Annotated in this window: 42 protein-coding genes and 3 pseudogenes; 37 read left to right on the forward strand and 8 right to left on the reverse strand. The window is 71.1% G+C overall.

The window, feature by feature from the left end:
* A pseudogene (locus JF597_RS35100) lies at positions 1-197 on the reverse strand (HSP90 family protein); the annotation flags it as partial.
* A gap of 169 nt (positions 198-366) precedes the next feature.
* Between JF597_RS35100 and JF597_RS35105 the strand changes: the two are divergent.
* The 8 genes and pseudogenes from JF597_RS35105 to mutM all read left to right on the forward strand — a co-directional run bounded on the left by JF597_RS35105 (position 367) and on the right by mutM (position 8,760).
* Positions 367-3,588: a helicase-related protein gene (locus JF597_RS35105; RefSeq protein ID WP_294004774.1), complete on the forward strand. Its 3,222-nt coding sequence runs from the start codon at positions 367-369 to the stop codon at positions 3,586-3,588.
* A 134-nt stretch (positions 3,589-3,722) separates the two neighbouring features.
* Positions 3,723-4,310: a 16S rRNA (guanine(966)-N(2))-methyltransferase RsmD gene (gene rsmD / locus JF597_RS35110; protein ID WP_294004777.1), complete on the forward strand. Its 588-nt coding sequence runs from the start codon at positions 3,723-3,725 to the stop codon at positions 4,308-4,310.
* A gap of 26 nt (positions 4,311-4,336) precedes the next feature.
* Positions 4,337-4,816: a pantetheine-phosphate adenylyltransferase gene (coaD, locus tag JF597_RS35115; RefSeq protein WP_294004943.1), complete on the forward strand. Its 480-nt coding sequence runs from the start codon at positions 4,337-4,339 to the stop codon at positions 4,814-4,816.
* Positions 4,817-4,873: 57 nt separating this feature from the next.
* Positions 4,874-5,980 (forward strand): ATP synthase F0 subunit B, encoded by a 1,107-nt coding sequence (locus tag JF597_RS35120; protein ID WP_294004780.1) that lies wholly within the window; start codon positions 4,874-4,876, stop codon positions 5,978-5,980.
* A gap of 165 nt (positions 5,981-6,145) precedes the next feature.
* On the forward strand, positions 6,146-6,796 hold the full coding sequence (locus tag JF597_RS35125; protein ID WP_294004783.1) for a YceD family protein: 651 nt from the start codon (positions 6,146-6,148) through the stop codon (positions 6,794-6,796).
* A gap of 2 nt (positions 6,797-6,798) precedes the next feature.
* Positions 6,799-6,955 (forward strand): annotated as a pseudogene (gene rpmF / locus JF597_RS35130) (50S ribosomal protein L32).
* A gap of 8 nt (positions 6,956-6,963) precedes the next feature.
* Positions 6,964-7,818 carry a ribonuclease III gene (rnc, locus tag JF597_RS35135; protein ID WP_294004786.1) on the forward strand — a complete coding sequence of 285 codons (855 nt, stop codon included), beginning with the start codon at positions 6,964-6,966 and terminating at the stop codon, positions 7,816-7,818.
* Positions 7,819-7,899: 81 nt separating this feature from the next.
* Positions 7,900-8,760, forward strand: a complete 861-nt coding sequence (mutM, locus tag JF597_RS35140) for a bifunctional DNA-formamidopyrimidine glycosylase/DNA-(apurinic or apyrimidinic site) lyase (protein WP_294004789.1) — start codon at positions 7,900-7,902, stop codon at positions 8,758-8,760.
* 18 nt (positions 8,761-8,778) lie between these two features.
* On the opposite strand, the pseudogene JF597_RS35145 reads toward mutM, so the two are convergent.
* Together JF597_RS35145 and JF597_RS35150 are read right to left on the reverse strand one after the other, a co-directional pair.
* Positions 8,779-8,919 (reverse strand): annotated as a pseudogene (locus JF597_RS35145) (transcriptional regulator); the annotation flags it as partial.
* A gap of 71 nt (positions 8,920-8,990) precedes the next feature.
* A complete protein-coding gene (locus tag JF597_RS35150; RefSeq protein WP_294004792.1) occupies positions 8,991-10,142 on the reverse strand; it encodes a CAP domain-containing protein in 1,152 nt (383 codons plus the stop codon).
* A 190-nt stretch (positions 10,143-10,332) separates the two neighbouring features.
* On the opposite strand from JF597_RS35150, the gene JF597_RS35155 reads away from it, so the two are divergent.
* The 4 genes from JF597_RS35155 to JF597_RS35170 all read left to right on the forward strand — a co-directional run bounded on the left by JF597_RS35155 (position 10,333) and on the right by JF597_RS35170 (position 16,881).
* Positions 10,333-10,614, forward strand: a complete 282-nt coding sequence (locus JF597_RS35155; RefSeq protein WP_294004795.1) for an acylphosphatase — start codon at positions 10,333-10,335, stop codon at positions 10,612-10,614.
* Positions 10,615-10,996: 382 nt separating this feature from the next.
* Positions 10,997-11,200 (forward strand): hypothetical protein, encoded by a 204-nt coding sequence (locus JF597_RS35160; protein WP_093498859.1) that lies wholly within the window; start codon positions 10,997-10,999, stop codon positions 11,198-11,200.
* 254 nt (positions 11,201-11,454) lie between these two features.
* The gene (locus tag JF597_RS35165; protein WP_294004798.1) at positions 11,455-15,192 is read left to right on the forward strand and encodes an AAA family ATPase; all 3,738 of its coding nucleotides are present in this window, start codon (positions 11,455-11,457) and stop codon (positions 15,190-15,192) included.
* A 270-nt stretch (positions 15,193-15,462) separates the two neighbouring features.
* The gene (locus JF597_RS35170; RefSeq protein WP_294004801.1) at positions 15,463-16,881 is read left to right on the forward strand and encodes a sugar porter family MFS transporter; all 1,419 of its coding nucleotides are present in this window, start codon (positions 15,463-15,465) and stop codon (positions 16,879-16,881) included.
* Positions 16,882-17,265: 384 nt separating this feature from the next.
* On the opposite strand, the gene JF597_RS35175 is transcribed toward JF597_RS35170, so the two are convergent.
* Together JF597_RS35175 and JF597_RS35180 are read right to left on the reverse strand one after the other, a co-directional pair.
* The gene (locus JF597_RS35175) at positions 17,266-18,237 is read right to left on the reverse strand and encodes an LLM class flavin-dependent oxidoreductase (RefSeq protein ID WP_294004805.1); all 972 of its coding nucleotides are present in this window, start codon (positions 18,235-18,237) and stop codon (positions 17,266-17,268) included.
* A gap of 61 nt (positions 18,238-18,298) precedes the next feature.
* Positions 18,299-19,771, reverse strand: a complete 1,473-nt coding sequence (locus JF597_RS35180; protein ID WP_294004808.1) for a cytosine permease — start codon at positions 19,769-19,771, stop codon at positions 18,299-18,301.
* A gap of 128 nt (positions 19,772-19,899) precedes the next feature.
* Between JF597_RS35180 and ftsY the strand changes: the two genes are divergently transcribed.
* Positions 19,900-21,102: a signal recognition particle-docking protein FtsY gene (gene ftsY / locus JF597_RS35185; protein ID WP_294004811.1), complete on the forward strand. Its 1,203-nt coding sequence runs from the start codon at positions 19,900-19,902 to the stop codon at positions 21,100-21,102.
* A gap of 101 nt (positions 21,103-21,203) precedes the next feature.
* Here the strand turns inward: ftsY and JF597_RS35190 are convergent, their stop codons facing one another.
* On the reverse strand, positions 21,204-21,860 hold the full coding sequence (locus JF597_RS35190; RefSeq protein ID WP_294004814.1) for a bifunctional DNA primase/polymerase: 657 nt from the start codon (positions 21,858-21,860) through the stop codon (positions 21,204-21,206).
* 457 nt (positions 21,861-22,317) lie between these two features.
* Between JF597_RS35190 and JF597_RS35195 the strand changes: the two genes are divergently transcribed.
* The 6 genes from JF597_RS35195 to ftsH all read left to right on the forward strand — a co-directional run bounded on the left by JF597_RS35195 (position 22,318) and on the right by ftsH (position 31,938).
* Complete coding sequence (locus JF597_RS35195; RefSeq protein WP_294004817.1) at positions 22,318-23,802, forward strand: hypothetical protein; 1,485 nt, start codon at positions 22,318-22,320, stop codon at positions 23,800-23,802.
* Positions 23,803-24,135: 333 nt separating this feature from the next.
* On the forward strand, positions 24,136-25,476 hold the full coding sequence (locus JF597_RS35200) for an ammonium transporter (RefSeq protein ID WP_294004820.1): 1,341 nt from the start codon (positions 24,136-24,138) through the stop codon (positions 25,474-25,476).
* Positions 25,473-25,811 (forward strand): P-II family nitrogen regulator, encoded by a 339-nt coding sequence (locus JF597_RS35205; RefSeq protein ID WP_093498850.1) that lies wholly within the window; start codon positions 25,473-25,475, stop codon positions 25,809-25,811. The genes JF597_RS35200 and JF597_RS35205 overlap by 4 nt, the downstream gene beginning before the upstream one ends.
* 35 nt (positions 25,812-25,846) lie before the next feature.
* Positions 25,847-28,303, forward strand: a complete 2,457-nt coding sequence (locus JF597_RS35210) for a [protein-PII] uridylyltransferase (protein ID WP_294004823.1) — start codon at positions 25,847-25,849, stop codon at positions 28,301-28,303.
* Between the two features lie 93 nt (positions 28,304-28,396).
* The gene (gene ffh, locus JF597_RS35215; protein WP_294004827.1) at positions 28,397-29,944 is read left to right on the forward strand and encodes a signal recognition particle protein; all 1,548 of its coding nucleotides are present in this window, start codon (positions 28,397-28,399) and stop codon (positions 29,942-29,944) included.
* Between the two features lie 50 nt (positions 29,945-29,994).
* Positions 29,995-31,938 (forward strand): ATP-dependent zinc metalloprotease FtsH, encoded by a 1,944-nt coding sequence (ftsH, locus tag JF597_RS35220; protein WP_294004830.1) that lies wholly within the window; start codon positions 29,995-29,997, stop codon positions 31,936-31,938.
* A 131-nt stretch (positions 31,939-32,069) separates the two neighbouring features.
* Here the strand turns inward: ftsH and JF597_RS35225 are convergent, their stop codons facing one another.
* A complete protein-coding gene (locus tag JF597_RS35225; protein WP_294004833.1) occupies positions 32,070-32,930 on the reverse strand; it encodes a class I SAM-dependent methyltransferase in 861 nt (286 codons plus the stop codon).
* A 591-nt stretch (positions 32,931-33,521) separates the two neighbouring features.
* Between JF597_RS35225 and JF597_RS35230 the strand changes: the two genes are divergently transcribed.
* From JF597_RS35230 to JF597_RS35310, 17 genes are all read left to right on the forward strand, one after another.
* Positions 33,522-34,118 (forward strand): hypothetical protein, encoded by a 597-nt coding sequence (locus JF597_RS35230; RefSeq protein ID WP_294004835.1) that lies wholly within the window; start codon positions 33,522-33,524, stop codon positions 34,116-34,118.
* A 308-nt stretch (positions 34,119-34,426) separates the two neighbouring features.
* On the forward strand, positions 34,427-34,846 hold the full coding sequence (rpsP, locus tag JF597_RS35235; protein WP_294004838.1) for a 30S ribosomal protein S16: 420 nt from the start codon (positions 34,427-34,429) through the stop codon (positions 34,844-34,846).
* 5 nt (positions 34,847-34,851) lie between these two features.
* Positions 34,852-35,091, forward strand: a complete 240-nt coding sequence (locus tag JF597_RS35240) for an RNA-binding protein (protein WP_005479813.1) — start codon at positions 34,852-34,854, stop codon at positions 35,089-35,091.
* Between the two features lie 114 nt (positions 35,092-35,205).
* On the forward strand, positions 35,206-35,751 hold the full coding sequence (gene rimM, locus JF597_RS35245; RefSeq protein ID WP_294004897.1) for a ribosome maturation factor RimM: 546 nt from the start codon (positions 35,206-35,208) through the stop codon (positions 35,749-35,751).
* A complete protein-coding gene (gene trmD, locus JF597_RS35250) occupies positions 35,748-36,581 on the forward strand; it encodes a tRNA (guanosine(37)-N1)-methyltransferase TrmD (protein ID WP_294004900.1) in 834 nt (277 codons plus the stop codon). The genes rimM and trmD overlap by 4 nt, the downstream gene beginning before the upstream one ends.
* A gap of 136 nt (positions 36,582-36,717) precedes the next feature.
* A complete protein-coding gene (gene rplS, locus JF597_RS35255) occupies positions 36,718-37,068 on the forward strand; it encodes a 50S ribosomal protein L19 (RefSeq protein WP_093498841.1) in 351 nt (116 codons plus the stop codon).
* A gap of 83 nt (positions 37,069-37,151) precedes the next feature.
* Positions 37,152-37,859, forward strand: coding sequence for a signal peptidase I (lepB, locus tag JF597_RS35260; RefSeq protein ID WP_294004905.1), 708 nt, complete (start codon positions 37,152-37,154; stop codon positions 37,857-37,859).
* On the forward strand, positions 37,852-38,994 hold the full coding sequence (lepB, locus tag JF597_RS35265) for a signal peptidase I (RefSeq protein ID WP_294004908.1): 1,143 nt from the start codon (positions 37,852-37,854) through the stop codon (positions 38,992-38,994). The genes lepB (JF597_RS35260) and lepB (JF597_RS35265) overlap by 8 nt, the downstream gene beginning before the upstream one ends.
* A complete protein-coding gene (gene lepB, locus JF597_RS35270) occupies positions 38,894-39,856 on the forward strand; it encodes a signal peptidase I (RefSeq protein ID WP_294004911.1) in 963 nt (320 codons plus the stop codon). Before lepB (JF597_RS35265) ends, lepB (JF597_RS35270) begins: the two co-directional genes overlap by 101 nt.
* A gap of 135 nt (positions 39,857-39,991) precedes the next feature.
* A complete protein-coding gene (gene lepB, locus JF597_RS35275) occupies positions 39,992-40,777 on the forward strand; it encodes a signal peptidase I (protein WP_294004914.1) in 786 nt (261 codons plus the stop codon).
* Positions 40,767-41,273, forward strand: coding sequence for an NUDIX hydrolase (locus tag JF597_RS35280; RefSeq protein ID WP_294004917.1), 507 nt, complete (start codon positions 40,767-40,769; stop codon positions 41,271-41,273). The genes lepB (JF597_RS35275) and JF597_RS35280 overlap by 11 nt, the downstream gene beginning before the upstream one ends.
* Positions 41,274-41,329: 56 nt before the next feature.
* The gene (locus JF597_RS35285; RefSeq protein WP_008745401.1) at positions 41,330-41,638 is read left to right on the forward strand and encodes a DUF2469 domain-containing protein; all 309 of its coding nucleotides are present in this window, start codon (positions 41,330-41,332) and stop codon (positions 41,636-41,638) included.
* Between the two features lie 105 nt (positions 41,639-41,743).
* Positions 41,744-42,175, forward strand: a complete 432-nt coding sequence (locus JF597_RS35290) for a YraN family protein (protein ID WP_294004929.1) — start codon at positions 41,744-41,746, stop codon at positions 42,173-42,175.
* A gap of 1 nt (position 42,176) precedes the next feature.
* Positions 42,177-43,787, forward strand: a complete 1,611-nt coding sequence (locus JF597_RS35295) for a YifB family Mg chelatase-like AAA ATPase (RefSeq protein ID WP_294004932.1) — start codon at positions 42,177-42,179, stop codon at positions 43,785-43,787.
* Positions 43,784-44,929: a DNA-processing protein DprA gene (gene dprA / locus JF597_RS35300; protein WP_294004935.1), complete on the forward strand. Its 1,146-nt coding sequence runs from the start codon at positions 43,784-43,786 to the stop codon at positions 44,927-44,929. Before JF597_RS35295 ends, dprA begins: the two co-directional genes overlap by 4 nt.
* A 324-nt stretch (positions 44,930-45,253) precedes the next feature.
* Positions 45,254-46,096 (forward strand): RNA polymerase sigma factor WhiG, encoded by an 843-nt coding sequence (gene whiG, locus JF597_RS35305; protein WP_294004938.1) that lies wholly within the window; start codon positions 45,254-45,256, stop codon positions 46,094-46,096.
* A 114-nt stretch (positions 46,097-46,210) separates the two neighbouring features.
* The gene (locus JF597_RS35310; RefSeq protein ID WP_294004945.1) at positions 46,211-46,768 is read left to right on the forward strand and encodes a TetR/AcrR family transcriptional regulator; all 558 of its coding nucleotides are present in this window, start codon (positions 46,211-46,213) and stop codon (positions 46,766-46,768) included.
* Positions 46,769-46,970: 202 nt separating this feature from the next.
* On the opposite strand, the gene JF597_RS35315 is transcribed toward JF597_RS35310, so the two are convergent.
* Positions 46,971-47,534, reverse strand: coding sequence for a M23 family metallopeptidase (locus JF597_RS35315; protein ID WP_294004948.1), 564 nt, complete (start codon positions 47,532-47,534; stop codon positions 46,971-46,973).
* Between the two features lie 292 nt (positions 47,535-47,826).
* Between JF597_RS35315 and rpsB the strand changes: the two genes are divergently transcribed.
* A partial coding sequence (gene rpsB / locus JF597_RS35320) for a 30S ribosomal protein S2 (protein WP_294004941.1) occupies positions 47,827-48,181 on the forward strand: 355 nt, incomplete at its 3' end.

Consider the following 48,181-nt stretch of genomic DNA (forward strand, 5'->3'; position numbering starts at 1 on the left):
ACCCGCGCCGGGGCGTCGGGCTGTTCGGCCCGTCTCGCGGTGATCGCGTCCACGGCGTTCTGCAGCAGCTCGCGCAGGTAGACCTTGGGGCTGGAGTACAGGTGATGGGAGAGCAGGTCCACCAGGCCACGCAGGTCGACCTGGAACGTATGAGGTGGCTGTGCTGCCTGGGATGACTGTGAGGTCTGGGAGTCCATCGTCGCTGCGCCGGAGGGGGGAAGACGTGGTCGGCGCGGGGTCGGGCGGTCCCTGGTGGGGCGGTGACCGCGGAAGGATGGCCGGAGCGCGCCATCCTATGACTCAAAACGGCCGTCTGACCAGGGGTTTCCCGAGACGTATACGGCATTGTCAGTGGTGTGGTGTGCAATGGATCTCGTGCCCGCACTGGAAGAACCACTGAAGAAAGTGCTCGGCCCAGCCACCGCAAAGGTGATGGCCGAGCATCTCGGCCTGCACACCGTCGGCGACCTCCTGCACCACTACCCCCGCAGATACGAGGAGCGCGGCCAGCTCACCCACCTCGCCGACCTGCCCATGGACGAGCACGTCACGGTGGTCGCCATGGTCGCCGACGCCCGCCTGCACACGTTCGCCTCCGCCAAGGCGCCCCGCGGCAAGGGCCAGCGCCTCGAGGTCACGATCACCGACGGCAGCGGCCGGCTCCAACTGGTCTTCTTCGGCAACGGCGTGCACAAGCCCCACAAGGAACTCCTGCCGGGCACCCGGGCGATGTTCGCGGGCAAGGTCTCGGTCTTCAACCGCCGCCTGCAGCTGGCACACCCGGCCTACGAGTTGCTCCAGGGCGACGACCCGGCCGAATCCGTGGAGACCTGGGCCGGAGCCCTGATCCCGCTCTACCCGGCCACCGCCAAACTGGAGTCCTGGAAGATCGGCAAGGCCGTCCAGACGGTCCTCCCCAGCGTCCAGGAGGCCCTGGACCCCCTACCCCCGACCCTCCGCGAAGGCCGCGGCCTCGTCCCGCTCCCCGAAGCCCTCCTGAGGATCCACCGCCCGCACACCAAGGCGGACATCGCGGCGGCCCGCGACCGCCTCAAGTGGGACGAGGCCTTCGTGCTCCAGGTCGCCCTGGCCCGCCGCCGCCACGCCGACGCCCTGCTCCCGGCGGTGGCCCGCAGACCGTCCCCCGACGGCCTCCTCACGGCCTTCGACGACCGCCTCCCCTTCACCCTCACGGACGGCCAGCGGAAGGTCTCGAAGGAGATCTTCGACGACCTGGCGACCGAGCACCCGATGCACCGGCTCCTGCAGGGAGAGGTCGGTTCAGGGAAGGCACAGCCTCTCGACTCACTGGTGCTCACACCCGCCGGTTTTCGTCGGATGGGGGACTTGAATGTGGGGGACGAGGTCATCGTGCCGCAGGGGGAGATTGCCCTCATCGACGGTGTCTTCCCGCAAGGAGAACGCGACGTCTGGCGCCTTGTGCTCTCCGATGGAAGCTCTGTGGAATGCGATGACGAACATCTCTGGATCGTCGGAACAAGCTGCGGGTGGCACCGAGGCCAAGCCCCCAAGGTCATGACGACTCGGGAGATCCGCCTGGACTCGTTCAAAGCCAACGGATCTTCGAAGTGGTATCTCCCGGTTGCCGCCCCAGTTGACCTCGGAGGTGACTCCAGGCTCCCGATGGATCCGTACCTGTTCGGCATCCTCCTCGGAGATGGCTCATTCCGCCATAACCTGCGTCTGTCCACCATCGACGAAGAGATCCGCGACGCTGTGGCGACGGAGGTGGCTCCGCAATGCCGGGTGGTGCCTGTGAAGCGTTCCCGTTGCGACTACACGATCCAGCTCACCGAGCGTGCCGGTGGAGTTCGTAACCCGGTGATCCAGGTCTTGCGGGAGCTGCACCTGTGGGGCCGAACGTCCCACGACAAATTCATTCCCGACGACTACAAGAACACTTCCATCAAAAACCGTTTGGCTGTGCTCCAAGGACTCATGGACACCGACGGCACCATCCATACCGACGGAATGAGCGCTTCCTTCTGCTCAGCTTCACGTACGCTTGCCGAAGATGTCGCTTGGCTTGTGCGCTCGCTGGGGGGTCGTGCGCGCGTCCTGCCGAAGAGTTCCGCCGCTTTCAACGTCTCGGTGGCCCTGCCCGCTGAGTACCCGCCCTTCCGTCTGTCCCGAAAGGCTGCCCGCGTTCGGTCACGGCCGAAGTACGACACCTTTCGACGAGGAATCCGCGCGGTCGAGTATGTCGGGCAGAAGCCGGTTCAGTGCATCAGCGTTGCTCATCCGAGTCACGCGTACGTCACCGACCACTTCACGGTCACCCACAACACGATGGTCGCGCTCCGCGCCATGCTCGCCGTCGTCGACGCGGGCGGTCAGGCCGCCATGCTCGCCCCCACCGAGGTCCTCGCCCAGCAGCACCACCGCTCCGTCACCGAGATGATGGGCGAGCTTGCCGAGGGCGGCATGCTCGGCGGCGCGGAGCACGCGACCAAGGTCGTCCTCCTCACCGGCTCGATGGGTACCGCGGCCCGCCGCCAGGCGATGCTGGACCTGGTCACGGGCGAGGCGGGGATCGTCATCGGCACCCACGCGCTGATCGAGGACAAGGTCCAGTTCCACGACCTCGGGCTGGTAGTGGTGGACGAGCAGCACCGCTTCGGCGTCGAACAGCGCGACGCCCTCCGCGGCAAGGGCAAGCAGCCGCCCCACCTCCTCGTCATGACCGCCACCCCCATCCCCCGCACGGTCGCGATGACGGTCTTCGGCGACCTGGAGACCTCGGTCCTGGACCAGCTCCCGGCCGGCCGCTCCCCGATCGCCACCCACGTGGTCCCCGCCGCAGACAAACCCCACTTCCTGGCCCGAGCCTGGGAACGGGTCCGGGAGGAGGTCGGCAACGGCCACCAGGCGTACGTCGTCTGCCCCCGCATCGGTGACGAGGAGGACGACCCGAAGAAGGCCAGGAAGTCGGCCGAGGACGAGGCCGAGAAGCGCCCGCCGCTGGCCGTCCTCGACGTGGCCGACCACCTGGCCAAGGGGCCGCTGAACGGCCTCAGCGTCGAGGTCCTGCACGGCCGCATGCATCCCGACGACAAGGACGCGGTCATGCGACGCTTCGCGGCGGGGGAGACCGACGTCCTCGTCGCCACCACGGTCATCGAGGTCGGCGTCAACGTCCCCAACGCCACCGCCATGGTGATCATGGACGCCGACCGCTTCGGCGTCTCCCAGCTCCACCAGCTGCGCGGCCGGGTCGGCCGAGGCTCCGCCCCCGGCCTCTGCCTCCTGGTCACGGAGATGCCGGAGGCGAGCGCGGCCCGCCAGCGCCTGACGGCGGTCGCCTCGACCCTGGACGGCTTCGAGCTCTCCCGCATCGACCTCGAACAGCGCAGGGAGGGCGATGTCCTGGGCCAGGCCCAGTCGGGCGCCCGCTCCAGCCTGCGCGTCCTCGCGGTGATCGAGGACGAGGAGATCATCGCGGAGGCGCGGGAGGAGGCGACGGCGTTGGTGGCCCGCGACCCCGAACTGACCTACCTCCCGGGCCTGCGAACGGCCCTGGACGCCCTCCTGGACGAGGAGAGGGAGCAGTACTTGGAAAAGGGCTAGAGGCGACTTACTCAGGGGCGCTGGGGGTACCCCCGGCCGAAGGCTGGGGGAGGAACTGCGCGAGCAACCACGAAGCACCTGCTGCCAAACTGAATCCGTAACCACCCCGGAAAACCCCAGACCGAGGATTCAAGATGACCCGCGTGATCGCCGGCCAGGCAGGCGGACGGCGCCTCTCGGTGCCGCCCGGCACCGGCACCCGCCCCACCTCCGACCGCGCACGCGAAGGCCTCTTCTCCACCTGGCAGTCCCTCCTCGGCGGCCCCCTGGACGGCGAACGCGTCCTCGACCTCTACGCCGGTTCCGGAGCCGTGGGCCTGGAGGCGCTCTCCCGCGGTGCCGGCCACACCCTCCTCGTGGAGGCCGACCCCAGAGCCGCCCGCGTCGTACGTGAAAACGTAAAGAATCTGGGCCTCCCCGGCGCCGAGGTGAGAGCGGGCAGAGCCGAGCAGGTCATCCAGTCCCCGGCCCCCGCGCAGCCGTACGACATCGTCTTCCTGGATCCTCCGTACGCCGTCACGGACGACGATCTTCGGGAGATTCTCCTCACACTCCACTCTGGGGGCTGGCTCGCGCCGGACGCGCTCGTCACCGTGGAGCGCAGCACCAGAGGCGGCGTCTTCCACTGGCCGACCGGCTTCGAAGGCCTTCGGTCCCGTCGCTACGGCGAGGGAACGTTTTGGTACGGTCGCGCCTCCTCTACGTGCGAAGACGCACGATGACCGGACCGGAGAGCGAGGGATCACAAGTGCGCCGCGCCGTCTGTCCCGGGTCGTTCGACCCCATCACCAACGGACACCTCGACATCATTGCCCGCGCGTCCCGTCTGTACGACGAGGTCTACGTCGCGGTGATGATCAACAAGTCCAAGAAGGGCCTGTTCGAGATCGACGAGCGGATCGACCTGATCCGCACGGTCACCGCCGACTACGGCAACGTCCGGGTCGAGGCCTTCCACGGCCTCCTCGTCGACTTCTGCAAGCAGCGCGACATCCCGGCCATCGTCAAGGGCCTCCGGGCGGTCAGCGACTTCGACTACGAGCTGCAGATGGCCCAGATGAACAACGGCCTCTCGGGCGTCGAGACGCTGTTCGTGCCGACCAACCCGACCTACAGTTTCCTCTCCTCCTCGCTGGTCAAGGAAGTGGCCCAGTGGGGCGGCGACATCGCCCACCTGGTACCGCCGGCCGTTCTGGAGGCCCTCAACAAGCGTCTCGGCAAGGACTGATGGGGCTACAGTCGTCCCGTCCGTCTCCAACCCAGCTGTAGAGAGTGGCGAGCACAGGTGGACGTGCAGAAGAAGCTCGACGAGATCGTGAGCACGGTCTCCGGCGCCCGGTCCATGCCCATGTCGGCGTCGTGCGTGGTCAACCGTGCCGAGCTGCTCGCGATGCTCGATGAGCTGCGCCAGGCGCTGCCCGGCTCGCTCGCGCAGGCCGAGGAGCTGATCGGCGGCCGGGACCAGATGGTCGAGCAGGCCCGCATGGAGGCCGAGCGGATCATCGAGACCGCGCACGCCGAGCGCGGCTCGCTGATCTCCGACACCGAGGTGGCCCGCCGCTCCCAGGCCGAGGCCGACCGGATCCTCGCCGAGGCCCGCCAGGAGGCCGAGGAGGTCCGCGCCGACGCCGACGACTACGTCGACTCCAAGCTCGCCAACTTCGAGGTCGTCCTCACCAAGACCCTCGGCTCGGTCGGCCGCGGCCGCGAGAAGCTGCTCGGCACCGGCCCCGGCCTGGACGAGCAGGGCTACGAGGACGAGGACGCCCCCGAGCGCAGCCACGACCCCGAGACCCTGCGCCGGGACGCCGACGCCTACGTGGACGCCAAGCTCGGCGCCTTCGAGGCGGTCCTCGCCAAGACCCTGGAGGCCGTCGGCAAGGGCCGCGCCAAGCTGCACGGCCGGATCGCCTCCGACGCCCTCGGTGCCCTGGCCGACGACAACACGACGTTCCAGCACTCCAGCGACGCCGACTACCTGGCCGACCTCGCGGCCCTCGCCGACCAGGACGACCGCGCGGCCCAGGCGGCCCAGGCGGCCCAGAGCGAGCAGCCCGCCGCCGCCCAGCCCCAGCAGCCGCAGTACGACCAGCAGCCCATGCAGCAGCCCGTGGCGCAGGATCCGTACGGCTACCCCCAGCAGCAGCCCGTCTACGCCCAGCAGGACGCGTACGGCTACCAGCAGGACCCCTACGGCTACCAGCAGGCCGATCCGTACGCCGCCGCCTACCAGGGCTACGACACCGGCCAGCAGCCCGTCTACGACCCCCAGCAGCAGGCGGCGCAGCACCAGCAGCACCAGTCGTACGCCCTCGACGAGACCAGCCTCTTCGACACCGGCATGATCACGCCGGAGCAGCTGCGGGCCTACGAGCAGGGCCGGGGCCTGTAGAAACCCGGCCGAAGGCGGGCTGAAGGCGGCCGCAGGACGGCCGGATTGGGCCCTCAGCGAAAGGTCCAGTATCCTGGCTCTTCGGTCGCGTCTACCTCCGCGATCCGCGCTGCCCGGAGACATCTCCGGACGGCGTCCCTCTGAACTCGAAGATCGAAAGCAGGAATGGCTCCTCACGCGCGCCTCGACCACCGCAACCCGTTCGTGTTCGACACACACGAGCTGGGGCGGCGTCCCGGTGCGCTGCAGCGCCTGAACCGCACGATCGACGCTCCCGAGGACTTCGGGATCAAGGGGGTCATCGGAGTGCCGCAGGGCGCCCCGGTGGAGCTCGAACTCCGGCTCGAGTCGGTCATGGAAGGTGTGCTCGTCACAGGCACCGCCCGTGCACAGGCCGAGGGGGAGTGCGTAAGGTGTCTGGAGCCGGTCGGGCAGGAGCTCGAAGCGGATTTCCAGGAACTGTTCTCGTACCCTGACGCCGACGACCGGGGCCGCGTGATCGCGGAACCGGGCGACGACGCCGAGGACGACGAGGACAGGTTCTTCATCGAGGACGGCCTGTTCGACCTCGAACCCGTGCTGCGCGATGCGGTGGTGCTCGCACTGCCCATGCAGCCGGTGTGCCAGGACGACTGCCTGGGCCTGTGCTCCGAGTGCGGAGCCCGGCTCACGGACGACCCGGACCACCACCACGACGCCGTCGACATCCGTTGGGCGGCTTTGCAGGGACTCGCCGGATCCATGAAGGACGGCGAGAAGGACGAGATGAGCGGCGCTGACGCGGAAGCGGGCGTCGACGAGAAGCAGGAGAAGTAGCCGTGGCTGTTCCGAAGCGGAAGATGTCGCGCAGCAACACGCGCCACCGCCGGTCGCAGTGGAAGGCTGCGGTCCCCACCCTGGTTGCGTGCGAGCGCTGCCACGAGCCCGTGCCCGTCTTGCGGCACCTACAACAAGCGCCAGGTCCTCGAAGTCTGAGCGGCCAGGTGAGAGGCACTGTGTCCAGTCCCAAGAAGGGCGATGAGCCCAAGGCGGACCCAACCGCCAAGAAGAAGACGGACAGCACGGCCTCGTCCCACACGCTTCTGGAAGGGCGGCTCGGCTACAAGCTCGAGTCCGCCCTTCTGGTGCGTGCGCTGACCCACCGTTCCTACGCGTACGAGAACGGCGGCCTGCCGACGAACGAGCGGCTGGAGTTCCTCGGTGACTCCGTCCTCGGTCTCGTCGTGACGGACACGCTGTACAACACCCACCCCGACCTGCCTGAGGGCCAGCTGGCCAAGCTCCGGGCCGCGGTGGTGAACTCGCGTGCGCTCGCGGAGGTGGGCCGCGGTCTCGACCTGGGCTCCTTCATCCGGCTCGGCCGCGGTGAAGAGGGCACGGGCGGCCGGGACAAGGCGTCCATCCTCGCCGACACCCTGGAAGCGGTGATCGGTGCGGTCTATCTCGACCAGGGCCTCGACTCGGCGTCCGAGCTGGTGCACCGGCTCTTCGACCCGCTGATCGAGAAGTCCTCGAACCTCGGAGCCGGCCTGGACTGGAAGACCAGTCTCCAGGAGCTCACCGCGACGGAGGGCCTCGGCGTGCCCGAGTACCTGGTCACGGAGACCGGCCCCGACCACGAGAAGACCTTCACTGCTGCCGCCCGCGTCGGAGGCGTCTCGTACGGCACCGGCACCGGCCGCAGCAAGAAGGAGGCGGAGCAGCAGGCCGCCGAGTCCGCCTGGCGCGCCATCCGCGCCGCGGCGGACGAGCGCGCCAAGGCCAGGGCGGCCGAGCAGGCCGCCCGGGCCGAAGCCGAGGAGGACGACGGCCCGCCGTCGTCCGCCGCCTCCGCCTGACGAACAGCGCAGCCCGAGCGCCCGCCCCCTTTCCACGGAGGCGGGCGCTCGGATCGTCCACGGTCCTGCACGGGAGCCCCGATGCCTGAACTGCCCGAGGTGGAGGTCGTCCGCCGCGGCCTGGAGCGGTGGGTCGCCCATCGCGTCGTCGCCGAGGCCGAGGTCCTGCACCCGCGTGCCGTACGACGGCACCTCGCCGGCGCCGACGACTTCACGCACCGGCTCAAGGGCCACCGCATCGGCACCCCGAGCCGGCGCGGCAAGTACCTGTGGCTGCCGCTGGAGGACACCAACCAGTCGGTCCTCGCGCACCTCGGCATGAGCGGCCAGCTGCTGGTCCAGCCGCACGAGGCGCCGGAGGAGAAGCACCTGCGCATCCGCGTCCGGTTCGCCGACGGCCTGGGCACGGAACTCCGCTTCGTCGACCAACGCACGTTCGGCGGACTGTCGTTGCACGACAACACGCTCGACGGGCTGCCGGACGTCATCGCGCACATCGCCCGCGACCCCCTCGACCCGCTGTTCGACGACGAGGCCTTCCACCAGGCGCTGCGCCGGAAGCGGTCCACCATCAAGAGGGCGCTGCTCGACCAGTCGTTGATCAGCGGAGTCGGCAACATCTACGCGGACGAGGCCCTTTGGCGCGCCCGCCTCCACTACGAGCGCCCGACCGCCGGCTTCACCCGCCCGCGCACCGCCGAACTCCTCGGCCACGTTCGGGACGTGATGAACGCGGCCCTGGCCGTCGGCGGTACCAGCTTCGACAGCCTGTACGTCAACGTCAACGGCGAGTCCGGGTACTTCGACCGCTCGCTGGACGCCTACGGCCGGGAGGGGCTGCCCTGCCGGCGGTGCGGCACGCCGATGCGCAGGCGGCCCTGGATGAACCGGTCCAGCTACTTCTGCCCGCAGTGTCAGCGGGCGCCGCGCGTCTCGTCGTAACGCTCGCGGGCGGCCAGCCGACCCCTCGTGCAGCGCGCTCAGGGTGAGCCCGCCCCAGCGGCCCATGACGTGTTCAAGGGTGGTGCGCGAGGGACAGGCCCGGGCGAAGACGTCGTACGGAGGCTGCGGCTCCACGACGCCGTCCTGGGTGATGGTCATGCGTCAAGCGTACGGGAGCGCAGCGCTAACCGGCAGGGTGCGCTAACCGTTGGTTAGTGAGGTCCTGTCGGCTAGTAGCCGAAGTCCTGCGTCCACCACGGCCCGCCATCGCCGAAGTGCACGCCCACCCCGAGGGTCTTGAAGTCGCAGTTCAGGATGTTGGCGCGGTGGCCCTCGCTGTTCATCCAGGCGTCCATGACGGCCTGGGCGGTGGCCTGGCCGCGGGCTATGTTCTCGCCGCCGAGGTTGGCTATGCCGGCCGCCGCGGCCCGGTCCCACGGTGTCTTGCCGTCCGGGTCGGTGTGGTCGAAGAAGTTCCGTGCCGCCATGTCGTCGCTGAACGCCTCGGCCAGCTTGGTCAGCGAGGAGTTCGCGGACAGTGCGCTGCAGCCCACCTTGGCCCGCTCCTCATTCACCAGTTTCAGCACCTCGGCCTCGACGACCGCCTCCTGGGAGGAGGTGACCGGCGCGGCGGTCTTCACCGGCGCCTTGGTGGCCGCCCTGCTCGGGGCGGCCGTCACCTTCTTGGACGGCGTGGTGGCGGGCGTCGGCTTATCGGTGGCCGTCTTCGTCGGGGCGGGCGAAGCGGAGACGGAGGCGGAGGCCGAGTCGGATGCCGACGCGGACTCCGAGGCGGACGCCGACGGGGTCGGGGTGGTGGAGCGCTGGGCGCCCCGGCTGGTCGAGGAGCCGGTGCCGCGGCTCTCGGCGCTGCCGGAGGTGCCGCCCTGCTCGGCCGCCGTGTTGCTCGGCGCGCCGTCGGCCTGTACCCGCTCGCCACCGGTCGTGCTGCTGCCACCGCCGAGCTTGTAGTTCTCCAGGCCCGGCACCACTCCGGTGGCCACCGCGACGGTGCCGATGGCGACGGCCGCGGAGACCCCGAGCAGGCCCGTGGCCACCGGCCGCCCGCCCTTCTTCCGCCGCCGGTGCCCGCCGCCCGAGGGGGAGCCGCCGGCCGGGGTGAACTCCTCGGCCGGGAACTCGGCGGTGTTCATGAAGCGGGCGTAGTCGTCCGCGGTCGCGAACAGGTAGGCCGAGCTGCGCGCGTTGGTGTCGGTGTACTCGTCCTGGCGCAGGTAGGCGGCGGTGCCGGTGCCGTGGCGGAGACCGGCGTACGAGTCCTGCGGGTCGTGGTCGCCCGGGTATGGGCCGTCGCTCTCCGTGACCCCCGTGGCGCGGCCCGTGGCGGCGCGGCCGGCGGCGTGGCGTCGGTGGCGTCCCATGTCCTTGCCCTCTTCCCTCGTCCTCGCGGTCGGGGTCGACCAGGGGCCGGTGTGGCCAATGACTCCTTCTGGTCAACCAGACTCACTCGATCGAGTGAGTTTCATATGAGATTCATTTGGGTGGGGACGGTACCGCATGCCGCTGGGTGAGGGAGTGCCCCGAGTGACATTGGCCGGTTAGGTTGCACCCATGAGCGAGGATGTGCGACTGGTCGCCTGGGTCCGTGGGCGCGTCCAGGGTGTGGGATTCCGCTGGTTCACGCGGGCCAAGGCGCTGGAGATCGGCGGCCTGAGTGGTTTTGCTCTCAATTTGGGGGACGGTCGCGTCCAGGTGGTCGCGGAGGGCTCCCGGTCGGGCTGCGAAGGGCTGCTGGACTGGCTCCAGGGCGATGACACGCCCGGGCGGGTGGAGGGTGTCACCGAGATCTGGGACACACCCCGGGGCGGGTACGAGGGCTTCGCGATCCGCTGAACCCCTTCCGTGAAGCGGCGCAGGTGGAAGCGGAGTGACGTGCCACCGGCATGTGCCCCGAGCGGAAACGGCCTGGTGGTTGCCAAGAACCGCGGGTCGTGGCAGGCTCCGCACTTACAGATGATCGCCACGCCCCGAGGGCCCCGCGGGAGTCGCAGCGCCGCCCGTCCAGGGCCGCCCGACCACGGGTTCGCCCGCCAATACGGGGCGTGATCGTGTTGACCGTCAAACTTTTTGGTGAGACGCTGAAAGCCCCGCGCACCTTAGCTGTTTGGCATGGCGCAACACTCGAGCAACGCTCGAATGTGTCAAGCACCGCGGGTGCGATCCCTCACGACCCACACCGCTTCGGTCGGTCACTCAGTGTGGAGGACCATCCATCATGGCAAAGGCGCTTCTCGGTTACGTCGGCGGCTCCGACCCGCGACTCCTCGCCGAGATGCGACGGCTCCAGCAGCGTGTCCAGGACCTGGAATCCGAGCTCGTACGGATCCAGGCCGAGAACGACGCGCTGACGGCTGCCGCTTCTCCCGACAGGATCATGGAGAGCATCGACGCAAACCAGGCGGAGCCTGCGCTCACCTGATCGCTGCATCGCTCCACAACAGCATATGCGGCGGTCGGGCAGCCCTTTCAACCGCTTAAGTTGTCAAGATTTGCAAGGGACGCCCCGGCGTCCCTTCTTTCTTGCCCCCGGCCTGCCCCGAGCCCGGCCCTTCCAGCCCCGCGCATCCTTTCACTTTCTTTAACGTCTGGTGTGCCCTGCGTGTTCATGCGCGAAACCGCGAGGTTGCGAGGGTTCGTGGAGTGCGGTAGCGGCGCCGGGTAGAGTCCCACGGCGTGCACCTCAAGGCCCTGACCCTCCGCGGGTTCAAGTCGTTCGCCTCGGCGACCACGCTCCGGTTCGAGCCGGGGATCACGTGTGTCGTCGGACCGAACGGCTCGGGCAAGTCCAATGTCGTGGACGCGCTCACCTGGGTCATGGGCGAGCACAGCGCCAAGTCGCTGCGCGGCGGCAAGATGGAGGACGTCATCTTCGCCGGCACCACCGGGCGCCCGCCCCTGGGCCGCGCCGAGGTGTCCCTCACCATCGACAACTCCGACGGCGCCCTGCCCATCGAGTACGCCGAGGTCACCATCACGCGGATCATGTTCCGCAACGGCGGCAGCGAGTACCAGATCAACGGCGACACCTGCCGCCTCCTGGACATCCAGGAACTGCTCTCCGACTCCGGCATCGGCCGCGAGATGCACGTCATCGTCGGCCAGGGCCAGCTCGACTCCGTCCTGCACGCGGACCCCATGGGCCGCCGCGCCTTCATCGAGGAGGCGGCCGGCGTCCTCAAACACCGCAAGCGCAAGGAGAAGGCGCTGCGCAAGCTGGACGCGATGCAGGTCAACCTCGCGCGCGTGCAGGACCTGACCGACGAGCTCCGCCGCCAGCTCAAGCCGCTGGGCCGGCAGGCCGCGGTCGCCCGCCGGGCCGCCGTCATCCAGGCGGACCTCCGCGACGCCCGCCTGCGCCTCCTCGCCGACGACCTCGTACGACTCCGCAACGCACTCCAGACCGAGATCGCCGACGAGGCCGCCCTCAAGGAGCGCAAGGAAGCAGCCGAGCAGGAGCTGAAGAAGGCCCTGCAGCGCGAGGCCCTCCTGGAGGACGAGGTACGGCAGCTCACCCCGCGCCTGCAGCGGGCCCAGCAGACCTGGTACGAGCTCTCCCAGCTCGCCGAGCGCGTCCGCGGCACCATCTCGCTGGCCGACGCCCGGGTGAAGAGCGCCACCTCCACGCCCCCCGAGGAACGGCGCGGCCGCGACCCGGAGGACATGGAGCGCGAGGCCCACCGCATCCGTGAGCAGGAGGCCGAGCTGGAGGCCTCCCTGGAGGCGGCCCAGCACGCCCTGGACGACACCGTCGCCCACCGCGCCGAGCTGGAGCGTGAACTCGCTCACGAGGAGCGGCGCCTGAAGGACGTGGCCCGTTCCATCGCCGACCGCCGGGAGAGCCTGGCCCGGCTGAACGGCCAGGTGGGCGCGGCCCGCTCCCGCGCCGCGTCCGCCCAGGCCGAGATCGACCGGCTGGCCGCCGCCCGCGACGAGGCCCAGGAACGTGCGGTCTCGGCGCAGGAGGAGTACGAGGCGCTCAAGGCGGAGGTCGACGGCCTGGACGCCGGCGACGAGGAGCTCGCCGTCCAGCACGACCAGGCCAGACACCGGCTCGCCGAGGCGGAGGCGGCCCTGACCGCGGCCCGCGAGGCCGTCACGGCGGCGGAACGCAGGCGCGCCGCGACCCAGGCCCGCCACGAGGCGCTGGCACTGGGCCTGCGCCGCAAGGACGGCACGGGCATACTGCTCGGCGCCCGGGACCGCCTCACCGGCGTCCTGGGCCCGGCGGCCGAACTCCTCACGGTGACCCCGGGCCACGAGGTCGCCCTGGCGGCGGCGTTCGGCGCGGCAGCGGACGCCATCGCCGTGACGACCCCGGCATCGGCAGCCGACGCCATTCGCCTGCTGCGCAAGCAGGACGGCGGCAGGGCGGCACTGCTGCTGGCAGGGGCACCTGAGGCCCTCCGTGCTGATTCTGGGGCGCCCCATTCTGAGATGCCTAAGGCCGGAGCGCCCCAAAGGGGCGCGGGGAACGGCGCGACCAGCCACGACGCACCCGCGGCCGAGCACGCCGATGCGGGGGCAGCGCCCCATGGGGGCGCGGGGAACCACGCGGAGGCCGGCCCCCACGCACCCGTACCCGACCGACGACCCACCGCGCCCCTCCCCTCGGGGAACTTCGCTGCCGACCTCGTCCGCGGCCCCGCCGACCTCATGCCCGCCGTACGACGTCTCCTCGCCGGCATCGTCGTCGTGGACACCCTCGAAGCCGCCGAGGACCTCGTCTACAGCCACCCCCACCTCACCGCCGTGACCGCCGAAGGCGACCTCCTCGGTGCCCACTTCGCCCACGGCGGCTCCGCCGGCGCGCCCAGCCTGCTCGAAGTGCAGGCCTCCGTGGACGAGGCCGCCGCCGAGCTGGAAGAGCTCGCGGTCCGCTGCGAGGAACTGTCCGAGGCACAGCACGCGGCAGGGGAGCGGCGCAAGGAGTGCGCGGCCCTCGTCGAGGAGCTCGGCGAGCGGCGCCGCGCCGCCGACCGTGAGAAGTCGGCCGTGGCCCAGCAGCTCGGCCGCCTCGCCGGACAGGCGCGCGGCGCGGCAGGCGAGGCGGAACGCTCCACGGCGGCCGCCGCCCGCGCCCAGGACTCCCTCGACAAGGCACTCGAAGAGGTCGAGATCCTCGCCGAGCGGCTCGCCGTGGCCGAGGAGATGCCCGTCGAGGAGGAGCCCGACACCTCGGCGCGTGACCGCCTCGCCGCCGACGGCGCCAATGCCCGCCAGACCGAGATGGAGGCCCGCCTCCAGGTCCGGACCCACGAGGAGCGGGTCAAGGGACTCGCCGGCCGCGCCGACTCCCTCGACCGCGCCGCCCGCGCGGAACGCGAGGCACGCGCGCGTGCGGAACAGCGCCGGGCCCGGCTGCGCCACGAGGCGGCGGTCGCCGAGGCCGTCGCCGCCGGTGCACGGCAGCTGCTCGCGCACGTCGAGGTCTCGGTCGGCCGGGCGGAGCGGGAACGTGCCGCGGCCGAGGCCGCGAAGGCCCGCCGCGAGCAGGAGCTGGCCGCCGCCCGCGGCACCGGCCGCGACCTCAAGGCGGAGCTCGACAAACTCACGGATTCAGTTCACCGGGGCGAGGTACTCGGCGCCGAGAAGCGGCTGCGGATCGAGCAGCTGGAGACCAAGGCGCTGGAGGAGCTCGGTGTCGAACCGGCGGGGCTTGTCGAGGAGTACGGTCCGCACCAGCTCGTGCCGCCCTCGCCCCCCGCCGAGGGCGAGGTGCTGCCGGACGACCCCGACCATCCGCGCAACCAGCCGAAGTCCTTCCACCGGGCCGAGCAGGAACGCCGGCTGAAAGCGGCCGAGCGGGCCTACCAGCAGCTCGGCAAGGTCAACCCGCTGGCCCTGGAGGAGTTCGCGGCCCTCGAGGAACGGCACAAGTTCCTCAGTGAGCAGCTGGAGGACCTGAAGAAGACCCGCGCCGATCTGCTCCAGGTCGTGAAGGAGGTCGACGAGCGGGTCGAGCAGGTCTTCACGGAGGCGTACCGGGACACGGCGAGGGAGTTCGAGGGCGTCTTCAGCCGGCTTTTCCCGGGCGGCGAGGGACGGCTGATCCTCACCGACCCCGACAACATGCTCACCACGGGCGTGGACGTCGAGGCCCGCCCGCCGGGGAAGAAGGTCAAGCGGCTCTCCCTGCTGTCCGGCGGCGAACGCTCGCTGACCGCCGTCGCGATGCTGGTGTCGATCTTCAAGGCACGCCCCAGCCCGTTCTACGTCATGGACGAGGTCGAGGCGGCCCTGGACGACACCAACCTGCAACGGCTGATCCGCATCATGCAGGAGCTCCAGGAGTCGTCCCAGCTCATCGTGATCACGCACCAGAAGCGGACGATGGAGGTCGCCGACGCGCTGTACGGCGTCTCCATGCAGGGCGACGGTGTGTCGAAGGTCATCAGCCAGCGGCTTCGCTGACGCCGGGTCCCGGCCGACGGTTCGGGTGCGGGCGCCGTTGTGGCTGGTCGCGCAGTTCCCCACGCCCCTTTGGGGCATGTCACCTTCACCCTTCTTCAAGAAGTGAACGCATTTTCGTTGCGTGGTATCTGCAACTTCACACGGTGCCCCCTATTGACTTCGAAACTTGAAGGCATAGTCTCTGCAACGTTGCTTTTACCTTCAGGTGTGAGGACCTGAGAGGGCTCACCCCCACCCCGGCAGCGCTGCCGGTGGCCCGAGGAGTTTTCTGTGACCAGCACTGCGCAGGCACCCAAGTCAGGAGCCGGTACGGCTCACCCCGATCACCTCGGGCATGTCATCTTCATCGCGGCGGCGGCCGCGATGGGCGGTTTCCTCTTCGGCTACGACAGCTCCGTCATCAACGGCGCCGTCGAGGCCATCCGGACCCGTTACGACATCGGGTCGGCGGCCCTCGCCCAGGTCATCGCCGTCGCCCTGATCGGCTGCGCGATCGGCGCCGCGACCGCAGGCCGGATAGCCGACCGGATCGGCCGTATCCGCTGCATGCAGATCGCGGCCGTGCTGTTCACCATCAGCGCCGTGGGCTCGGCGCTGCCCTTCGCGCTGTGGGACCTCGCCCTCTGGCGGATCATCGGCGGCTTCGCCATCGGCATGGCCTCCGTCATCGGCCCCGCCTACATCGCGGAGGTGGCCCCGCCCGCCTACCGCGGCCGCCTCGGCTCCTTCCAGCAGGCCGCGATCGTCGTCGGCATCGCCATCTCGCAGCTGGTCAACTGGGGTCTGCTCAACGCCGCCGGCGGTGACCAGCGCGGCAAGCTGATGGGCCTGGAGGCCTGGCAGGTCATGCTCGGCGTCATGGTGATCCCGGCCGTCCTGTACGGCCTGCTCTCCTTCGCGATCCCCGAGTCCCCCCGCTTCCTGCTCTCCGTCGGCAAGCGGGAGCGCGCCCGCGCGATCCTCGAAGAGGTCGAGGGCGGGAACGTCGACCTGGACGCCCGGGTCGCCGAGATCGAGCACGCGATGAAGAGCGAGCACAAGTCCACGTTCAAGGACCTGCTCGGCGGCTCCTTCTTCTTCAAGCCGATCGTCTGGGTCGGCATCGGCCTGTCGGTCTTCCAGCAGTTCGTCGGCATCAACGTCGCGTTCTACTACTCCTCGACCCTGTGGCAGTCGGTGGGCGTCGACCCGACGGACTCGTTCTTCTACTCCTTCACGACGTCGATCATCAACATCATCGGCACGGTGATCGCGATGATCTTCGTGGACCGCGTCGGCCGCAAGCCGCTGGCCCTCATCGGCTCGGTCGGCATGGTCGTCGGTCTGGCGCTGGAGGCCTGGGCGTTCTCGTACCACCTCGTCGACGGGAAGCTGCCGTCCGCGCAGGGCTGGACCGCCCTGATCGCGGCCCACATCTTCGTCCTCTTCTTCGCCCTGTCCTGGGGCGTGGTCGTCTGGGTCTTCCTCGGCGAGATGTTCCCGAACCGGATCCGCGCCGCCGCCCTGGGCGTGGCCGCCTCCGCGCAGTGGATCGCCAACTGGGCCATCACCGCGAGCTTCCCGTCGCTGGCCGACTGGAACCTCTCCGGCACCTACGTGATCTACACGGTCTTCGCGGCCCTCTCCATCCCGTTCGTCCTCAAGTACGTCAAGGAGACGAAGGGCAAGTCCCTGGAGGAGATGGGCTGAGCCCACCCCCGCTCGGGGAGAAGGGCCAAGTCCCCGCTGCCCCTCTCCTCGTATCCCCCGCCGCCCCGCCCGGTCACTGCCCGGGCGGGGCGGCGGCTCGCATACGGCCCCACCGCTTCCCTTCCTCTCCGCCGCACGACTTCTCTCCGCCGCCGCGGCCGCCCAGCGATGACGGTGCAGTCCTGCGAAGCTGCCGCCTCTGAACTCCGGCGCACAACTCCTGCCCGCCGCCGCGGCGCCCAGCGATGACGGTGCAGCCCGGCGAAGCTGCCGCCCCTGAACTCCGCCGCACAACTCCTGCCCGCCGCCACGGCGACCAGCCACGACGGTGCAGCCCGGCGGTGCCGGACCCTCGCGCCCGCCCGTCGGCGCGCCTCGCCCCCGTTACGCCGGCAGCGCCGGAAGCACGGTCTCCGCGAACAACCGCAGGCTGCGCCACCCCTCCGCCACCGGCATCCCGCCCGCGAGCGGGTGCAGGACGAGGTTGTCCAGGCCCGCCGCCACGCACTCGTCCGGGGTGAGGATGCGGTAGACGCCCTCCGCGCGCAGTTCGGCGACCGTGGTCGCGGCGGACCGTACCGCGGAGTGGATGTCGCCGGACTGCCAGGACGCATACGTCCGGGCCTCGTGCAGGAAGTGCTCGCCGTAGTCCGCCCACGCCCGGTCCGGGTCCTCGGCGATGTGCAGCAGCGGCGTCTCGGCCGTCGGCATCATCGTCCAGCCCTCCGTGCCGTACTCGGTGAGCCGCTCCTTGTAGTACGCCTCCAGCTCCGGCAGATGCGCGCTGGGGAAGAACGGCAGGCCGAGGCGGGCGGCCCGGCGGGCGGCGGCCTTGGAGGAGCCGCCGACCAGGAGCAGGGGGTGGGGGTCGGTGAGCGGGCGGGGGGTGACCCGCACCGTACGGCCCCGGTACTCGAACTCCTCCCCGGTCCACGCCTTCAGCAGCGTCTCCAGCAGCTCGTCCTGCAGCCGCCCCCGCCGCTTCCACTCCACGTCGAACAGGGCGTACTCCTCGGGCCGGTAGCCGATCCCGGCCACCGTCACCAGCCGGCCCCCGCTGAGCAGGTCGAGGACCGCGATGTCCTCCGCCAGCCGCAGCGGGTCGTGCAGCGGGCCGATCACCGCCGAAACGGTCACCGCGATGGTCCGGGTCGCCCCGAACACCGCGCCGGCGAAGGCGAACGGCGACGGCAGCCAGTTGTTGTCGACGCCGTGGTGCTCCTCGGTCTGCACGGTGGTGACCCCGTGCTCGTCGGCGTACGCGGCCATGTCCAGGGCCGCCCGGTACCGGGCGCCCAGCGTGGCCGGGGAGGCGCCGGGCTCGACGAGGTTGAAGCGGACGACCGAGACGGGCATGGGAGCTCCCCTTCACCTTGACTGGCCGGGCGGGTGTGCGGGGACAGTAGCTGACGGTGCGTCAGACAGCCAGGGGTGCGGGCTTCCCGGCCGTGGCCGGTACCACCGCGGGTTTCGGCAGCACCGCGTACAGCAGGCCCGAGACGGCGATCGTCGCGACCCAGCCGAGGCCGTACCGGCCGACGGGGTTGTTCGCGGCGAGCGGGCCGGTGAACCAGTCGCACGTGGTGCAGAGCAGGCCGGCCGCCAGACCGAGCGCCCAGGCCGTGACGGCGGCGGGGGAGAAGCCCGCCCGGTACCAGTAGGCGCTGGTGCGGGTGGTGTCGAGGAGGGCTGTGGCGTCGTACTCCCGGCGGCGGAGCATGTCGACCCCGAACACCCCCACCCATGCCGAGAACGCCACCGCCAGCAGCGACAGGAAGGCGATGAAGGAGGCCATGAACGAGGTCGCCGCCAGCATCAGGACAGCCCCGAGGACCAGCGAGATGACTGCATTCACGGAGACCGCCCAGGGCCGGGGGATCCGGAAGCCGAGCGTCTGCGCGGTGAAGCCCGCGGAGTACATCGACATCGCGTTGATCAGCAGCATCCCGACCAGCGCGACCAGGAGGTACGGGACCGCCAGCCAGAGGGGCAGGGTCTCGCCGAGGAAGGAGACCGGGTCGGCCGCCCCGGCGAGACCGGGGGTGGCGGACGCCGTCACCGCGCCCGTCAGGACCAGGGGGAGCACGACGACCCCGGCGCCGCCGACCGTGTTGCGTACGATCGCCGCCGAGGACGCCGTGCCCGGCAGGTACCGCGTGAAGTCCGGCGCGGCCGGCGCCCAGCTCATCCCGCCCGCCGCGATCAGCCCGGCCCCGGTGACCATCGCGGCCGCGGACCCGGCGGGCCGACCGAACACCCCGGCCCAGTCCGTCGCCGCGACCAGGCGGCCGAGGACCAGCAGCGAGAACGCACCGAACAGCCAGGTCGCCCACCGGTTGCAGTACCGCACCGCCCTGATGCCCATGCCCGAGATCGCGAAGGTGGCGATCACGAAGAGGAGCAGGGTGACGATGATCAGGGCGGTGTTGCTCCTGACCCCGAACAGGATGTCGAGGACGGTCAGCAGCGCGTAGGCGCCGGTCACCGCGTTGATCGTCTCCCAGCCCCAGCGCGCCACCCAGATCAGGGCGCCGGGCAGCAGGTTGCCGCGCTGGCCGAAGACCGCCCGGGACAGCGCCATGCCCGGTGCGCCGCCGCGCTTGCCCGCGACGCCGATCAGCCCGACCAGGCCGTACGACACGACCGGCGCCGCGGTGCCGACCGCCAGGGACTGCCAGAAGTTCAGCCCGAACGACACCGCGAGGCCCGCACCCACGGTCACCAGCAGGACGGTGATGTTCGCGGCGATCCAGGTGGGGAGCAGGCCACGGGGGGTGCCGGTGCGCTCGGAGTCCGGGACCGGTTCGAGGCCCCGGGTTTCGAGGCCGTGGTGCTCCAGCGACTCTTCGAGGTGTTCGAGCGCGCCATCGTGGTCGGCGGTGGTGCCCATAGGCAGTCATCGTACGTTAGACCGACTAAAGCGCCCGAAATGGACATCCGGATTCGGAGGATCATCCAGAAACTCCCGCGCGAGGGAGCAAAGTCGGCCGCGGGGGAGGGATGGATACTGGTCGGGTTATGGAAACCGTCATCCTTGCTGTAGTCATCGCCGTAGTCGTGCTCGGCGCGCTCGGCGGGCTCGTCGTCGGCAGCCGGCGCAAGAAGTCGCTGCCCCCGCCGCCCCCCGCCGCGCCCGACATCACCGCACCCCCGGCCGAGCCGCACGTCGGCGACGAGGCCGAGACGCCGCGCGACGAACCGCGCCGGACGATAGAGGAGGTCGACCTTCCCGACGGATCGGCTCCCGTCGCCGTCGAAGAGCCCCCCGCGGTCGAAGCGCCCGAGATCGAGATCCCCGAGCCCACCGCCGGCCGGCTGGTCCGGCTGCGCGCCCGGCTCTCCCGGTCGCAGAACGCCCTCGGCAAGGGGCTGCTCACGCTGCTCTCGCGCGAGCACCTCGACGACGAGACCTGGGAGGAGATCGAGGACACCCTGCTCACCGCCGACGTCGGTGTGCAGCCCACCACCGAGCTGGTCGACCGGCTGCGCGAGCGCGTCAGGGTGCTGGGCACCCGCACCCCCGACGAGCTGCGCGGCCTGCTCCGCGAGGAGCTGCTGAAGCTGGTCGGCACCGACGTCGACCGCGAGGTGAAGACCGAGCCCGCCGACCGCAAGCCGGGCATCGTGATGGTCGTCGGCGTCAACGGCACCGGCAAGACCACCACCACCGGCAAGCTCGCCCGCGTCCTCGTCGCCGACGGCCGTACGGTCGTGCTCGGCGCCGCCGACACCTTCCGGGCCGCCGCCGCGGACCAGCTCCAGACCTGGGGCGAGCGGGTGGGCGCCCACACCGTGCGCGGCCCGGAGGCCGGTGACCCCGCCTCCGTCGCCTTCGACGCGGTGAAGGAGGGCAAGGAGATGGGCGTCGACGTGGTGCTCATCGACACCGCCGGCCGGCTGCACACCAAGACCGGCCTCATGGACGAGCTCGGCAAGGTCAAGCGGGTCGTCGAGAAGCACGCCCCGCTGGACGAGGTGCTGCTCGTCCTCGACGCCACCACCGGGCAGAACGGTCTCGTCCAGGCCCGGGTCTTCGCCGAGGTCGTCGACATCACCGGCATCGTCCTCACCAAGCTGGACGGCACCGCCAAGGGCGGCATCGTGATCGCGGTCCAGCGCGAGCTGGGCGTCCCCGTCAAGCTCATCGGCCTCGGCGAGGGCGCGGACGACCTGGCGCCGTTCGAGCCGGAGGCGTTCGTTGACGCCCTTATCGGTGACTGACGGCAGTACATCCACTGGTCGCCTTCGTGCGAAGCGCCCGATCCCCGAGAAGCAGTCGGGGGCGGGCGCTTCGGCGTATCAGCCGCTCGGGACCTCTGCGGCTACGCCCGCGACCGGTGGGCCACGTAGGCCAGCGTCCCCAGCAGCAGCCTCGCCGCCGGGGGCCGCGTCGCCGAGTCCAGGGCCGGCGGGCGCAGCCAGCGCACCGGGCCCAGCCCGCCCCGGTCGGACGGCGGGGCGGTGATGTACGTACCCGTGCCGAGGCCGCGCAGGTCCAGGGAGGTCGGGTCGTCCCAGCCCATGCGGTAGAGCAGCCCCGGGAGCTCGGCGGCGGCGCCGGGGGCGACGAGGAAGTGGGCGCGGCCGTCCGGGGTGGCGGTCACCGGGCCGAGCGGGAGGCCCATCCGCTCCAGGCGGACCAGGGCACGGCGCCCGGCGGGTTCGGCCACCTCGATCACGTCGAACGCGCGGCCGACCGGCAGCATCACCGCCGCGCCCGGGAACTCGCCCCAGGCCTTGGTGACCTCGTCGAGTGTGGCGCCCGCGGACACCTGGGGCGCGAAGTCCAGCGGATGCGCTCCCGGCGCGGCGCAGCCCGTGTGCCCGCAGGAGCACGCGCCGGCCGCGGCCCGGGCGCCGGGCACCACGTCCCAGCCCCACAGCCCGGTGAACTCGGCGACGGCGGTGCAGTCCGATGAGCGACCGCGCCGGCGCGTGCCGGAGCGGATCTCGCGAATGCCGCCGATCGTGAAGCCCATGCCCCCTCCAACGGGTCCGGCGCGCCGGTGGTTACGACACGGAACGGGACGGAAACGGAACGTGACGCTACGGCTCCGCCTTCCCTTCGGCCCGCAAGGTCACGGCAGCGCCCTGAAGCTCCCCGGGTGGTGCGCCTGGGGATGTGCGCCCCTGAGTGCACCGCTCCGCCTACTCCCGGCCGTCCTATGTCAAGTGAATCGCGCCAAGGGCATCGTGAGTTCATTCGAAGGGGTGGCGAATGGTGGCGTTTCCGGGATCGCCGTGGCTGGAGCAGTGATCGTAGGATTACTTTGAGTGCACGAGGCCTGGGGGCACTTGCACTCGTGGGTATGCCGGAGGCAACTCGGCATCCCGTTCGAAGGGTGAGAACTACCGGACGGGCGGCCGTATTTACCGGCATTCTGATAGGGCTTGGCGCATCCGGCATCAAGTGGTCTCAGGGATGGGGGCGTTCCAGTGGGCGGCAACGGCGGAAGCGGGGCGACCGCGACCAGCACCGACAAGCGCCCCAACGAGCTGCTCAACTCGTGGTTCGTGCGCAGTGGCTGGTCGAAGGGCGAGCTGGCGCGGCAAGTGAACCGCAGAGCACGCCAGTTGGGCGCCAACCACATCTCCACGGACACGTCCCGGGTGCGCCGCTGGCTCGACGGGGAGAACCCGCGCGAGCCGATCCCCCGGATCCTCTCCGAGCTGTTCTCCGAGCGGTTCGGCTGTGTCGTCTCGGTCGAGGACCTCGGGCTGCGGGCCGCCCGCCAGGCACCCTCCGCGACCGGCGTCGACCTGCCCTGGACGGGCCCTCAGACGGTGGCCCTGCTCAGCGAGTTCTCGCGCAGCGACCTGATGCTGGCGCGGCGCGGCTTCCTCGGAACCTCGCTGGTGCTGTCGGCGGGCCCGTCCCTCGTCGAGCCCATGCAGCGCTGGCTGGTCCCCTCGCCGGGCGGCCCGCAGCAGGCCCCCGAGCCGTCCGCCGACCCCCGCCGCCCCGGCCGCATCTCCAAGCCCGAGCTGGCCCTCCTGGAGTCCACGACGGAGATGTTCCGCCAGTGGGACGCCCAGTGCGGCGGCGGTCTGCGCCGCAAGGCGGTCGTCGGCCAGCTGCACGAGGTCACCGACCTCCTCCAGGAACCCCAGCCCGAGGCCACCGCCCGCAAGCTCTTCCAGGTCGCGGCCGAACTCGCCGAGCTGGCCGGCTGGATGTCGTACGACGTCGGTCTCCAGCCCACCGCCCAGAAGTACTTCGTGCTCGCCCTGCACGCGGCCAAGGAGGCCGGCGACAAGCCGCTCGGCTCGTACATCCTCTCCAGCATGAGCCGCCAGATGATCCACCTCGGCCGGCCGGACGACGCCCTGGAGCTCATCCACCTCGCCCAGTACGGCAGCCGGGACTGCGCCAGCCCGCGCACCCAGTCGATGCTGTATGCGATGGAGGCCCGCGCCTACGCCAACATGGGCCAGCCCGGCAAGTGCAAGCGGGCCGTCCGGATGGCCGAGGACACCTTCGCCGAGGTCGACGAGTGGGACGAGCCGGACCCCGACTGGATCCGCTTCTTCTCCGAGGCCGAGCTCTACGGCGAGAACAGCCACTCCTTCCGCGACCTCGCCTATGTCGCCGGCCGCAGCCCCACCTACGCCTCGCTGGCCGAGCCCCTGATGCAGAAGGCCGTGGAACTGTTCGCGAAGGACACCGAGCACCAGCGGTCGTACGCGCTCAACCTCATCGGGATGGCCACCGTGCACCTGCTGCGCGGCGAGCCCGAGCAGAGCACGGTGCTGGCCTCCGAGGCCATGGGCATCGCCAAAAAGGTGCGCTCCGAACGGGTGAACACTCGTATCCGAAAGACGGTCGACTCGGCCGTCCGTGACCACGGCGAACTAGCCGTCGTCGTCGACCTCACCGAACAGCTCGCCGTCGACCTCCCGGAGACCGCCGAGGCGGTCTGACCCCCGGCACTTCCCAGACCCCGGCCGCGGCCGGCCCTCCCGAACTGCCCGACTCGGCTCCCCCACGCCAGGTCATCGGAAGGCCGACCGCGGTCGGCTTCTTTATCCTCCGAGAGAAGGTTGCGCCACGATAACGATCTCGCGGCCGGACATCTCGCAATTCATCTACCCGTAACACGCCAGGCGCCTTCGTCACTCCGGCGAAACAACGAGGGGCAACGACCGAAACCGCGCTGCGCCAATCTCATGGCGCATAACCGGCCCACCCCCCGCTTGACCGGACCGCTCACGCTCCGACCCGCACGGGGCCGTACAACCGACGAGGAGACGCCGATGGCATCAGCCGCCATCACGCTTGCCGCGGAGGCACCCAAGCTGTCCTCCGCGAACACAGGCTTCATGCTCATCTGCTCCGCCCTGGTGCTGCTCATGACGCCGGGTCTCGCCTTCTTCTACGGCGGCATGGTCCGCGTCAAGAGCACCCTGAACATGCTGATGATGAGCTTCGTCAGCATCGGGATCGTCACCATCCTGTGGGTGCTCTACGGCTTCTCCCTGGCCTTCGGCTCCAGCAACGGCTTCATCGGCTACGACTCCCACTGGCTGGGCATGAGCAATGTCGGGCTGACGGAGCTCTGGCCCGGCTACACGATCCCGGTCTTCGTGTTCATGGTCTTCCAGATGATGTTCGCGGTCATCACCCCGGCCCTGATAAGCGGCGCCATCGCCGACCGCGTCAAGTTCTCGGCCTGGGCGCTCTTCGTCGCCCTGTGGCTCACGGTCGTCTACGTCCCGGTCGCCCACTGGGTCTGGGGCGCCGACGGCTGGGCCTACAAGCTCGGCGTGATCGACTTCGCCGGTGGTACCGCGGTCCACATCAACGCCGGTGCCGGCGCCCTCGGCGTCATCCTGGTCATCGGCAAGCGCGTCGGCTTCAAGAAGGACCCGATGCGCCCGCACAGCCTCCCGCTCGTCATGCTCGGCGCCGGCCTGCTGTGGTTCGGCTGGTTCGGCTTCAACGCCGGCTCCTGGCTCGGCAACGACGACGGCGTCGGCGCGCTGATGTTCGTCAACACGCAGGTCGCCACCGCCGCCGCCATGCTCGCCTGGCTCGCCTACGAGAAGATCCGGCACGGCGCGTTCACCACCCTGGGCGCCGCCTCCGGCGCGGTCGCCGGTCTGGTCGCGATCACCCCGTCCGGTGGTGCGATCTCCCCGCTCGGCGCGATCGCCGTCGGCGCCATCGCCGGTGTCGCCTGTGCCGCCGCGGTCAGCCTGAAGTTCAAGTTCGGCTACGACGACTCCCTCGACGTCGTCGGCGTCCACATGGTCGGCGGCATCATCGGCTCCCTGCTCATCGGCTTCTTCGCCACCGGCAAGGGGCAGTCCACCGCGACCGGCGTCTTCTACGGCGACCACTCCTTCACCCAGCTGTGGAAGCAGTTCGCCGGTGTCGGCGCGGTGCTCGGCTACTCCCTGGTCGCCTCCGCGGTCCTCGCCTTCCTCCTCGACAAGACCCTCGGCATGCGGGTCACCGAGGACGAGGAGGTCTCCGGCATCGACCAGGCCGAGCACGCCGAGACTGCATACGACTTCAGCGGTGCGGGCGGCGGTGTCGTCGGCTCCGTCTCCGCCGCGGCCCTGGCCGGATCGAGCAAGAAGGTGGACGCATGAAGCTCATCACCGCCGTCGTGAAGCCCCACCGGCTCGACGAGATCAAGGAGGCCCTCCAGGCCTTCGGCGTCCACGGCCTCACGGTCACCGAGGCCAGCGGCTACGGTCGGCAGCGCGGCCACACCGAGGTCTACCGTGGTGCGGAGTACACGGTCGACCTGGTGCCCAAGATCCGCATCGAGGTGCTGGCCGAGGACGAGGACGCCGAGCAGCTGATCGACGTCATCGTCAAGGCCGCCCGCACCGGCAAGATCGGTGACGGCAAGGTCTGGTCGCTCCCGGTCGAGACCGCCGTACGGGTCCGCACCGGAGAGCGCGGACCGGACGCGCTGTAGAACAGAACCATCTGGATACAGGCAGGAGTCGCTGGGTGACGGGTACGGACGTTCGGAACGACGCGGAGAACACGGGACCCAGCGGCTACGCGGCGGCCCGGCTGCGCCTCCTCACCGAGGGGGTGCGGTCCGGGCCGCCGCGCCGTACCGCCCTCGCCGAGCTGACCGACGAATGGCTGACCGGGCTGTTCGCGGCGGCCACCGAGGGCATCAGGGGCGGTGTCTCCCTGGTCGCCGTCGGCGGCTACGGCCGCGCCGAACTCTCCCCGCGCAGCGACCTCGACCTCCTGCTGCTGCACGACGGCGCCGACTCCGGCGCGGTGGCCGCCGTCGCCGACCGGCTCTGGTACCCGGTCTGGGACCTGGGCATGGCCCTCGACCACTCCGTGCGCACCCCCGCCGAGGCCCGGAAGACCGCCGGCGAGGACCTCAAGGTCCAGCTCGGCCTCCTGGACGCCCGGCACATCGCCGGCGACCTCGGCCTCACGTCCGGCCTGCGCACCGCGATCCTCGCCGACTGGCGCAACCAGGCACCCAGGCGCCTCCCCGAACTCCAGGAACTCTGCGCCGAGCGCGCCGAACGCCAGGGCGAGCTCCAGTACCTCCTGGAACCCGACCTCAAGGAGGCCCGCGGCGGCCTCCGCGACGCCACCGCCCTGCGCGCCGTCGCCGCCTCCTGGCTGGCCGACGCCCCGCGCGAGGGCCTCGCCGACGCCCGCAGGCGCCTCCTGGACGTCCGCGACGCCCTGCACCTGACCACAGGGCGCGCCACCGACCGCCTCGCCCTCCAGGAGCAGGACCAGGTCGCCGCCGAACTGGAGCTCCTCGACGCCGACACCCTGCTGCGCCAGGTCTACGAGTCCGCGCGGGTCATCGCGTACGCCAGCGACGTCACCTGGCGCGAGGTGGGGCGCGTGCTGCGCTCGCGCGCCGTCCGGCCCCGCCTGCGCGCCATGCTGGGCGGCGGCAAGCCGGTCGCCGAGCGCTCCCCGCTCGCCGAAGGGGTGGTGGAGCAGGACGGCGAGGTGGTGCTCGCCCGCGCCGCACGCCCCGAACGCGACCCCGTGCTCCCGCTGCGCGCCGCGGCCGCCGCCGCCCAGGCCGGCCTCCCGCTCTCCCTGCACGCCGTACGGCGCATGGCAGCCACCGCACGCCCGCTGCCCACGCCGTGGCCCGCCGAGGCCCGCGAGCAGCTGGTCACCCTGCTCGGCTCCGGCCGCCCCACCGTCGAGGTCTGGGAGGCGCTGGAGGCCGAGGGCCTGATCACCCGGCTGCTGCCCGACTGGGAGCGGGTCCGGTGCCGCCCGCAGCGCAACGCCGTGCACGTCTGGACCGTCGACCGGCACCTCATCGAGACCGCCGTCCGCGCCTCCGAGTTCACCCGCCGTGTCCACCGCCCCGACCTCCTGCTGGTCGCCGCCCTGCTGCACGACATCGGCAAGGGCTGGCCCGGCGACCACTCGGTGGCCGGCGAGATCATCGTCAAGGACGTGGCGGCCAGGATCGGCTTCGACCGCGCCGACGTGGCGGTCCTGTCCACGCTCGTACTGCACCACCTGCTGCTCATCGAGACCGCCACCCGGCGTGACCTGGACGACCCGGCCACGGTCCGCCTGGTCGCCGACGCCGTCGGCACCCAGGGCACCCTGGAGCTGCTGCACGCCCTCACCGAGGCCGACGCGCTGGCCACCGGCCCGGCGGCCTGGTCCTCCTGGCGCGGCTCCCTCGTCGCCGACCTGGTGAAGCGGGTCTCGGCGGTCCTCGCCGGGGACACGGTCGACGAGCCCGAACCGGGCGCGCCCACGGCCGAGCAGGAGCGGCTGGCCATCGAGGCCGTCCGCACGGGCGCCCCGGTTCTCGCCCTGCGCGCCCAGACCGAGCCGGCCGCCACCGACGAGGAGCCCGCCGGCGACCCCGAACCGCTCGGCGTCGAACTGCTCATCGCCGTACCCGACCAGCCGGGCGTGCTCCCGGCCGTCTCCGGCGTGCTGGCCGTGCACCGCCTCACGGTCCGCACCGCCGAACTGCGCGCCGTCCGGCTCCCGGACGACGTCGACGACGGCACGGTCCTGCTGCTCGACTGGCGGGTCGCGGCCGAGTACGGCTCCCTGCCGCAGGCCGCCCGCCTGCGGGCCGATCTCGTACGGGCGCTGGACGGCACCCTGGACATCGCCGGCCGCCTCGCGGAGCGCGACGCGGCCTACCCGAGGCGCCGGGGCTGGGTGGCCCCGCCGCCGCGCGTGACGGTGGCCTCCGCGGCCTCCCGGCACGCCACGGTGTTCGAGGTACGCGCGCAGGACGCACCGGGCCTGCTGTTCCGGATCGGACGGGCGCTGGAGGACGCCGAGGTGCGGGTGCGCAGCGCACACGTCAGCACGCTCGGCGCCAACGCCGTCGACGCCTTCTACGTGACCGGCACCGACCACGCGCCGCTGCCACCGGAGGAGGCGGCCTCCGTGGCCCGCAAGCTGGAGGACACACTGAGGGGCTGATCGCACGGCCGTGCAAGGCGGGGACCACTTCCTTGCGCGGCCGGATACCCTGGAAGACGCTCACCGCCCCCGACTCCGAGGACCGACGCCGCCGTGTTCGACACTCTCTCCGACCGCCTTTCAGCGACCTTCAAGAACCTGCGCGGCAAAGGGCGTCTGAGCGAAGCGGACATCGACGCCACGGCCCGGGAGATCCGCATCGCGCTCCTCGAAGCCGACGTGGCCCTCCCGGTCGTCCGCACGTTCATCAAGAACGTCAAGGAGCGCTCGCTCGGCGCCGAGGTCTCCAAGGCGCTCAACCCGGCCCAGCAGGTCCTGAAGATCGTCAACGACGAGCTGGTCACGATCCTCGGCGGCGAGACGCGCCGGCTGCGGTTCGCCAAGCAGCCGCCCACCGTGATCATGCTGGCCGGTCTCCAGGGTGCCGGTAAGACCACCCTCGCGGGCAAGCTGGGCCGCTGGCTCAAGGAACAGGGCCACTCCCCGCTGCTCGTCGCCGCCGACCTCCAGCGCCCCAACGCCGTCAACCAGCTCAGCGTGGTCGCCGAGCGCGCCGGTGTCGCCGTCTACGCGCCCGAGCCGGGCAACGGCGTCGGCGACCCGGTCAAGGTCGCCAAGGACTCCATCGACTTCGCGAAGTCCAAGGTCCACGACATCGTGATCGTGGACACCGCCGGCCGGCTCGGCATCGACCAGGAGCTGATGCGGCAGGCGGCCGACATCCGGGACGCCGTCTCGCCCGACGAGATCCTCTTCGTCGTCGACGCCATGATCGGCCAGGACGCCGTCACCACCGCCGAGGCCTTCCGCGACGGCGTCGGCTTCGACGGTGTCGTGCTCTCCAAGCTCGACGGTGACGCCCGCGGTGGTGCCGCGCTCTCCATCCGCCAGGTCACCGGCAAGCCGATCATGTTCGCGTCGAACGGCGAGAAGCTCGACGACTTCGACGCCTTCCACCCGGACCGGATGGCTTCCCGCATCCTCGACATGGGTGACCTGCTCACCCTGATCGAGCAGGCGGAGAAGACGTTCAGCCAGGAAGAGGCCCAGAAGATGGCCTCCAAGCTGGCGTCCAAGAAGGGCCAGGACTTCACCCTGGACGACTTCCTGGCCCAGATGGAACAGGTCAGGAAGATGGGCTCCATCTCGAAGCTCCTCGGGATGCTGCCCGGCATGGGCCAGATCAAGGACCAGATCAACAACCTCGACGAGCGGGACGTCGACCGCACCGCCGCGATCATCAAGTCGATGACCCCGGCCGAGCGCCAGGAACCGACGATCATCAACGGCTCGCGCCGCGCCCGTATCGCCAAGGGTTCCGGTGTCGAGGTCAGCGCCGTGAAGAACCTGGTCGAGCGGTTCTTCGAGGCCCGCAAGATGATGTCCCGCATGGCGCAGGGCGGCGGGATGCCGGGCATGCCGGGTATCCCGGGCATGGGCGGCGGCCCCGGCCGGCAGAAGAAGCAGCCGAAGCAGGCCAAGGGCAAGCAGCGCTCCGGCAACCCGATGAAGCGCAAGCAGCAGGAGCTGGAGGAGGCCCAGCGCCGCGAGGCCGCCGCCCAGGGCGGCGCCTTCGGGCTCCCGCAGCAGGGCGCCGAGAACTTCGAGCTGCCGGATGAGTTCAAGAAGTTCATGGGCTGAGTTCACCCATTGCGAGTGCCGGGGGTTGGTCCCTGTCGTAACGTCCGCATATGACCAACCCCGCGCCGCCGCGCAAGTCCCCCGACCAGCCCTGGCGTACCGAGGGCGCTCCCGAGGAGCCGCCCAAGCCGCCGAACGGCGGGCGGAAGATGCACGGCGGCTGGTGGCGGCTGATCGTCACCGCGCTGGTCGTGTACCTGCTGGCGAACCTGGTGCTGTCGTACTTCGACCAGGAGAACGAGCCGACGATCTCGTACACCGAGTTCAGCAGGCAGGTGAACGACGGCAACGTCGAGAAGATCTACGCCAAGGGCGACTCGATCCAGGGCCAGCTGAAGAAGGAGCAGAAGAACCCCGAGGGCGGCGGGAACTACACCAAGTTCGACACCGAGCGCCCCTCCTTCGCCGGGGACGACCTCTGGACCAGCCTGACCAAGCACGACGTGACGGTCACCGCGGAACCGGTCGTCCAGCACCGTAGCTTTCTCGCCAATCTGCTGATCTCACTGGCGCCGATCATCATCCTCGTCGCGGTGTGGGTCTTCATCGCCCGCCGGATGAGCGCGGGCCTCGGCGGTGCGGGCGGCATGCTGGGCCGCAAGGCGCCGCCCAAGCCGGTCGAACTGGAGCCCGGACAGCAGCGGACCACCTTCGAGGACGTGGCCGGCATCGACGAGGTCGAGGGCGAGCTCAACGACGTCGTCGACTTCCTGAAGAACCCCGACGCCTACCGGAAGATGGGCGCCAAGATGCCCCGCGGCGTGCTGCTGGCCGGCCCGCCCGGCACCGGCAAGACACTGCTCGCGCGGGCCGTCGCCGGTGAGGCGGGGGTGCCGTTCTTCTCGGCCTCCGCCTCCGAGTTCATCGAGATGATCGTGGGCGTCGGCGCCTCCCGCGTGCGCGAACTGTTCGCGGAGGCCCGCAAGGTCGCCCCCTCCATCATCTTCATCGACGAGATCGACACCATCGGCCGGGCCCGCGGCGGCGGCGCCTCCATGGGCGGCCACGACGAACGCGAGCAGACCCTCAACCAGATCCTCACCGAGATGGACGGCTTCTCCGGCTCGGAGGGCGTCATCGTCATCGCGGCCACCAACCGCGCCGACATCCTCGACCCGGCGCTCACCCGCCCCGGCCGCTTCGACCGGGTCGTCCAGGTCTCGCCCCCGGACCGCACCGGCCGCGAGGCCATCCTCCAGATCCACACCCGCCAGATCCCGCTCGCCGCCGACGTCGACCTCGCCCAGGTGGCCCGCACCACCCCGGGCATGACCGGCGCCGAACTGGCCAACCTCGCCAACGAGGCCGCCCTGCTCGCCGTCAAGCGCAAGCAGGAGAAGGTCACCCAGTCCGACCTCTCGGAGGCGCTGGAGAAGGTCCAGCTGGGCGCCGAGCGCCCCCTGGTCATGCCCGAGGAGGAGCGCAGGCGCACCGCCTACCACGAGAGCGGGCACGCCCTGCTCGGCATGCTCCAGCCCGGTGCCGACCCGGTCCGCAAGATCACCATCGTGCCGCGCGGCCGTGCCCTCGGCGTCACGCTCTCCACGCCCGACGCCGACAAATACGCGTACACCGAGGAGTACCTGCGCGGCCGGATCATCGGCGCCCTCGGCGGCATGGCGGCCGAGCAGGTCGTCTACGGCGTGATCACCACCGGCTCGGAGAGCGACCTGGAGCAGGTCACCGGCATCGCGCGCGGGATGGTCTCCCGGTGGGGCATGAGCGAGGAGGTCGGCCGCCTCTCCGCCCTCCCCAGCGACGCCCAGCAGGCCTACGGCCTCGCCGCCGCACCCCAGACCCTCGACGTGATCGACACCGAGATGCGCCGCATCGTCGACGAGTGCTACGACGAGGCCCGCCGCAAACTCCAGGACCACCGGGGCCGGCTGGACGCCCTGGCCGAGGCCCTCCTGGAGAACGAGACCCTGGAGGAGGCGGACGCGTACCGCATCGCGGGGATCACGAGACTGACCAAGGACCTGGACGAGGCCTGACTTTCGAGCGCCCGGGCTTGAGCGCCCCGAAAGGGGCCCTGGGGGTCCCCCCCCCGGCCGAAGGCTGGGGGAGGAACCGCGCGACCAGCCACGACAACGCCGCAGCCGAAGACGGCGGCCGAGACCCAGCGTCAGCGAACCCGCGCGATCAAGTACCGGAACACATTCGGCATCCACACCGTGCCGTCCGCCCGCTGGTGCGGATGAAGCGCCTCGGCCAGCTCCTTGCCGACCTGCTCCTCGTCGGTCGCCAAGATCCCCGCGTCGAACAGCCCGGTCGACACCAGCCCCCGCACCGCGCTGTCCGCGTCGGCGTACCCGAACGGGCAGGAGACCCGCCCGGACCCGTCGATCCGCAGACCGGCCCGCTGGGCGACCTCCTCCAGGTCGTCCCGGCACGCCGGGCGCCAAGCCCCCGTGCTCCGCAAAGGATCGGCCAACTTCGCCGCCACCCGCAGCACCGACGACGTCGCGCAGCGCTCCGGCGGACCCCAGCCGGCCAGCACCACGGCCGCCCCGTGCCCCGCCAGGGGAGTCGCCTCGGCCAGCAGGTCACCGAGCCGCTCGGCGTCGCCGGCCAGGCAGCCGATCGGATCGAACGCGGTGATCAGGTTGTACCCCGGTGAATGCGCGTCCGCCGCGTCCCGGGGCGTGCCCTCGACGACCCGGGCGGCACGGCCACGCGCGCGTGCACCGGAGGCCGGGTCGGGCAGCAGACGCTCACGGGCGAGGGCGAGCCGTTCGGGGGAGGAGTCGACTCCGGTGACCGCGGCCCCTCTGGCCGCCGCCATCAGCAGGGCGAGACCGGAACCGCAGCGCAGACCGAGCAGCCGGGTGGCCGGGCCCACTTCGAGTCGCTCGTGGACGGTCTCGTAGAGCGGCACCAGCATCCGCTCCTGGATCTCGGACCAGTCACGCGCGCGTGCGCCCAGGTTCACACGGGGTGGTGAGTCCACGTGAGAGGGATGGTGCCGCACGAGCGTAGGTGTCATAGGTAAGCGCCCCAATCCGCCGAGAGTTACGCACTGACCGATTCCGTGGCCCCCGTGCCGTGCGCTCGCACTTCCCACCTATGCCACATAACTCCCGGCTCGCGATGGCGTCCAGAGGTCGCGGGTCCCTGCTTGTACGTGCGCTGTGACTGTGGCGAGATTTCACATCCCGGCAACTTGGGGCTCTACCATCGGACCCACGACACGGCGGTTCTGGCCATGGTCCGCCGGCCCGGGGGCCGTGCGGTGTCCGGTCGCCGGAGCCGGAGCCGGTCCGGTGCCGGATGACGACGGGCCGTGAGTAACGTCGGGGCCGCCGCGCACGCTGACCGGGATGGGACCCGGCCACCAGAGCGACCGAAACGCCTCTTGCGCATCCGCCGACCTCCGCCGTACAGGCGTCCGGACCAGGGGTAATGGGCGGGTCGTACGTCAGACTACGCACCGGCTTGGTACGAGCTGTGAGGCTTCTCCGCAGATCAGCGCACCCGTGCTCGTCTCCACGCATCAGCGGCAACTGACGGGTACGTGCAAATTATTTGGGATGCCCCGGAATAGGAACACAGGGGCCCTCCCGCTCGTTCTCATTACGTGAGCACGACACAGACACCACCTGTTCTCGCCGCAGAGCTGGCAGAGGCGTGGGCCGACATTCAGCGGTACCACCCCGAGCTGCCCGACCTTGCCGCGCCAGAGTCCCTGATCGGGGAGTCGTCGTCCGCGTGCGGTCACGAACTCTCCTTCGAACGGCTGCTCCATGAGGCAGTCCACGGCATCGCCGCCTCCCGGGGAGTCCGCGACACCTCCCGGGCCGGCCGCTACCACAACCGCCGATTCCTCGCGATCGCCGAGGAGCTGGGCCTTGACCACCCCGACGAGCCGCATCCCAGCAGCGGCTTCTCGCTGGTCACGCTCAACCCCGAGGCGAAGCGACGCTACCGCCCGACCATCGAGAGACTGCAGCGCGCTCTCAAGGCGCACACGGCGGCCACGTCCGCCGACACCTCCCGCACCTTCCGCGGCCCGGCCGCCCGCCACGGCTCCTCCGGTGGCGGCGTCCGCGTCAAGGCGGTGTGCGACTGCGGCCGCAACGTCCGGGTGGTGCCGTCGGTCCTGGCGCAGGCTCCCATCGTCTGCGGCGGCTGCGGCAAACCGTTCCGCATCCCGGAGGTCGTGGGAGCGGCATAGGCCACGGCTGCTCGTGGCAGCCGCAGCCAGTGCCCGCCTTCACGCCCTCGGGCTGGGCGTCGCCGGTCAGCGCACCCGACGTGACCTCACCTCCACGCCGGGTGCCTCTCCGGCATGCCTCCGCGCTCCCACCCGACCGTCGGCCAAAAGCGGCCCGCAGCGTATGGCACAATGGCTAGCTGTACTCGACAGTCGCACAGGACCCCTCTCTCCTCCGGCTGACGCGTCCATCGGGCACTCGGGTACCGCAACCCCACGCGGCAGTCTCGCCGTGCCCAATCACGTCAAATCCAGGAGAACCCACTCCCGTGGCAGTCAAGATCAAGCTGAAGCGTCTGGGCAAGATCCGTTCGCCTCACTACCGCATCGTCGTCGCCGACTCCCGCACCCGCCGTGACGGCCGTGCGATCGAGGAGATCGGCAAGTACCACCCGACCTACAACCCGTCGGTCATCGAGGTGGACGCCGACCGCGTGGCGTACTGGCTCGGCGTCGGCGCCCAGCCGACCGAGCCCGTGCTCGCCATCCTGAAAAAGACCGGCGACTGGCAGAAGTTCAAGGGCGAGGCCGCCCCGGCGCCGCTGCTCGTGGCCGCCCCGAAGGCCGCGCGCCCGTCGTTCGAGGCGCTCGGCGGTGACGACGAGGGCAAGGGTGAGGCGATCACCCAGAAGAAGAAGGCTGAGAAGAAGGACGAGGCCGCGGCTGAGTCCGAGTCGACCGAGGCCTGAGCAGCATGCTCGAAGAGGCGCTTGAGCACCTCGTGAAGGGCATCGTCGACAACCCTGACGACGTGCAGGTCGCCTCGCGCGACCTGCGCCGCGGGCGCGTGCTGGAGGTCCGGGTGCACCCCGACGACCTCGGCAAGGTGATCGGCCGCAACGGCCGCACCGCACGTGCCCTGCGCACCGTCGTGGGCGCCATCGGCGGTCGCGGAGTCCGCGTCGACCTGGTCGACGTCGACCACGTCCGCTGACGCTTTCGCAGCAGCACCGGCTCGGGCCGGGGAGGGCCACTGGCCGTCCCCGGCCCGTAGTCGTATGAGCAGGAATGAGCAGGTCGAGCAGGAGATGACAGGAGAACAGGCACAGTGCAGCTCGTAGTCGCACGGATCGGGCGCGCCCACGGCATCAAGGGCGAGGTCACCGTCGAGGTACGTACCGACGAGCCGGAGCTCAGGCTCGCGCCCGGCGCCGTACTCGCCACCGATCCCGGATCGGCGGGGCCGCTCACCATCGAGACCGGCCGGGTGCACAGCGGCCGCCTGCTCCTGCGCTTCGAGGGCGTCAGGGACCGCACCGCCGCCGAGGCCCTGCGCAACACCCTCCTGATCGCCGAGATCGACCCGGAGGAGCTGCCCGAGGGCGAGGACGAGTTCTACGACCACCAGCTCATCGACCTGGACGTGGTCACCGAGGACGGCGCCGAGGTCGGCCGGATCACCGAGATCTCGCACCTGCCCTCCCAGGACCTGTTCATCGTGGAGCGCCCCGACGGCAGCGAGGTGATGATCCCGTTCGTGGAGGAGATCGTCACCGAGATCGACCTTGAGGAGCAGCGGGCCGTCATCTCGCCGCCGCCCGGCCTGATCGACGACCGGGCGGAGATCGACTCGTCCAGGGACGACGAAGCATGAGACTCGACGTCGTCACGATCTTTCCCGAGTACCTCGAGCCCCTGAACGTCTCACTGGTCGGCAAGGCCCGCGCGCGTGGGCAGCTCGGCGTCCAGGTGCACGACCTGCGCGCCTGGACCTACGACCGGCACAACACGGTCGACGACACGCCCTACGGCGGCGGACCCGGCATGGTCATGAAGACCGAGCCCTGGGGCGACGCCCTCGACACCGTCCTCGCCGACGGCTACGAGACCGGCTCGCACGCCCCCGCGCTGATCGTCCCCACCCCCAGCGGCCGTCCGTTCACCCAGGAACTCGCCGTCGAACTCTCCGAGCGCCCCTGGCTGATCTTCACACCGGCCCGCTACGAGGGTATCGACCGGCGGGTCATCGACGAGTACGTCACCCGGATGCCGGTCTACGAGGTGTCCATCGGCGACTACGTCCTCGCCGGCGGCGAGGCGGCCGTGCTGGTGATCACGGAGGCGGTGGCGCGGCTGCTGCCCGGCGTCCTCGGGAACGCCGAGTCGCACCGCGACGACTCCTTCGCGCCCGGCGCCATGGCGAACCTCCTGGAGGGCCCCGTCTACACCAAGCCGCCCGTCTGGCGCGGCCGGGACATCCCCGACGTGCTGCTCAGCGGCCACCACGGCAAGATCGCCCGGTGGCGCCGCGACGAGGCCCTGAAACGGACCACCGCCCACCGGCCCGACCTGATCGAGCGCTGCGACCCCAAGGTGTTCGACAAGAAGGACCGGGAGATGCTCTCCATCCTGGGCTGGGCCCCGGACCCGCAGGGCGAGCCCCACGGCCGATTTTGGCGCAGGCCACAGGGCGTGGAAGAATAACCAGCTGTTGTGCGTCCGTCCGGCGTGCGCCCCTGCCACAGGGGGACACGACGCCCGCCCCGATCCGCACGGCAGACCCCATGGAACACCTAGTTTCCGTTGATGACCTGTGGCATCAGCGAGGAAAGCAGACGAAATGTCTCACCTGCTCGACACCGTCGACTCCGCGTCGCTGCGCAGCGACGTCCCGGCCTTCCGCCCGGGTGACACCGTCAACGTCCACGTCCGCGTCATCGAGGGCAACCGCTCCCGTGTGCAGCAGTTCAAGGGCGTTGTGATCCGCCGCCAGGGCAGCGGTGTCCGCGAGACCTTCACGGTCCGCAAGGTCTCCTTCTCCGTTGGCGTCGAGCGCACCTTCCCGGTGCACACCCCGATCGTCGAGAAGATCGAGCTCGTCACCCGCGGTGACGTGCGTCGCGCCAAGCTGTACTACCTGCGCGACCTGCGTGGTAAGGCCGCGAAGATCAAGGAGAAGCGCGAGAACTGATCTCGCGTGCCGGCACCCGGAAGCCGTAGGCGGACGAGCCGGTAAGAAGGAGTCTCATCGACGCCGGATAGCATCTGGCCCCGATGGACACCGAAGCACAGCACACGGAGCGCGACCGCTCCTCCCGCCCCGAACCAGAGGCCGCGGAGGACCGGTCGCGTTCCGCGTTGGTGGCGCGGGCCACCGGGCGGGTCACCGACTGGCTGCCGGGCGGCTGGATCACCCTCACCCTCTTCGCCTGCCTGGCTTTTTTGCTCGTCCTCAACACTTTCGTGGCGCAACCATTCCAGATTCCCAGCGGATCCATGGAACAGGGATTGAGGATCGGGGACCGCGTTCTCGTAAATAAGTTGGCGTACCGTTTCGGTGCCGGGCCGCGCCGGGGAGATGTCGTGGTGTTCGACGGCTCCGGGTACTTCGGGGACGCCGACTACATCAAACGGGTCGTCGGTGTGGGAGGAGACCACGTGGTCTGCTGCGACAAGAAGGGGAGGATCGAAGTGAACGGCCGGCCGGTCGACGAGACGTCGTTCCTCTATCCGGGGGACACCCCCTCCACCGTGCCCTTCAACGTCGACGTCCCCGACGGCACGCTCTTCGTGCTCGGCGACCACCGCAGCGACTCCAGCGACTCCCGCGACCACCTCGGCTCGCCCGGCGGCGGCATGATCCCCGTCGGCAGGGTCGTCGGCCGGGCCGACTGGATCGTCTGGCCGTACGCCCACTGGACCCGTCTCGCCCGTCCCGCCGCCTACGCGCGCGTACCGGCCGCCGGAGCGTCCCATGGGTAACCGGGGCCGACCGCGCGGCGTGCCGGTCGACGCCGCCGCCAACCTGCTGCCCACCGGGGCCCGGCGCGCCTCCGGCCCGTCCGGCGGCCGGTCCCGTGCGGAGCGGCGCAAGCTGCAGCGCAAGGTCAAGCGCAAGCGCCGGCGCGGTGCGGTGCGGGAGATACCGTTGCTGGTCGGCGTGGCCGTCCTGATAGCCCTGGTACTGAAGACGTTCCTCGTCCAGGCCTTTGTGATCCCGTCCGGCTCCATGGAGCAGACGATCCGGATCGGCGACCGCGTCCTGGTGGACAAGTTCACCCCCTGGTTCGGGTGGCAGCCGCACCGCGGGGACGTCGTCGTCTTCCACGACCCGGGCGGCTGGCTGAAGGACGAGCAGACCACCAAGGCGAACGACCCGGTCGGGGTCAAGCAGGTCAAGGAGGGGCTCACCTTCATCGGCCTGCTGCCCTCCGCCAACGAGAAGGACCTCATCAAACGGGTCATCGGCGTCGGCGGCGACCACGTCAAGTGCTGTGACGCGCAGGGCCGGGTGACCGTCAACGGCGTGCCGCTGACCGAGGGTGACTACCTGTATCCGGGGAACGTCCCCTCCGCCCAGCCGTTCGACATCACCGTGCCCAAGGGGCGGTTGTGGGTGATGGGCGACCACCGCGGCAACTCCGCCGACTCCCGCGCCCACCAGGACACCGACTACGGCGGCACGGTGGCCGTGACCTCGGTGGTGGGCCGCGCCATGATGATCGGCTGGCCCATCGGCCACTGGACCAAGCTCGACGAACCTAAAACCTTCGCAAGCGTTTCTGACTCCGGGTCGGGGTCGACCGCGGCTCCCCAGCTGTCGCATAGGGTTGCCTCCGACGATCCGAACGGATACATCCAACTCCCGACCCCTGCGGAACTCCCGCTCGTTATGGGAGTGGTGGGCCTGCGCCGGGGATGGCGCAGGCGGCGGCACGGAGTAAGGAGTTGGCGTGGGGGATGTGGCGGTTGGCGCACGGTCGGGACACGACGGCGAGGAGCACAGCGGGCGCCCCGTGGAGAATGTCCCCTCCCCGGACGGCGCCTCGACCTCCGGGAACGGCCCCGGGCCTGGCGGAGACGGCACCCCGGCAGACGGTCCGTACTCCGGCGGTGACGGTTCGGGCACGGACGGGGACCCGGGTGGGTCGGCGGCGCCCGCACCGAAGAAACCACGCTCCTTCTGGAAGGAGCTGCCCATCCTGGTCGTCATCGCGCTGGTGCTGGCGCTGCTGATCAAGACGTTCCTGGTGCAGGCGTTCTCGATTCCGTCGGACTCGATGCAGAACACCCTCCAGCAGGGTGACCGGGTCCTGGTCGACAAGCTCACCCCGTGGTTCGGCTCCAAGCCGGAGCGCGGCGAGGTCGTCGTCTTCCACGACCCGGACGACTGGCTGGCGGGCGAGCCCACCGCCCAGCCGAACGCGATCCAGACCTTCCTCAGCTGGATCGGCCTGATGCCGTCCGCCGAGGAGCGGGACCTGATCAAGCGGGTCATCGGCGTCGGCGGCGACACCGTCTCCTGCAAGGGCAGCGGCCCGCTCATGGTCAACGGCCATGCGCTGAACGAGCCTTACGTGTACCCGGGCAACACCCCGTGCAGCGTCGACGACCAGGGCGGCCAGTTCACGGTGCACGTGCCCAAGGGCTACATCTGGGTGATGGGCGACCACCGCCAGAACTCCCGCGACTCGCGCTACAACCAGTCCGACAGGCACCACGGCATGGTCCCGGTGAAGGACGTCGTCGGCCGTGCCATCGTCAAGGCCTGGCCGATCAACCGCTGGGGCACGCTGCCGATCCCGGACACCTTCGACCAGAGCGGCATCAACACGCAGACGTCCGCCGCGGCCTCCCTCACGGTGGCGCCGCAGGGCGTGGCGGTCGCCGCCGTCCTGCCCGTCGCGGTGTGGCGCCGCCGCCGGGGCGAGCGGATCGGGCGGAAGTTCGACAGGCGCGTGGCCGCGGGCAAGCGCTGACCACGCGGAGGGCGCCGTGACCGGATCCCGTGTGCGCCTGCTGACCGTCCCATGTGAAGCCCTTGGGGAGCTTGTGACCAGGGGCGCCGAAGAAGGGCTGCCCCTGCCCGGTACCGCCGGGTAGGGTGCGGCCTCATGGGCGACAGCGCGATACGTACGGCTCCGCGCGGCGGCGCAGGCACCAGCACGGGCGCGGCACAGGCCGGCAGCAGGCTCGGACAGCGGTTGTCCGGGATCGCCGTCGCGCTGGGCATCGTGCTCTTCCTCGGCGGATTCGGCTGGGCAGCGGTGGTCTACCGGCCCTACACCGTGCCCACCAGCTCGATGACGCCCACGATCGACGCCGGGGACCGGGTCCTCGGCCAGCGCATCGACGGCAGCGAGGTGCGCCGGGGCGACGTCGTCGTCTTCCGCGACAAGGGCTGGGTCACCAACGCGGACGTCGTCAAGCGCGTGGTCGCGGTCGGCGGTGACACGGTCGCCTGCTGCACGAACGGCAAGCTGACGGTCAACGGCAAGCAGATCGAGGAGCCGTATCTCCCGGCGGGCAGCCAGGCCGAGCTCCAGGGCTTCCCCACCGTCACCGTCCCCAAGGGCCGGCTCTTCCTCCTCGGCGACGAGCGCCAGGGCTCCCTCGACTCCACCGCCCACCTCACCGACGCGGCGCAGGGCACGGTCGCGCGCGGCGCGGTCAGCGCCCGGGTGGACGCCGTGATCTGGCCGATGAAGGGTCTGCTCAAGCGGCCCACCGGCTTCGAGGCTCTCGGTTCCCTCTCCCGGCCGGGCCCGTTGCGCGTCATCGAGTTCATGATCGTGGCCGGTGGCGTGCTGGTCCTCGCGGGCGGCGCGTACGGCCCGGTGGCGAATCTGCTGGGCCGCTCCCGCCGCGGTGCCCGGACGGAGCCCGCCGGTGCCCGCTGAGGCGCTGTCGGAGGGCGGCCTGCGCAAGGTGGCCCGGGTGGTCCTGCTCGACCCCGAGGACCGCATCCTGCTCCTGCACGGCCACGAGCCCGACGACCCGGCCGACGACTGGTGGTTCACGCCCGGCGGCGGCCTGGAGGGCGACGAGACCCGTGAGCAGGCCGCTTTGCGGGAACTCGCCGAGGAGACCGGCATCACGGACGTCGACCTCGGTCCGGTGCTGTGGCGCCGGACGTGCTCCTTCCCGTTCGCCGGCCGGCGCTGGGACCAGGACGAGTGGTACTACCTGGCCCGTACGACGCAGACGGTCACCGAGGCCACGGGCCTGACCGAGCTGGAGCGGCGCAGTGTGGCCGGAGCACGTTGGTGGACGTGCCAGGAACTGACCCGGGCACATGAGACGGTGTATCCGACCAGACTCGCCGAGCTGTTCCGTAGGCTGCTCGACGAAGGTCCCCCCGCCGGGCCCGTCACCCTTGACACGGAAATCGTCTAGGGGCGTGCAGGACTGGCGCACAATGGTGGGATCGCACGGCTGAAGGGGAACATGCCATGAGCGCCGAGGACCTCGAGAAGTACGAGACCGAGATGGAGCTGAAGCTCTACCGGGAGTACCGCGATGTCGTCGGTCTGTTCAAATACGTGATCGAGACCGAGCGGCGCTTCTACCTCACCAACGACTACGAGATGCAGGTGCACTCGGTCCAGGGCGAGGTGTTCTTCGAGGTGTCCATGGCGGACGCCTGGGTCTGGGACATGTACCGGCCGGCTCGTTTCGTGAAACAGGTCCGCGTCCTCACGTTCAAGGACGTGAACATCGAGGAGCTGAACAAGACCGACCTGGAGCTTCCGGGCGGCTGAGCCGACCGTGTGGGTGACGGAGTTGTCCACAACCGGTGGGTAACTCACCAAGATCAACTTCTTGGCGGGGGTTGCGTGACCGTTGGCACCGGAGGTGGTGCCGACATGAACACGGATCAGGCACGCACGGAGCAGGTACGGACGACTCGGGCACGCACGGATCAGGCACGCCCGAACCGGGCACGCAGCGCACTCGGCAGGTACGGCGAGACGCTGGCCGCACGGCGGCTGGCCGAGGCCGGTCTGATGGTCCTGGAGCGCAACTGGCGCTGCGGCCGGACGGGAGAGATCGACATCGTGGCGCGGGACGGGGACGTCCTGGTCGTCTGCGAGGTCAAGACCCGGCGGGCGGGCGTCTTCGAGCATCCCATGGCCGCGGTCTCCCCGGAGAAGGCGCAGCGCCTGCGCGGCCTCGCCGAACACTGGATCCACGCACACGGCGGGGCGCCGCCGGGCGGCGTCCGCATCGACGTGGTCGGCGTGCTCCTGCCGCAGCGCGGGGCGCCCGTGGTCGAGCACGTCCGGGGGGTGGCGTGACATGGGGTTCGCGCGGACCTGTTCGGTGGCGCTGGTGGGCGTCGAGGGCGTGGTGGTGGAGGTCCAGGCCGACCTGGAGCCCGGGGTGGCGGCCTTCACCCTGGTGGGGCTGCCGGACAAGAGCCTGACGGAGAGCCGGGACCGGGTCCGGGCGGCGGTGGTGAACTCGGGCGCCTCCTGGCCCTCGAAGAAGCTCACGGTCGGGCTGAGCCCGGCATCCGTGCCGAAGAGCGGCAGCGGCTTCGACCTCGCGGTGGCTGCGGCCGTGCTCGGGGCGGCCGAGCGGATCGATCCCCGGGTGCTCGCCGAGATCGTGATGATCGGGGAGCTGGGCCTGGACGGCCGGGTCCGCCCGGTCCGGGGCATCCTGCCCGCCGTGCTGGCCGCCGCCGACGCCGGATACGAGCAGGTGGTCGTGCCGGAGAACGCGGTGCCGGAGGCCTCGCTGGTGCCGGGGGTGTCCGTGCTGGGCGTCCGCAGCCTGCGCCAGCTGATCGCGGTCCTCACCGACGAACCGGTGCCCGACGAGGAGCCCGTCCCCGGCGAGATCCGCCCGGACCCCTTCCTCGCCGGGCTCGCCCTGCCCGGCATGGGACTCGGCACCGGGATGGCCACCGGCGACCACGCCCCCGACCTCGCGGACGTCGCCGGCCAGCACGTGGGCCGGGCCGCTCTCGAGGTGGCCGCGGCCGGCCGCCATCACGTCTTCTTCAAGGGCCCGCCCGGCGCAGGCAAGACCATGCTGGCCGAACGGCTGCCGGGGCTGCTGCCCGAGCTGGGCCGGCAGGAGTCCCTGGAGGTCACGGCCGTCCACTCGGTCGCCGGGATACTGCCACCCGGCCACCCCCTGGTCGACAGGCCGCCCTACTGCGCCCCGCACCACTCGGCCACCATGGCCTCCCTGGTCGGCGGCGGAACCGGCCTGCCACGCCCGGGAGCGGTCTCCCTCGCGCACCACGGCGTGCTCTTCCTGGACGAGGCCGCCGAGTTCCACGCCAGCGTGCTGGACGCCCTGCGCCAGCCCCTGGAGTCGGGCCACGTCGTCATCGCCCGGGCCGCCGGGATACTGCGGATGCCCGCGAAGTTCCTCATGGTCCTGGCCGCCAACCCCTGCCCGTGCGGCCGCCACGGCACCCCCGGCGACGTCTGCGAGTGCCGGCCCTCCTCGATCAAGCGGTACCGGGCCCGGCTCTCCGGCCCCCTGATGGACCGCGTGGACCTCAGGGTCGCCGTCGAACCGGTCGCCCGGGAGGAACTGCTGCGGCTGCACACCGGCGCCGAGCCCTCCGCCGCCGTGGCCGACCGGGTGCGCACGGCGCGGGAGCGGGCCGCCCGCCGCTACGAAGGGCTGCCCTGGCGCACCAACAGCGAGGTCCCGGGCCACGAACTCCGCACCCGCTGGCACGTCCAGCCGGGCGCACTGCTCAAGGCCGAGCTGGACCTCGACCGGGGCCTGCTCACCGCCCGCGGCCTGGACCGGGTGCTCCGGGTCGCCTGGACCCTCGCCGACCTGGCGGGCCGCGACCGGCCCTCGGGCAACGACGTCAACCTGGCCCTGGAGCTGCGCACCGGCGTCCGGCGCGGCGCGGTCCTGGAAGGGATCGCCCCATGAGCGACACGGAGCTGCTCACCCGCGTCTTCCTGGCCCGGGTCGTCGAGCCCGGCGACCAGACCGCCGGGCGCTGGGTGCGGGAGCTGGGCGCGCACGCGGTGGCGGACCGGCTGCGCACGGGCGGCGGGCCCCTGCCCGGCGTGGGCGCCAAGCGGTGGGCGGGCTTGCTGGCCCGCGCGGCGCGGGCCGATCCCCGGGCCGACCTCGCCGTCGCGCGGGAGGCGGGCGCACGGTTCGTGTCGCCCGGCGACACCGAGTGGCCCAGCCAGCTCGACGACCTGGGCGACGCCCGCCCCCTGGGTCTGTGGGTGCGTGGCCGTCCCAGTCTGCGGATGTGGGCGCTCCGGGCCGTCGCCGTCGTCGGGGCCCGGGCCTGTACCGAGTACGGCGCGCACATGGCGGCCGTCCTCGCCGCGGGGCTCGCCGAGCGCGGCTGGGTGGTGGTGTCCGGCGGCGCCTACGGAGTCGACGGCGCCGCCCACCGCGGAGCCCTCGGCGCCGGCGGGGCCACCGTCGCCGTGCTGGCCTGCGGGGTCGACCGCCCCTATCCCCCGGGTCACACCGAGCTGATCAACCGGATCGCCGAACAGGGACTGGTGGTGGGGGAGCTGCCGCCCGGCGAGCACCCGACGCAGAGCAGGTTCGTGCTCCGCAACCGGGTCATCGCCGCGCTCACCCGGGGCACCGTCGTCGTGGAGGCCGCCCACCGCAGCGGCTCGCTGGTCACCGCGCGGGCGGCGCAGCGGCTCGGCCGGTTCACCATGGGCGTGCCCGGACCGGCCACCAGCGGCCTCTCGGCCGGGGTGCACGAGCTGCTCCGCGGGGAGGCCGCGCTGGTCACCGACGCCGCGGAGGTCGTCGAGCTCGCGGGCGACATGGGCGAGCTGGCCCCGGCCAGACGCGGCCCCGTACTCCCGCGCGACCTGCTGGAACCGGCCGCCCGGCAGGTCCTGGCCGCGCTGCCCGGCAACCGGCCCGCCTCACCCGAAGAGGTGGCACGTGGCGCGCAGACGTCCGAGGACGAGGCCGTCGCGAGACTGTACGAACTCCGAGCACTTGGTTACGTCGAACGACACGGCGATGGCTGGAAGTTGACACGCCAGGCGATGATCTCGGTCCGGGCCGGTCGGAGCCGGTGCTGACCGAGCGTGTTCGGCCGTCCGGGGGAACCCCCGACGGCCTTGGGAATTCCCGGAGTTGACGCTTGCGGCCGATCACGCAGAGCGACGCGCCGAGCGTGGCGGGGCGCGCCGTACAGGGGGTTCGCGCAGGGGTGGAGCCTCGCTGTTCGCGCACCGCGACTCCCCAGTCACGCTACGCTCACGAAAGGCCTGACGCAGACCGCGCCAACCGACACGAGACCGACACCTCGCCCGACCATCGCTCCGCACTCCCCGCTCACCCCCGCTCCGCGGCACGACACAGCACTTCCTGGCACTTCACGGCAGAACGGCACAAGGCGACGAATGCCCCAGCACACCTCCGGGTCCGACCGGGCGGCGATCCCCCCAGCCGCCCGCGACGGTGGCAACGTGCGGCCGCCCGCTCCCTCGACGCTCGACGAGCTGTGGCGGTCGTACAAGGCGACGGGGGACGACCGGCTGCGGGAACAGCTGATCCTGCACTACTCGCCGCTGGTCAAGTACGTGGCCGGGCGGGTGAGCGTGGGCCTGCCGCCCAACGTGGAGCAGGCCGACTTCGTCTCCTCCGGGGTGTTCGGGCTCATCGACGCGATCGAGAAGTTCGACGTCGACCGGGAGATCAAGTTCGAGACGTACGCGATCACCCGGATCCGGGGAGCGATGATCGACGAGCTCCGGGCGCTGGACTGGATCCCGCGCTCGGTCCGGCAGAAGGCACGGAACGTGGAGCGGGCCTACGCCACCCTGGAGGCGCGGCTGCGGCGCACGCCCTCGGAGGGCGAGGTCGCCGCCGAGCTGGGCATCGAGGTGGACGAGCTGCACGCCGTCTTCAGCCAGCTGTCGCTGGCCAACGTGGTGGCGCTGGAGGAACTGCTGCACGTCGGCGGTGAGAGCGGCGACGGCCTGAGCGTGATGGACACGCTGGAGGACACCGCGGCGGACAACCCCGTCGAGGTGGCCGAGGACCGGGAGCTGCGGCGGTTCCTGGCGCGGGCGATCAACACGCTGCCGGAGCGGGAGAAGACCGTGGTGACCCTCTACTACTACGAGGGGCTCACGCTCGCGGAGATCGGGAACGTGCTCGGGGTCACCGAGAGCCGGGTGAGCCAGATCCACACCAAGTCGGTGCTGCAGCTGCGGGCCAAGCTGGCGAGTTTCGGCCGCTGATCCGGGTTTTCGGCCGTCGGCAGCGGTCGACGGGCCGTCTCCGGTCGTGCTGTCTCCCCTCCGGCCCGGTGCGTCCGTAAAGTGGTTGACGTGCCAAGGATTCGAGCGGCCTCCGTGGCCGAGCACCGGTCGATGCAGCGAGCCGCCCTGCTGGACGCGGCGCGTTCCCTCCTGTCCGAGGGCGGGACGGAGGCGCTGACCTTCCCCGCGCTCGCCGAGCGCACGGGGCTGGCCCGGTCGTCCGTCTACGAGTACTTCCGCTCCCGGGCCGCCGTGGTCGAGGAGCTGTGCGCGGCCGACTTCCCCGTGTGGGCGGCGGAGGTCGCGGCGGTGATGGAGCGGGCGCCCACCGCCGAGAGCAAGGTCGAGGCCTATGTGCGGCAGCAGCTCGCCCTGGTCGGGGACCGGCGGCACCGGGCGGTGGTCGCGATCTCGGCGAGCGAGCTGGACGCGGGGGCGCGGGAGAAGATCCGGGCCGCGCACGGCGGGCTCGTCGCGCTGATCGTGGAGGCGCTCGGAGAGCTGGGGCATGAGCAGCCCCGGCTCGCGGCGATGCTGGTGCAGGGGGTCGTGGACGCCGCGGTACGGCGGATCGAGCTGGGCGCGGCGGAGGATCCGTCGGTGATCACCGACGCGGCCGTGGCCATGGCCTTGCGGGGTGTGCGGGGCTGACGCCGGCGGGGGCCGGGGGGTGGGGACGCTTACCGGCGCTTGCCGGGTGCAGCCCGCGCCCACCCGTGCCGCCCCAGCGGCACGACTGCCCGCGGCCATAGCGCCCGTAAGGGGCCGCTGGGGGTATACCCCCTGCCGAAGGCTGGGGGAGGAACTGCGCGACCAGCCCCCACCGGCCCCGCACTCGCGCGCCCCTCCGCAATCACCCCCTCGGCAGCGGCACCCCCAGCACCGGCAACAACCTCGGCGGCCCCGCGTTCCGCAGCCACGGCGGCAACAGCAGCAACGGGTCCAGGTAGACGTCCCCCCTGAGCAGCCCCCAGTGCACGCACCCCTGCCCTCCGCAGTGCGCACCCCCCGCCTCCACCGTGCCCACGACCTCCCCCGCCGCCACCTCGTCCCCCTTCCGGACGGTCGCCGTCACCGGCTCGTACGTGGTGCGGAGATCCGTGCCCGTCAGCTGCACCGCCACCACACCCCGCCCCGCCACCCGCCCCGCGTAGGAGACCCGGCCCGCCGCCACCGTCCGCACCGGCGCACCGGGGGCCGCGCCCAGATCGACCCCCCGGTGCCCGGGGCCGTACACCGTCACCGGTGGCTCCCAGCCGCGCAGGACCGGTGGCCGTACCCCCACCGGCCAGGCGCGGGCGACCGCCGGCACCGGCGGCCCGGCAGGGGGCGGCGGCCCGTCCGCCCCGACCCCGGCCCGGGCCGCGGCCGCTCCCAGGGCCAGCGGCAACACCGTCGCCGCCCACATCCATCGCATCGCGCGTCGCATGACCACCATGGCCGAACGCTCCCGCACCCGCGCCGATCATGGCCGGTACCTGTGGATTACTCCCGAGTTGTGGACAGCGGCGTCACCCGGCGCCCCGCCGGTCCCGTACACTTCCCTTGGCGATCCGGGTCACCGGGTCGACTTCGCACGCCCCGACACCCGGCCTTCACCAGCAGGTGTCAGCGCTTCTCGGTCCTTCGTGGCACAGCGCACACGGGCGTCAGGCGCGGGAGCCGTCCGGCCCCCGCGGCACAACCGAGAAATTCAAGGAGATACGGCCATGGCCGTCGTCACGATGCGGGAGCTGCTGGAGAGCGGCGTCCACTTCGGTCACCAGACCCGTCGCTGGAACCCGAAGATGAAGCGCTTCATCTTCACCGAGCGCAACGGCATCTACATCATCGACCTGCTCCAGTCGCTGTCGTACATCGACCGCGCCTACGAGTTCGTCAAGGAGACCGTCGCCCACGGCGGCACGGTCATGTTCGTCGGCACTAAGAAGCAGGCGCAGGAGGCCATCGCCGAGCAGGCCACCCGCGTCGGCATGCCCTTCGTCAACCAGCGCTGGCTGGGCGGCATGCTCACCAACTTCTCGACCGTCTACAAGCGTCTGCAGCGCCTCAAGGAGCTCGAGC

It is taken from the genome of Streptomyces sp., from assembly GCF_019510245.1.
Taxonomy (GTDB): Bacteria; Actinomycetota; Actinomycetes; order Streptomycetales; family Streptomycetaceae; genus Streptomyces.

Bases quoted from the DNA above. Each gene is read 5' to 3' on its own strand.
- dprA (WP_294004935.1), top strand. From the start codon at position 43,784: ATGAGCGACACGGAGCTGCTCACCCGCGTCTTCCTGGCCCGGGTCGTC.
- rplS (WP_093498841.1), top strand. From the start codon at position 36,718: ATGTCTCACCTGCTCGACACCGTCGACTCCGCGTCGCTGCGCAGCGAC.
- JF597_RS35240 (WP_005479813.1), top strand. From the start codon at position 34,852: ATGCTCGAAGAGGCGCTTGAGCACCTCGTGAAGGGCATCGTCGACAAC.
- whiG (WP_294004938.1), top strand. From the start codon at position 45,254: ATGCCCCAGCACACCTCCGGGTCCGACCGGGCGGCGATCCCCCCAGCC.
- lepB (WP_294004914.1), top strand. From the start codon at position 39,992: ATGGGCGACAGCGCGATACGTACGGCTCCGCGCGGCGGCGCAGGCACC.
- ftsH (WP_294004830.1), top strand. From the start codon at position 29,995: ATGACCAACCCCGCGCCGCCGCGCAAGTCCCCCGACCAGCCCTGGCGT.
- JF597_RS35205 (WP_093498850.1), top strand. From the start codon at position 25,473: ATGAAGCTCATCACCGCCGTCGTGAAGCCCCACCGGCTCGACGAGATC.
- JF597_RS35285 (WP_008745401.1), top strand. From the start codon at position 41,330: ATGAGCGCCGAGGACCTCGAGAAGTACGAGACCGAGATGGAGCTGAAG.
- lepB (WP_294004905.1), top strand. From the start codon at position 37,152: ATGGACACCGAAGCACAGCACACGGAGCGCGACCGCTCCTCCCGCCCC.
- JF597_RS35150 (WP_294004792.1), bottom strand. From the start codon at position 10,142: ATGGGACGCCACCGACGCCACGCCGCCGGCCGCGCCGCCACGGGCCGC.
- JF597_RS35155 (WP_294004795.1), top strand. From the start codon at position 10,333: ATGAGCGAGGATGTGCGACTGGTCGCCTGGGTCCGTGGGCGCGTCCAG.
- mutM (WP_294004789.1), top strand. From the start codon at position 7,900: ATGCCTGAACTGCCCGAGGTGGAGGTCGTCCGCCGCGGCCTGGAGCGG.
- JF597_RS35290 (WP_294004929.1), top strand. From the start codon at position 41,744: ATGAACACGGATCAGGCACGCACGGAGCAGGTACGGACGACTCGGGCA.
- JF597_RS35175 (WP_294004805.1), bottom strand. From the start codon at position 18,237: ATGCCCGTCTCGGTCGTCCGCTTCAACCTCGTCGAGCCCGGCGCCTCC.
- JF597_RS35180 (WP_294004808.1), bottom strand. From the start codon at position 19,771: ATGGGCACCACCGCCGACCACGATGGCGCGCTCGAACACCTCGAAGAG.
- JF597_RS35190 (WP_294004814.1), bottom strand. From the start codon at position 21,860: ATGGGCTTCACGATCGGCGGCATTCGCGAGATCCGCTCCGGCACGCGC.
- JF597_RS35315 (WP_294004948.1), bottom strand. From the start codon at position 47,534: ATGCGATGGATGTGGGCGGCGACGGTGTTGCCGCTGGCCCTGGGAGCG.
- JF597_RS35225 (WP_294004833.1), bottom strand. From the start codon at position 32,930: ATGACACCTACGCTCGTGCGGCACCATCCCTCTCACGTGGACTCACCA.
- JF597_RS35295 (WP_294004932.1), top strand. From the start codon at position 42,177: ATGGGGTTCGCGCGGACCTGTTCGGTGGCGCTGGTGGGCGTCGAGGGC.
- ftsY (WP_294004811.1), top strand. From the start codon at position 19,900: ATGGAAACCGTCATCCTTGCTGTAGTCATCGCCGTAGTCGTGCTCGGC.
- JF597_RS35160 (WP_093498859.1), top strand. From the start codon at position 10,997: ATGGCAAAGGCGCTTCTCGGTTACGTCGGCGGCTCCGACCCGCGACTC.
- rsmD (WP_294004777.1), top strand. From the start codon at position 3,723: ATGACCCGCGTGATCGCCGGCCAGGCAGGCGGACGGCGCCTCTCGGTG.
- trmD (WP_294004900.1), top strand. From the start codon at position 35,748: ATGAGACTCGACGTCGTCACGATCTTTCCCGAGTACCTCGAGCCCCTG.
- JF597_RS35105 (WP_294004774.1), top strand. From the start codon at position 367: ATGGATCTCGTGCCCGCACTGGAAGAACCACTGAAGAAAGTGCTCGGC.
- JF597_RS35125 (WP_294004783.1), top strand. From the start codon at position 6,146: ATGGCTCCTCACGCGCGCCTCGACCACCGCAACCCGTTCGTGTTCGAC.
- JF597_RS35200 (WP_294004820.1), top strand. From the start codon at position 24,136: ATGGCATCAGCCGCCATCACGCTTGCCGCGGAGGCACCCAAGCTGTCC.
- lepB (WP_294004908.1), top strand. From the start codon at position 37,852: ATGGGTAACCGGGGCCGACCGCGCGGCGTGCCGGTCGACGCCGCCGCC.